The 57,671-nt window shown below is 60.4% G+C and carries 49 protein-coding genes, 1 tRNA gene and 1 rRNA gene (1 of these 51 running past the window's edge); 33 read left to right on the top strand and 18 right to left on the bottom strand.

The features are described from left to right. The 3 genes from JJQ76_RS07105 to JJQ76_RS07095 all read left to right on the top strand — a co-directional run. Positions 1-940, top strand: the 3' portion of a protein-coding gene (locus JJQ76_RS07105; protein WP_210396081.1) for a succinylglutamate desuccinylase/aspartoacylase family protein. It extends 296 nt beyond the left edge of the window; the window shows 940 of its 1,236 coding nt (coding positions 297-1,236); its start codon lies beyond the left edge, outside the window; the stop codon is at positions 938-940. 146 nt (positions 941-1,086) lie between these two features. After that, entirely contained in the window at positions 1,087-1,311 is a 225-nt protein-coding gene (locus JJQ76_RS07100) for a hypothetical protein (protein ID WP_210396080.1), read from the top strand. Between the two features lie 66 nt (positions 1,312-1,377). Beyond that, complete coding sequence (locus tag JJQ76_RS07095) at positions 1,378-2,832, top strand: aminoacyl-histidine dipeptidase (protein WP_210396079.1); 1,455 nt, start codon at positions 1,378-1,380, stop codon at positions 2,830-2,832. Between the two features lie 64 nt (positions 2,833-2,896). Here JJQ76_RS07095 and JJQ76_RS07090 read toward each other — a convergent pair whose 3' ends face one another. Together JJQ76_RS07090 and JJQ76_RS07085 are read right to left on the bottom strand one after the other, a co-directional pair. Further along, positions 2,897-3,358 (bottom strand): LPP20 family lipoprotein, encoded by a 462-nt coding sequence (locus JJQ76_RS07090; protein ID WP_210396078.1) that lies wholly within the window; start codon positions 3,356-3,358, stop codon positions 2,897-2,899. Between the two features lie 14 nt (positions 3,359-3,372). Further along, on the bottom strand, positions 3,373-4,029 hold the full coding sequence (locus JJQ76_RS07085) for a FlgO family outer membrane protein (RefSeq protein ID WP_210396077.1): 657 nt from the start codon (positions 4,027-4,029) through the stop codon (positions 3,373-3,375). A 147-nt stretch (positions 4,030-4,176) separates the two neighbouring features. Here JJQ76_RS07085 and JJQ76_RS07080 point away from each other — a divergent pair, with 147 nt between their 5' ends. The 3 genes from JJQ76_RS07080 to JJQ76_RS07070 are packed head-to-tail and all read left to right on the top strand — an operon-like array spanning position 4,177 to position 7,107. After that, positions 4,177-5,382: a flagella assembly protein FlgT gene (locus JJQ76_RS07080; RefSeq protein WP_210396076.1), complete on the top strand. Its 1,206-nt coding sequence runs from the start codon at positions 4,177-4,179 to the stop codon at positions 5,380-5,382. Between the two features lie 59 nt (positions 5,383-5,441). Beyond that, complete coding sequence (gene efpL, locus JJQ76_RS07075; protein ID WP_210396075.1) at positions 5,442-6,008, top strand: elongation factor P-like protein EfpL; 567 nt, start codon at positions 5,442-5,444, stop codon at positions 6,006-6,008. A gap of 7 nt (positions 6,009-6,015) precedes the next feature. Continuing rightward, positions 6,016-7,107, top strand: a complete 1,092-nt coding sequence (locus JJQ76_RS07070; protein WP_210396074.1) for a glucosaminidase domain-containing protein — start codon at positions 6,016-6,018, stop codon at positions 7,105-7,107. On the opposite strand, the gene cysG is transcribed toward JJQ76_RS07070, so the two are convergent. The 5 genes from cysG to JJQ76_RS07045 form a co-directional block, all read right to left on the bottom strand. Beyond that, positions 7,081-8,529: a siroheme synthase CysG gene (gene cysG / locus JJQ76_RS07065; RefSeq protein ID WP_210396073.1), complete on the bottom strand. Its 1,449-nt coding sequence runs from the start codon at positions 8,527-8,529 to the stop codon at positions 7,081-7,083. The genes JJQ76_RS07070 and cysG overlap by 27 nt on opposite strands. Positions 8,530-8,617: 88 nt before the next feature. After that, positions 8,618-9,331, bottom strand: coding sequence for a phosphoadenylyl-sulfate reductase (locus tag JJQ76_RS07060; RefSeq protein WP_210396072.1), 714 nt, complete (start codon positions 9,329-9,331; stop codon positions 8,618-8,620). 40 nt (positions 9,332-9,371) lie between these two features. Beyond that, on the bottom strand, positions 9,372-9,854 hold the full coding sequence (locus tag JJQ76_RS07055) for a DUF934 domain-containing protein (protein WP_210396071.1): 483 nt from the start codon (positions 9,852-9,854) through the stop codon (positions 9,372-9,374). Beyond that, complete coding sequence (locus tag JJQ76_RS07050) at positions 9,838-11,496, bottom strand: nitrite/sulfite reductase (RefSeq protein ID WP_210396070.1); 1,659 nt, start codon at positions 11,494-11,496, stop codon at positions 9,838-9,840. The genes JJQ76_RS07055 and JJQ76_RS07050 overlap by 17 nt, the downstream gene beginning before the upstream one ends. A gap of 78 nt (positions 11,497-11,574) precedes the next feature. After that, positions 11,575-12,357 carry a sulfite exporter TauE/SafE family protein gene (locus tag JJQ76_RS07045; protein ID WP_210396069.1) on the bottom strand — a complete coding sequence of 261 codons (783 nt, stop codon included), beginning with the start codon at positions 12,355-12,357 and terminating at the stop codon, positions 11,575-11,577. 275 nt (positions 12,358-12,632) lie between these two features. On the opposite strand from JJQ76_RS07045, the gene cysD reads away from it, so the two are divergent. The 17 genes from cysD (at position 12,633) to JJQ76_RS06960 (ending at position 30,783) form a co-directional block, all read left to right on the top strand. Beyond that, positions 12,633-13,550, top strand: a complete 918-nt coding sequence (gene cysD / locus JJQ76_RS07040) for a sulfate adenylyltransferase subunit CysD (protein ID WP_210396068.1) — start codon at positions 12,633-12,635, stop codon at positions 13,548-13,550. A 49-nt stretch (positions 13,551-13,599) separates the two neighbouring features. Beyond that, complete coding sequence (cysN, locus tag JJQ76_RS07035; RefSeq protein WP_210396066.1) at positions 13,600-15,279, top strand: sulfate adenylyltransferase subunit CysN; 1,680 nt, start codon at positions 13,600-13,602, stop codon at positions 15,277-15,279. Positions 15,280-15,418: 139 nt separating this feature from the next. Beyond that, on the top strand, positions 15,419-15,997 hold the full coding sequence (gene rsxA, locus JJQ76_RS07030; protein ID WP_210396064.1) for an electron transport complex subunit RsxA: 579 nt from the start codon (positions 15,419-15,421) through the stop codon (positions 15,995-15,997). Between the two features lie 7 nt (positions 15,998-16,004). Next, positions 16,005-16,598: an electron transport complex subunit RsxB gene (gene rsxB, locus JJQ76_RS07025; RefSeq protein WP_210396062.1), complete on the top strand. Its 594-nt coding sequence runs from the start codon at positions 16,005-16,007 to the stop codon at positions 16,596-16,598. Next, positions 16,595-18,898 (top strand): electron transport complex subunit RsxC, encoded by a 2,304-nt coding sequence (gene rsxC / locus JJQ76_RS07020; protein ID WP_210396060.1) that lies wholly within the window; start codon positions 16,595-16,597, stop codon positions 18,896-18,898. The genes rsxB and rsxC overlap by 4 nt, the downstream gene beginning before the upstream one ends. 2 nt (positions 18,899-18,900) lie before the next feature. Continuing rightward, positions 18,901-19,935, top strand: a complete 1,035-nt coding sequence (gene rsxD / locus JJQ76_RS07015; protein WP_210396058.1) for an electron transport complex subunit RsxD — start codon at positions 18,901-18,903, stop codon at positions 19,933-19,935. Further along, entirely contained in the window at positions 19,932-20,576 is a 645-nt protein-coding gene (gene rsxG, locus JJQ76_RS07010; protein ID WP_210396056.1) for an electron transport complex subunit RsxG, read from the top strand. The genes rsxD and rsxG overlap by 4 nt, the downstream gene beginning before the upstream one ends. After that, positions 20,569-21,270 carry an electron transport complex subunit E gene (locus JJQ76_RS07005; RefSeq protein WP_210396055.1) on the top strand — a complete coding sequence of 234 codons (702 nt, stop codon included), beginning with the start codon at positions 20,569-20,571 and terminating at the stop codon, positions 21,268-21,270. Before rsxG ends, JJQ76_RS07005 begins: the two co-directional genes overlap by 8 nt. Positions 21,271-21,288: 18 nt before the next feature. Beyond that, positions 21,289-21,924: an endonuclease III gene (gene nth / locus JJQ76_RS07000; protein WP_210396053.1), complete on the top strand. Its 636-nt coding sequence runs from the start codon at positions 21,289-21,291 to the stop codon at positions 21,922-21,924. A 102-nt stretch (positions 21,925-22,026) separates the two neighbouring features. Further along, positions 22,027-22,530 (top strand): hypothetical protein, encoded by a 504-nt coding sequence (locus tag JJQ76_RS06995; protein WP_210396046.1) that lies wholly within the window; start codon positions 22,027-22,029, stop codon positions 22,528-22,530. Continuing rightward, a complete protein-coding gene (locus JJQ76_RS06990; protein ID WP_210396044.1) occupies positions 22,524-26,954 on the top strand; it encodes a tetratricopeptide repeat protein in 4,431 nt (1,476 codons plus the stop codon). Before JJQ76_RS06995 ends, JJQ76_RS06990 begins: the two co-directional genes overlap by 7 nt. Continuing rightward, on the top strand, positions 26,935-27,549 hold the full coding sequence (locus JJQ76_RS06985; protein WP_210396042.1) for a tetratricopeptide repeat protein: 615 nt from the start codon (positions 26,935-26,937) through the stop codon (positions 27,547-27,549). Before JJQ76_RS06990 ends, JJQ76_RS06985 begins: the two co-directional genes overlap by 20 nt. 1 nt (position 27,550) lies before the next feature. Beyond that, positions 27,551-27,838, top strand: coding sequence for a hypothetical protein (locus JJQ76_RS06980; protein WP_210396040.1), 288 nt, complete (start codon positions 27,551-27,553; stop codon positions 27,836-27,838). Between the two features lie 180 nt (positions 27,839-28,018). Continuing rightward, positions 28,019-28,720, top strand: a complete 702-nt coding sequence (locus JJQ76_RS06975; protein ID WP_210396038.1) for a MotA/TolQ/ExbB proton channel family protein — start codon at positions 28,019-28,021, stop codon at positions 28,718-28,720. Further along, the gene (locus tag JJQ76_RS06970) at positions 28,717-29,232 is read left to right on the top strand and encodes an ExbD/TolR family protein (protein ID WP_210396037.1); all 516 of its coding nucleotides are present in this window, start codon (positions 28,717-28,719) and stop codon (positions 29,230-29,232) included. The genes JJQ76_RS06975 and JJQ76_RS06970 overlap by 4 nt, the downstream gene beginning before the upstream one ends. Before the next feature lie 10 nt (positions 29,233-29,242). After that, positions 29,243-29,740 carry an ExbD/TolR family protein gene (locus tag JJQ76_RS06965; RefSeq protein ID WP_210396034.1) on the top strand — a complete coding sequence of 166 codons (498 nt, stop codon included), beginning with the start codon at positions 29,243-29,245 and terminating at the stop codon, positions 29,738-29,740. Beyond that, positions 29,740-30,783 (top strand): hypothetical protein, encoded by a 1,044-nt coding sequence (locus JJQ76_RS06960; RefSeq protein WP_210396032.1) that lies wholly within the window; start codon positions 29,740-29,742, stop codon positions 30,781-30,783. The genes JJQ76_RS06965 and JJQ76_RS06960 overlap by 1 nt, the downstream gene beginning before the upstream one ends. A 3-nt stretch (positions 30,784-30,786) precedes the next feature. Here the strand turns inward: JJQ76_RS06960 and JJQ76_RS06955 are convergent, their stop codons facing one another. The 9 genes from JJQ76_RS06955 to JJQ76_RS18210 all read right to left on the bottom strand — a co-directional run bounded on the left by JJQ76_RS06955 (position 30,787) and on the right by JJQ76_RS18210 (position 46,408). Then, positions 30,787-33,894, bottom strand: a complete 3,108-nt coding sequence (locus JJQ76_RS06955) for an efflux RND transporter permease subunit (RefSeq protein WP_210396030.1) — start codon at positions 33,892-33,894, stop codon at positions 30,787-30,789. A 4-nt stretch (positions 33,895-33,898) separates the two neighbouring features. Continuing rightward, entirely contained in the window at positions 33,899-34,963 is a 1,065-nt protein-coding gene (locus JJQ76_RS06950) for an efflux RND transporter periplasmic adaptor subunit (RefSeq protein ID WP_210396028.1), read from the bottom strand. Positions 34,964-35,094: 131 nt separating this feature from the next. After that, the gene (locus JJQ76_RS06945) at positions 35,095-37,140 is read right to left on the bottom strand and encodes an ABC transporter substrate-binding protein (protein WP_210396026.1); all 2,046 of its coding nucleotides are present in this window, start codon (positions 37,138-37,140) and stop codon (positions 35,095-35,097) included. Between the two features lie 121 nt (positions 37,141-37,261). Beyond that, a complete protein-coding gene (locus JJQ76_RS06940) occupies positions 37,262-38,041 on the bottom strand; it encodes an SDR family oxidoreductase (protein WP_210396024.1) in 780 nt (259 codons plus the stop codon). Between the two features lie 12 nt (positions 38,042-38,053). Beyond that, positions 38,054-39,298 (bottom strand): L-2-hydroxyglutarate oxidase, encoded by a 1,245-nt coding sequence (lhgO, locus tag JJQ76_RS06935; protein ID WP_210396023.1) that lies wholly within the window; start codon positions 39,296-39,298, stop codon positions 38,054-38,056. Continuing rightward, positions 39,295-41,454, bottom strand: a complete 2,160-nt coding sequence (locus JJQ76_RS06930; RefSeq protein WP_210396021.1) for a TRAP transporter permease — start codon at positions 41,452-41,454, stop codon at positions 39,295-39,297. Before JJQ76_RS06930 ends, lhgO begins: the two co-directional genes overlap by 4 nt. An 84-nt stretch (positions 41,455-41,538) precedes the next feature. Further along, positions 41,539-42,564, bottom strand: a complete 1,026-nt coding sequence (locus JJQ76_RS06925) for a TAXI family TRAP transporter solute-binding subunit (RefSeq protein WP_210396019.1) — start codon at positions 42,562-42,564, stop codon at positions 41,539-41,541. 329 nt (positions 42,565-42,893) lie between these two features. Beyond that, positions 42,894-44,258 (bottom strand): sigma-54-dependent transcriptional regulator, encoded by a 1,365-nt coding sequence (locus tag JJQ76_RS06920; RefSeq protein ID WP_210396017.1) that lies wholly within the window; start codon positions 44,256-44,258, stop codon positions 42,894-42,896. Further along, positions 44,255-46,408, bottom strand: coding sequence for a sensor histidine kinase (locus JJQ76_RS18210; protein ID WP_210396015.1), 2,154 nt, complete (start codon positions 46,406-46,408; stop codon positions 44,255-44,257). The genes JJQ76_RS06920 and JJQ76_RS18210 overlap by 4 nt, the downstream gene beginning before the upstream one ends. Before the next feature lie 129 nt (positions 46,409-46,537). Between JJQ76_RS18210 and JJQ76_RS06910 the strand changes: the two genes are divergently transcribed. The 3 genes from JJQ76_RS06910 (at position 46,538) to JJQ76_RS06900 (ending at position 48,227) form a co-directional block, all read left to right on the top strand. Next, positions 46,538-46,621: transfer RNA gene (locus JJQ76_RS06910), tRNA-Tyr, on the top strand. 125 nt (positions 46,622-46,746) lie between these two features. Beyond that, the gene (locus JJQ76_RS06905; RefSeq protein ID WP_210396013.1) at positions 46,747-47,319 is read left to right on the top strand and encodes a LemA family protein; all 573 of its coding nucleotides are present in this window, start codon (positions 46,747-46,749) and stop codon (positions 47,317-47,319) included. Beyond that, positions 47,316-48,227 (top strand): GIDE domain-containing protein, encoded by a 912-nt coding sequence (locus tag JJQ76_RS06900; RefSeq protein WP_210396011.1) that lies wholly within the window; start codon positions 47,316-47,318, stop codon positions 48,225-48,227. The genes JJQ76_RS06905 and JJQ76_RS06900 overlap by 4 nt, the downstream gene beginning before the upstream one ends. Here JJQ76_RS06900 and JJQ76_RS06895 read toward each other — a convergent pair. Beyond that, positions 48,224-48,766, bottom strand: coding sequence for a pyridoxamine 5'-phosphate oxidase family protein (locus tag JJQ76_RS06895; protein WP_210396009.1), 543 nt, complete (start codon positions 48,764-48,766; stop codon positions 48,224-48,226). The genes JJQ76_RS06900 and JJQ76_RS06895 overlap by 4 nt on opposite strands. 200 nt (positions 48,767-48,966) lie before the next feature. Here JJQ76_RS06895 and JJQ76_RS06890 point away from each other — a divergent pair, with 200 nt between their 5' ends. The 7 genes from JJQ76_RS06890 to JJQ76_RS06860 all read left to right on the top strand — a co-directional run bounded on the left by JJQ76_RS06890 (position 48,967) and on the right by JJQ76_RS06860 (position 57,371). Continuing rightward, entirely contained in the window at positions 48,967-49,374 is a 408-nt protein-coding gene (locus JJQ76_RS06890) for a hypothetical protein (RefSeq protein ID WP_210396007.1), read from the top strand. 68 nt (positions 49,375-49,442) lie between these two features. After that, complete coding sequence (gene kdsA, locus JJQ76_RS06885) at positions 49,443-50,288, top strand: 3-deoxy-8-phosphooctulonate synthase (RefSeq protein ID WP_210396005.1); 846 nt, start codon at positions 49,443-49,445, stop codon at positions 50,286-50,288. 83 nt (positions 50,289-50,371) lie between these two features. Then, a complete protein-coding gene (locus JJQ76_RS06880) occupies positions 50,372-52,456 on the top strand; it encodes an SUMF1/EgtB/PvdO family nonheme iron enzyme (RefSeq protein WP_210396003.1) in 2,085 nt (694 codons plus the stop codon). 50 nt (positions 52,457-52,506) lie between these two features. Next, positions 52,507-53,709, top strand: coding sequence for an MFS transporter (locus tag JJQ76_RS06875; RefSeq protein ID WP_246480447.1), 1,203 nt, complete (start codon positions 52,507-52,509; stop codon positions 53,707-53,709). Between the two features lie 130 nt (positions 53,710-53,839). Beyond that, a complete protein-coding gene (locus JJQ76_RS06870) occupies positions 53,840-54,820 on the top strand; it encodes a malate dehydrogenase (RefSeq protein WP_210395997.1) in 981 nt (326 codons plus the stop codon). 134 nt (positions 54,821-54,954) lie between these two features. Then, positions 54,955-56,268, top strand: coding sequence for a TAXI family TRAP transporter solute-binding subunit (locus JJQ76_RS06865; protein ID WP_210395996.1), 1,314 nt, complete (start codon positions 54,955-54,957; stop codon positions 56,266-56,268). A gap of 2 nt (positions 56,269-56,270) precedes the next feature. Then, positions 56,271-57,371 (top strand): ankyrin repeat domain-containing protein, encoded by a 1,101-nt coding sequence (locus JJQ76_RS06860; RefSeq protein ID WP_210395995.1) that lies wholly within the window; start codon positions 56,271-56,273, stop codon positions 57,369-57,371. Between the two features lie 217 nt (positions 57,372-57,588). On the opposite strand, the gene rrf is transcribed toward JJQ76_RS06860, so the two are convergent. Continuing rightward, positions 57,589-57,671, bottom strand: a 5S ribosomal RNA gene (gene rrf, locus JJQ76_RS06855); the annotation flags it as partial.

The following is a 57,671-nucleotide window of genomic DNA, read 5'->3' as shown; positions in this document are numbered from 1 at the left end:
CCTGACCTCTGCCATACATGGCGACGAACTGAACGGTATCGAGATCAACCGTCGGGTGGCCCACCAGATTCAACCGGAACAGCTGGCCGGCACCCTGATCAGCGTGCCTGTGGTTAATGTCGACGGGCTGCTGCGCCGCGACCGTTACCTCTCCGACCGGCGCGACCTCAACCGCTCGTTCCCCGGCGACCCTCAGGGCTCAACTGCGGCGCGCGTTGCCTACAGCCTGTTCGAAAATATCATTCGCCACTGCGACTTCTTGATCGACATGCACACCGGTTCGCACTTTCGCGAGAATCTGCCACAACTGCGTGCCGACCTGACCATTCCCGCCATCGCGGAACTAAGCCAGGGATTTGGCTCGATCTCGGTCCTGCAGAGCGCAAGCCCGCCGGGAAGCCTGCGCAGTGCCGCCACCGCTGCCGGCATACCTGCGGTGGTAATGGAGGTGGGCGGACCGCTCAGCCTTGACGAAGAGATGGTCGCTCTGGGGGTGAAGAGCGTGCGCAGCCTTTTAAGCGCCCGCGAAATGATCAGCAACGACAGTTTCTGGTCATCACCGCAACCGGTCTTTTACCAGTCCAGTTGGGTACGGGCCGAGCAGGGCGGCATCCTGATCAACAAGCGCAACCTTGGCGACCGGGTCAACACTGGCGCGCTGCTGGGAATCATCAGCGATCCGATCACCAACGCCATCACTGAAGTTCTGGCTCCCTTTGACGCAGTAATCCTCGGCCGCGCCCAGAACCAGTTTGTCAGCCCCGGCTACGCGCTGTTTCATCTCGGCCGGCCCAGCAGCCTGGAAGCCCTTGAGCGCCAAGGCGAAGTGGAAAAACGCAACGCTGTTGAGACCGCAGCAGAACAACTGGGTATCAAACCGCCGGCCTCAACGGCGCCAAGCTCCCCGCCGCCGACGACGGACCTGGCACCGAAGAACTGAAGCCAGAGCCGGGCACAGCCGTGCGAATTGCGGATAAGCCGGGCCAATTAGCGTGCCCACCCCTTCCCTTTGCGGCTATCGACCTACTTATATCAGCACAGATTGTGTGTCATAGTATTACCCATTCAAATTCAGGTGTTTTCTGGTTGACACGCACGCCACCCAACCTGGATGGAACCTTCACTCTTCTGCTTGGAAGCATGCTGTGCGGCTTTGACATCATCGCCGCCGAATTTGCCGTGCTTCCTGCCCTGCCACTCTATGCCGTGCTGGGCGCACTGGCGCTGGCCACCGCGCTGATTGGCGGACTGCAGATCCTTGCCCGGGAACACGACGACCTGCTCGACCTGCTGACCGAAATGACCTGCTAGCATACTGGCATTCATGCCGCTGGAGCGGGATAATCGGCGGCTCATTCTGCTGTACCGAGGTCTGCTTTGTCTTCACTTCAGAATCTGGCACCCGCACCCCTGTGGCGTCATTTTGCCGACATCTGTTCAATCCCCCACCCCTCCCGACAGGAGGCAGCACTGATCGCCCATATCGAGGCCTTTGCCAAACAGCAGGGCCTCCATCATCAGCGCGATCACGCCGGCAATCTGATTCTACGCAAACCGGCTTCACCCGGATTAGAGCACCATCCCGGGGTTATCCTGCAAAGCCACTTGGACATGGTGCCGCAAAAAAGCGACCACTCGGCCCACGATTTTTCTCGCGATCCGATCCGGCCCCAAGTGGTCGACGGCTGGGTAACTGCCACCGAAACTACACTGGGGGCCGACAACGGTATCGGCGTGGCGGCAATTCTCGCCGTCATGGAAAGTGATGACCTGATCCACGGCCCGCTGGAAGCGCTGCTGACGGTCAACGAAGAAGCCGGCATGGACGGTGCCATGGGGCTGGAGCCCGGCATCCTGCAGGGAAAATGGCTGCTTAATCTCGACTCCGAGCAAGAGGGCGAGCTCTATGTCGGCTGCGCCGGCGGTATCGACGCCACCCTGACACTCCCACTGGAGCGCGGCAACCACCGCGAAGGAGCCGGCTTTGCCGTGGTCATCAGCGGCCTCGCCGGCGGCCATTCCGGCATCGACATCCATCTGCCACGGGGTAACGCCAACCGCCTGCTGGCCGAACTGTTGCTGCCCTTTGCCGAACGTGGCGATCTGACGCTGGGCGGATTCGAGGGCGGCAGCCTGCGCAACGCCATCGCCCGACGTGCCGAAGCGATCGTCGCCACCGCCGCCAGCGATGCGCAGACCCTGACAGCAGAGCTGCAACAGGCTGCGGCCGAGCTGCAATCGCACTGGGCCGACGACGAACCTGATCTGGCTATCCGCATCCACCGCTGCCCCATAGAGCAACCAACGCTGAACGGCTCATCCAGCCTGCGCCTGCTGAATGCGATTCTCACCTGCCCCCACGGCGTCTTCACCATGCATCCCGATCTTGCTGGCGTGGTGGAAACCAGTAACAATCTGGCCCGGGTAACCCTGCAGCAAGATCACGCCCAACTGCTCTGCCTGGCACGCAGCGCACGCGAGGCCGGGCGGGATGAAGTCTGTGCCACCATCGGCGAGGTCGCCAAGGCGGTCGGCGCCGCGTTGGAACTGGCCGGCGCGTATCCTGGCTGGACACCCAACCCGTCCTCTCCCCTGCTGGCAACCCTCAACGCGCTGCACACCAAACTGTTTGGCCAGCCAGCGGAAATTAAGGTAATCCATGCGGGACTGGAATGCGGCCTGTTGGCGGCAGCCTACCCGCAGTGGGAGATGATCTCCTTTGGCCCAACCATCTGCTTCCCCCACTCACCCAGCGAGAAGGTAGAGATCGCCAGCGTCGAGCGCTTTTGGCGTTACCTCTGCCACAGTCTGGAACGGCTGGCAACAAGTTGAAACCGGCAACAGCCGAGACCAAAAAGCCCCGCAATGCGGGGCTTTTTGGTCATTGGGCAGCAGACTACTGCATATCGATATAGGCGCGCTGAACATCGCGCAGATCAAGCTCCAGGATGGTGGCGTAGGTATCCTCCTGCACCGGATAACTCTTCACTACCCGCGCGCCCCGAACGATACCGCCCACCGCGCTGTCGAACTGGTCACTCTGCAGTACCATATCGCGAACCTGGGTGGTACCAAACAGGTACTGACCATGGACGATCGCCGCCAGCTCCTGGTATGCACGCAACTTGGAGGCCCGCATCGCATTCAGCATTTTCTGGTTCGGAGTCGCTCCTGGCTGGGCACTGATCGGCGCATAACCGGTAGCTGTAACCAGCCGCGCCTCCGACGACACTTTCACTGGCTGACCGGATCCGGTGCTCTCGGCAATGGAACGCTGGGCGCGGTTGAACTGGTAACTCAGGGTGTCGCAGCCCGCCAGCACCAGCGAAGCAGCCACCAACAGGGTAACTTTTTTCATAACCAATGCGGACCTCACTGCAGCGGCACCCCGCCGTTTTCGATAATCATCCCATCACGGCTGCTGAACGGACTGTAGCCGGGCAGTCCACCTTCCAGCGCTTGCAGTCCGATCTGCGACTGCCCGGTAGCCACCACCTGTTGGGTGATGGTATCAAACATCCGCGCATTCACGGTGACACCGTCGCCCTGCGCACTGAAGGTTCCGCTCAACACGTAACTGATACGGTGCTGGCGATAGTAGTCGGACAGCGCCGGCGAGGTCAGCCCGGCGGCTCCCTCACCGAAAGGCAACGCGCGATGGTCGATAAGATTGTATCCGCGCGCCTGCAGCTCGTGGTAGAAGCCCTCGGCAAGCTGATCGCCAAAACCACGATGCGCCGCTGGCTGGTCGAGATCGACAAAGGGACTGATGGCGATGGGCAAGGTTTTGATTCCGCGCTGGCGCAAGCTGGCATCGATCTGTTCCGCCATCTGGCGCACCGGCAGCCCCAAGGGACCACTGGGCAGCGTAGCCAGGGCCGGCTGATCCGCCGCCGGCAGGCGGGGGCTGTCAGGCGCCAAGGTGACCTGTACCGGCTGCTGCAACTCCACCTGCACCGGTTCGGTGACCTTGACCGCACAACCTGCCAGCAGCAACGCTGGCAGCAGTAAACCGCTCCGTTTCATCATGGTGTATCCGGCAACTCCTTGGTTTGGGATAGAATCTAACATAAAGCGCCGGTAGCGACAGCCACCGGTCTGATACCGATTTGCGTCAAGCCACCAAATTACTTACTTTTAGCGGCTGACTGAGCTGACTCTGAATAGGCGGACCCCGTGTTGCGATTGATTGCCACCCTGCTGCTGCTCTCCCTCGGCGTGACCGCCCAGGCTGTCACCGTGGAAGCGGAGGGCCGCGCGCTGATCTACAATCGCGATCTCGACAGTGCCCGCCAGCAAGCGATCAACAACGCCGCCCAGCAAGCCCTGCTGCAAGCCGGCGCCTATATCAACAGCCGCCAACGAGTCAGCGACGGCATTTTGATGACCGACCATCTGCAGGTGCGCATGAAAGGTGAACTACAGAACATCCGCGTACTCAGCGAGCAGATCGAAGGCGACCAGTTGCAGGTCAAGATTCGCGCTGAGGTTGACACCGACGAAACCTGCGCAGCCACGGCTGCCGGGCAGCAATACCTGAAGTCAGCCGCAGTGGCGGGCTTTCCCATCGCCCAGCCGAGCCAGGCCGCCATTGGCGATCTGAGTGCGGCGAGCAGCCAGATCGCCGCCCAACTGACTGCCCGGATCGGTTCGCGTGATCACCTGCGCGCGCTCGATGCTAGCTACCTTAACGTACACACCAATCCCGCCACAGCCAGCAGCCGCCAGACCGGCAACGGCAGCCTCACCGACGCTCTGCCCGCCTTCCGTGATCTCGATGTCCAGTTCATTGTTTCCGGGATCGTTCGCGACCTCAGCATGTACCAGCCGGAGAAGGACAACGAGGGCAACGTGCTGCGGGTTTGGTATGACCAGCTGGACTACCGTGGGCGCCAACACCTGCGCAACTTCGCCCTGGACGTATTTATTCACGATGGCTTTACCGGCGCCCTGCTGTTCAGCCGCAGCTACCGGGTAGGAGGGCTCTGGAACAGCGACCGCCACACTAAAACCGGCTTTATGACCCCCGCCTTTCTGGCAACCGATTACGGCCAGAAGGTACGTCAGTTGCTCACCCGCATCAGCGCCGACCTCGACAGCGCCGTGCGTTGCGAACCCTTCAGCACCCGTATTGTCAGCACCGACGGCAACCGGATCACCTTTAACGCGGGGAGCGTCACCGGGATCCGCCCTGGAGACACACTGCGAGTGTACCGTCGTTCCACCCTGTTCGATCCCCAGAACCAGCCGCACATCCGTCTGGAAGACACCCGCGCATCATTGGTAGTCAACGAAGTGCATCCGCTGTTCGCCACCGGCAATCTGAGCCAGCCGGCCAACAGTCTGAACATCCAGCAGGACGACATTCTGATGGCCCGCTAAGGCGGGAACCGATTAACCCCCTAGCGCTCTAACAGCCTCTAATTCGCTGGAGAACACCCATGCCCAAGGCCTGTGACCTGAAAAAAGGTGACGTCATTCAGATCGACAACCACCTCTATATCGCCAAACAGATCGAGGTTAAATCCCCCTCGTCACGTGGCGCACAGACGCTCTATAAAACCCGCTTCGCCCGGGTACCCGACGGCCAGAAGTACGAACAGACCTACACCGGCGACGACATGCTGCAACCGGCCGATCTGCGCCGCTGCGAAGTACAGATGCTGTATCGCGAAGGCGATCTGGTCAACTTCATGGCCACCGAGGACTATACCCAGTACGCTCTCAACGAAAGCGATCTGGAAGAACAGTTACCTTACCTCTTCGATGGCATTGAAGGCCTGACCGCATTGATCGTCAACGAGCAGATGATCGGTCTGGAGCTGCCGGCCTCGGTGATCATGACCGTTGAAGAGACCGCGCCTGCTATCAAGGGCGCGTCAGCCAGTGCACGCACCAAACCCGCCCGCTTCGCCACCGGCCTCGAGGTTCAGGTGCCTGAGTACCTGGCCAGCGGTGAGCGAATCAAGATCAATACAGCCACCGGCAAGTTCATGTCTCGCGCCTAGGAGCACTATGATTCGTTACCCCGCAACCCGACCAATCCTCGCCGCTCTGACTCTGGTTCTGGCCGCCTGCCAGCCCTCCGAGCCGGTGCGCGACGGTGAGCCGCACTATCAGCGCATCGGTCATGCGCCGGCACTGCAGCCCGAGTTCAATGACGCATCGCTGCCCGACTTCAGCCAGATCACCGATGTCAAAACCAAGAAAGCTGAATTTTTCGGCTTTCTTGAGCCGCTGGTAGCGCACCAGAACAACCACCTGGCAACCCTGCGAACACACCTGCTGAAGCTGGATCAGGCCTTCGTCGATCAGGGCGGACTGCATCCGGACGACCTCGCCTGGCTGCAGCAGATGGCAGAGCTGTTCCGGGTGGATAGCGCGCAGCCAGCCGAACAACTGGCGCGACTGAAGCGCAAGGTCGGCCAGATCCCTACCGCGATGGTGCTGGCCCAGGCCGCCAATGAATCCGCCTGGGGCACATCCCGGTTTGCCCGTGAAGGCAACAACCTGTTCGGCATGTGGTGTTTTCGCCCCGGCTGCGGGCTGGCCCCGCTGCAGCGGGCAGAGGGCGCCACCCATGAGGTCGCCGCGTACGACAGTGTCGAGGAGGGGATCAACCGTTACCTGATCAACCTTAATGCCAACAGCAGTTACCGCGACATGCGTGCCATCCGCAGCTGTCTGCGTCAGCAACAGAAACCGCTTAGCGGCCGGGCGCTGGCAGCAGGTCTGACCGGCTATTCAGAGCGCGGCAGCCATTATGTGCAGGAGTTGCGGGCGATGATGCGGATCAACGAGCTCGAACCCTGGGCCCGGCCCTGGTGGGGCAATGTGGATACAGACCACCCCTGTTACGAGCTGGTGCAGGTAGTGATCGACCAGCCCGATCCGATTCTGGTGGCCGACACACCAGCCAGCGACGCGGCAGCATCGGTCGATGCGGTTAGCTCTTTGGACGCCGGGTTGATAAACGACGCGAACGCCGCAGCCTCACTGGCGACCCAGGCGGTCAGCGCCGCGACCGCAACGGACAGCACCCCGGTGTCTGCCGCGGTCAAGGCAATCGCCGGCAACACCTTATCCGGCGCGGTTACCGCCGAGTAGATCGATCAGGCCGGTCTGCTCACCGCTATGGCCACGGGCCTGGTCGCCAAACCAGGCCAGTCGCTGATGCAGATTAACCACCTCACCAACAATAATCAGCGAGGGAGGTTGCAGCTGGGCAGCTTCGTTGAGCTCCGCAATGGTAGCCAGGGTGCCGGTCAGCACTCGCTGGTCTGGCGTCCCACCCTGCTGTATCAGCGCCACCGGGGTATCCGCCGGTTTGCCGTGCCGCGTTAACTGGGCACAGAGATAACCCAACCGATGCAGCCCCATATAGAACACGATGGTCTGGTTGGGGTGCACCAGCTCGGGCCAGTTGAGTTCACTGGTACGATTCTGCAACTGGCCGGTGACAAACTTCACCGACTGGGCATAATCACGATGGGTCAGCGGGATTCCCGCCGACGCCGAACACGCTGAGGCGGCAGTGATGCCCGGCACCACCTGAAACGGCACCCCCTGCTCGGCCAGCAGTGCCAGCTCCTCACCGCCGCGCCCGAAGATAAAGGGATCACCGCCCTTCAGCCGCAGCACCCGCTTCCCCTGCTGGGCCAACGTCACCAGCAGCTGATTGATATCCTCCTGCGGCACCGCATGATTGGAACGCGCCTTGCCGACGTAGATACGGTCAGCATCAACCCGGCAGAGATTCATCACCGCCTCGGAAACCAGCCGGTCGTAGAGCACCACATCGGCCTGCTGCATCAACCGCAACGCCTTGAAGGTCAGCAGTTCCGGATCGCCGGGACCGGCCCCCACCAGATACACTTCACCAACCGCCGGCTGGTGCTCATGCTGCTCCAGCATCCGTTGCAGCAACGCTTCCGCTTGCTGTTCCTGACCGGCAGCGACCCGCTCGGCCACGGTGCCCTGAAACACCCGCTCCCAGAACTGGCGGCGTTCCCGCAGGGAGCTGAAGCGCTGCTTGACCTGCTCACGGAAGCGACCGGCCAGCTGCCCCAGGCGGCCGTAGGAGGTGGGAATCAGGGTTTCCAACCGGGCCCGCAGTAGCCGCGCCAGTACCGGAGCGCGGCCGCCACTGGAAACCGCCACGACAATGGGCGAACGATCGACGATAGAGGGAAACACGAAACTGCAAAGTCCGGGGCAGTCCACCACGTTAATCGGCAGATTGATCGCCACGGCATCCGCATGCACCTGGCGATTGACCGAATCATCATCGGTGGCCGCAATTACCAGCACTTTACCTTCCAGCAGTTGGGCACAATAGTCGCCGACCACCAGCGCCCCGCCGTTGGCCGTGAGCAGTGCGGTCAGTTCATCGGTAAACGCCGGCGCTACCGCCACCACCCGCGCTCCGGCACGCACCAGCAGGCCGGCCTTGCGCTGCGCCACCACACCACCGCCCACCAGCAAGCAGTCGCGACCCTTGAGATCGAAAAAAAGGGGCAGAAAATCCACGTGTTTGACTCCGCATTACGATCGGGTTAGGGAAACCCATAGCCTAAAACAAACAAGGCCGCGAGATGCGGCCTTGTGGGTGTCCTCGTCAGGAGGGTTTGTTCAACGAACTGGCAGGGTGCAGACCACACTCCTTCAACTCGGGATTCTCCCACCACCAGCGGCCGGCACGCACATCCTCACCCATGGCGATAGAGCGAGTACAGGGCGCACAACCGATACTGGGGTAGTGCTGATCATGAAGCGCGTTGTAAGGTAATTCGCAGGCTTTGATGTAAGCCCAGACCTCTTTCTCGCTCCAGTCCGCCAGCGGATTCAGTTTCTGCAACTGGTTACCTTCGTCCCATTCGCTGAACTCGATGGTACCGCGAGTTACTGCCTGCTCGCGGCGAATACCGGTTACCCAGGCTTTCTTATCCGCCAGCGCGCGCTTAAGCGGCTCCACTTTGCGCACGTGGCAGCAGCCCTTGCGCAGCTCGACGCTCTGGTAGAAGGCGTTGATACCGTTCTGGTGGACATAGGCTTCCAGCTGGGTCGCATCGGGGTAGTAGACTTTGACCTTGGTATCGTAGCGCTGCTCGATCTTAGCCAGCAGTTGCAGAGTCTCTTCCGGCAGGCGGCCGGTATCCAGACTGAAGATTTCGATACCGGGCACATGTCGACAGATCAGATCGGTAATCACCACATCCTCAGCCCCGAGACTGTTGGCGAAGGTCACCTCACCATAGGTTTCCAGAGCCTCCTTGAGCAGACCAATGGAATGATCAACCTTGGCCTGCAATGCACTTTCAAGCTGGGTCACTGCTTATTCTCCCTCGCTGTTCTTCCGCCACCCTTGCCGCTCAGGACTGCCGATAGATGGGACGGGGATCGTCCTCGGCACCCTGATAACAGACGGTGATCTCGTCAAAGGCGCTAAGCATATCATCACTGTAGCGCTCAGCGGGCACATCATAGGCGTTTATGCCGCAGCGGGCCATATAGCGCAGCCGATCCCAGGTGACGTCGCCCACCGCGCGAATCTCGCCGGTAAAGCCATGATGTTGCCGCAGCATACGCGCCAGACTGAAACCGCGGCCGTCAGCAAAACTGGGGAAGGCCACGGCAACCAAAGCCAGACGGTCCAGATCGGAGAGCAGCGGGTCGAGTTCGCTGTCACCATCAATCACCACACCCAACCGGCCGTCGCGCGCCTTCAGCTGATCCGCATGCTCTAGCCACAGGGCAAAATCCACCAGCAGATCACCGGACTGCTTCAGCCCCTCTTCGCTGTCGACGCGAACCCAGGTATCAGCCGCCGGCTGACGATCAATGATTAGCGGCATAGACACGCTCCTTAAACGGTTGGTTACCCACGCGACGGACAGTATCGAGGAAGCGCTCGCCCTCATCGCGAATCTCAACGTAAGTATCGAGGATCTTCTGCAGGGTATCGCCGACCTCGGCCAGCGGAATCGACTTACCCAGCACCTTACCGATCGATGCATCTTCGGCCGCCGATCCGCCCAGAGTAAACTGGTAGTAGGACTCGCCATTCTTGTCGACTCCCAGAATCCCGATATGCCCCACGTGGTGATGGGCACAGGCGTTGATACAACCAGACATCTTCAGCGACAGGTCGCCGAGGTCATAGAGGTAGTCCATATCATCGAAGCGCTCCTGTACCTGACGGGCCACGCTCAGGGTTTCCGCATTGGCCAGACTGCAGAAATCCAGTCCGGGACAGCAGATCATATCGTTGATGGTGCCGACGACCGGACGCGCCAGACCGAGTTCGCCCAGGGCCTGCCACAAGGGGTAAAGGTCCGCCTGCTTGATATGGGCAAACACCATGTTCTGCTCGTGGGTGGTGCGCACCTCACCGAAGTTGTAGCGATCAGCCAGATCGGCGACCTCGTCCATCTGAACATCGGAAAGGTCACCGGGAGCCTTGAGATAATCTTTCAGAGTCAGGGTCACGGCACGATAGCCGGCCACCTTATGAGGCACGGTATTGCGTTCGATCCAGACGGCAAAATCACGCTCGCTGGCGAGCTTTTCAGCGTAGCTGGTGTCTGCCGCGGCATTGGCATCGTAGGCCGGTGGTTGGAAATCAGCCTTGATCCGATCAACGTAGGCATCGGTCAGGGTCAGCTCGCCGCCCTTGATCCGTTCCCACTCGGCTTCGACCCGGTTGCGGAAATCCTCCACACCCAGGCTCTGCACCAGAATCTTGATCCGCGCCTTGTACTTGTTGTCACGACGGCCCCACAAGTTATAGACCCGCAGAATCGCTTCCAGATAGGCCAGCAATTCTTGGCGCGGCAGAAAATCGCGAATCACCTTACCGATCATCGGTGTGCGACCGAGGCCGCCGCCGACAAGAATTTCGAACCCCTGCTCGCCGGCATCATTGTTCACCACGTGGACGCCTATGTCGTGCACCTGTGTGGCGGCACGGTCCGATCTGGAGCCGGTACAGGCAATCTTGAACTTGCGCGGCAGATAAGCGAATTCGGGATGCAACGCGGCCCACTGACGGATGATCTCGCTCCAGGGACGCGGATCTTCAATCTCGTCAGCAAACACACCGGCGAAATGATCGGAGCCCACACTACGGATACAGCTACCGCTGGTCTGAATGGCGTGCATCTGCACCTTGGCCAGGTCCGCCAGGATATCCGGTACCTGCTCCAGCGCCGGCCAGTTGAACTGCACATTCTGGCGGGTGGTGAAGTGGGCGTAGCTCTTGTCGTACTTGCGCGACACTTCAGCCAACGCACGTAACTGCTGGGACGACAGCAGGCCGTAGTTGATGGCCACCCGCAGCATCGGCGCGTGGCGTTGGATATAGAGTCCGTTCTGCAACCGCAGCACGCGGAACTCATCTTCGGCAATCTGGCCGGCCAGATAACGTCTGACCTGATCGCGGAACTGCTCGGCCCGCTGTTCGATCAGTTGCTGGTCCAGCTCGTTGTAGATATACATCGCTGTCTACCTTCGTTAACTACTGTCGGAAGGCATCGCCTGCCGAGGTTTCAAAGCTTAGTGCTTAAGGAATTAGGGTTAGCCGATGACAAAGCGCAGGCCGATCACCAGCAAAAGGCTGCCCATAATGGGCTGCATTACTTTGGGAGACAAGCGCGTTCCCAAATGGCCGCCGACATAGACACCGGGCAGTGAGCCGATCAGCAGGTAGACCAGCAGCGTGGTATCCACGTTGCCCATCTGCCAGTGGCCAACACCGGCCACGCTGGTCAATACCACCGCGTGCACAAGGTCAGTGGCAACGATCATCGGCATGGTCATGTGGGGAAACAGCAGGATCAGCAATGCCGTTCCCAGCGCGCCGGCACCGACAGAGGACAAGGTTACCAGCCCCCCCAGAAACAAGCCCGCCAGAGAGGTGATCGGCAACCGCCAGCGGCGCGCCAACGCCTTCAGCTCCGGCGCGTGGTAATTGATCACCGCCTCGCGGATACGGTTACGCATAAACACCGCAACCGAGGTCAACACCAGACTGACGCCCAGGGTGAGGTTGATCAGGTGCTCCAGCGTCTCCGGATGGTCGATCCGCGACAGAATCCACAGGGTGACCAGACTGCCGGGCACCGAGCCCACTAACATCGCTCCCACCACCTTCCAGGCCACCAGCTTTTTCTTGGCGTAGGGCCAGACACCACCAAACTTGGTGATCGCGGCGTAGAGCAGGTCGGTACTGACCGCCACCAGCGGGTTGATACCGAAGCCGACGATCAAAATCGGGGTCATCAACGCCCCGCCGCCGATACCGGTCAATCCGACGATGAAGCCAACCACCAGGCCGGCAATGCTATAGGCCAGTTCCATGCACAAACTACTCAGGTGTAATAAGAGGCGTTATCATAGGAAACCGCAAATATAACTCAAAAGAATATATTGAAATTTATATAGCGCTTTTTGGAATATAAAGCCCAGCAAAAGGCAGTGCCGGTGCGAGGGTGCAAGACGGATCAAAAATAACCAAATCGAATAAAAAGATTCTAATTTATTCTTTTTTATTTTATTTCCAGGTCGAGTAATATGCGCCATCGATCATGGCGCCTGTGCGCCTGCGCACGACCGAACGAGCTAGAGCAGACACTATGAACGCATTACCTGAACATCGACTGACCCACCTCAAACAGCTGGAGGCCGAGAGCATCCAGATCATTCGCGAAGTCGCGGCCGAATTCGAACGCCCGGTGATGCTCTACTCCATCGGCAAGGACTCCTCAGTGATGCTGCACCTGGCGCGCAAGGCTTTTTATCCGGGCAAGCCGCCGTTTCCGCTGATGCACGTCGACACCACCTGGAAGTTCAAAGAGATGATTGCCTTTCGCGACCAGATGGCCAAGGAAGCGGGCATGGACCTGATCGTGCACATCAATCAGGAGGGGGTAGACGCCGGTATCGGCCCCTTCACCCATGGTTCGGCCAAACACACCGACGTGATGAAAACCGCCTCCCTCAAACAGGCGCTGAACAAGTACAAGTTTGACGCGGCCTTCGGCGGCGCCCGCCGTGACGAAGAGAAATCACGCGCCAAGGAGCGGGTATTCTCCTTCCGCGACAACGCCCACCGCTGGGACCCCAAGAACCAGCGTCCAGAGCTGTGGAGCCTGTTCAACGCCAAGATCGACCGCGGTGAAAGCATTCGCGTATTCCCGCTCTCCAACTGGACCGAGCTGGATATCTGGCAATACATCCACCTCGAAGATATTCCGATTGTACCGCTGTATCTGTCCGACGAGCGCCCGGTGGTGGAGCGCGACGGCATGCTGATCATGGTTGACGACGAACGCATGCCCCTCAAAGAGGGCGAGGTACCGATGCAGAAGAAAGTCCGCTTCCGCACCCTCGGCTGCTACCCGCTGACCGGCGCGGTTGAGTCAGAAGCCGCCACCCTGCCGGAGATCATTCAGGAGATGCTGCTGACCACCACCTCCGAACGCCAGGGCCGCGCCATCGACCACGACCAAGCCGGGTCCATGGAGCAGAAGAAGCGAGAAGGTTATTTCTAAACCACCGATTCCACTGCGGCAACCGAACGAACGAGACACGAGCGACACCATGAGCCATCAATCCGAGCTGATCAGCACCGATATCGACGCCTACCTGGCCCAACACGAACAGAAAGAGCTGCTGCGTTTTCTTACCTGCGGCAACGTAGATGACGGCAAAAGCACCCTGATCGGGCGCCTGCTGCACGACTCCAAGATGATCTATGAAGATCAGCTGGAAGCGATCAAATCCGACAGCATCAAATCCGGCACGACCGGTGGCGAGATCGATCTGGCGCTGCTGGTGGACGGCCTGCAGGCGGAGCGCGAGCAGGGCATCACCATCGATGTGGCCTACCGCTACTTCTCCACCGCCAAGCGCAAGTTCATTATTGCCGACACCCCCGGGCATGAGCAGTACACCCGCAACATGGCTACCGGCGCCTCCACCTGCGACCTGGCAGTGATCCTGATCGACGCCCGCCACGGGGTGCAGACCCAGACCAAGCGCCACAGCTTTATCACCTCACTGCTGGGGATCAAGCATACCGTGATCGCCATCAACAAGATGGATCTGGTGGATTACAGCGAGGCACGGTTTGAAGAGATCAAGCACGAGTTCCAGGCGTTCGCCGCCGGTCTCAACATGAAAGACCTGCACTTCGTGCCGCTCTCCGCCCTCAAGGGCGACAACGTGGTCAGCCTTAGCGACACGATGCCCTGGTACCGGGATCAGCCGCTGATGGAGATTCTCGAAACCGTCGAGATCGCCGCTGACCGCAACTTCGACGATCTGCGTTTCCCGGTCCAGTACGTCAACCGCCCCAACCTGGATTTCCGCGGTTACTGCGGCACCCTGGCCTCCGGTATTGTCCGCCCCGGCGACGAGATCACCGTGCTGCCCTCCGGCAAGAACAGCAAGGTGAAGTCGATCGTCACCTGGGATGGTGACCTCGACGAAGCCTTTGCCCCGATGTCGGTGACGCTGACGCTGGAAGACGAGATTGACGTCAGCCGCGGTGACATGATCGTCCACAGCCACAAAGTGCCTGCGGTGATCAATCGTTTCAACGCCCATCTGGTGTGGATGAACGAGGCCCCGCTGAAGCCCGGCAAGGAGTATTTGGTCAAGATTGGTACCACCACCGTCACCGGTCGAGTGTCCAATCTGGATCACAAGATCGACGTCAACACCCTGGAAGAGACCCGCACCAGCGAACTGGCGCTGAACGAGATCGCTTTGTGTGAACTGACCTTGGACCGCGCCGTGGTTTGCGACGATTACCGCCACCACCCCGGCACCGGCTCCTTTATCGTCATTGATCGCCTCAGCAACCTCACCGTCGGCGCCGGCATGATCGCCGGGCCGGCCATAGCGGCCAAACTGGCCGGTGACGAGATCCACATCAGCGAGTGCCCACTGGTGACTCAGGCTGACCGCGCGCTGCGTTTCGGCCAGCAGCACGGGTCCCTCTATCTGACCGGTGCGGACGAACAAGCCCGCCTCAGCGCTGCCTACAGTCTGGAGAAGGTGCTGTTTGATCAGGGCCGCCTGGTGGCCGTGATCAGCGACAGTGACGCGCTGGAATCGATCGATGCCACCGCCGCATTGCTGGAAGCCAATGGCTTTATCGTGCTGATTGCCACCGCCGAAAGTGACGCCACCCAACGCGTCGCGGTCAGCGCCGACAACATCGCCGCCAGCGTCAAGCAGGGGTACGACCAGCTGCAGCAGGCCGGTCTGCTGTAATCGAGCCGACCGCGCTACTGACGGCGCGGTCGCTTCAGGCTAAACTATGGGCCCTTTTTTCCGGGTGTGATCGTAAGCATCCGGTTGCTGATGTCGAACGGCGCACTGCCCGCAAGCAACGCGCCCACGAGGACCGACCGTGGATCTTCTGCTGATACTGATCAGCACCGTGCTGGTGAACAACTTCGTCCTGGTCCAGTTTCTGGGCCTGTGCCCCTTCATGGGCGTTTCCAACAAGCTGGAAACCGCCATGGGGATGTCGCTCGCCACCACCTTTGTATTGACTCTGTCATCGGTCTGCAGCTATCTGGTCTACACCTACCTGCTGACACCGCTGGGCTTGGAATACCTCAAAACCATCAGTTTTATTCTGGTGATCGCGGTAGTGGTGCAGTTCACCGAGATGGTGGTACAGAAAACCAGCCCACTGCTCTATCGGGTGCTGGGGATCTTTCTGCCGCTGATCACCACCAACTGTGCCGTGCTTGGCGTAGCGCTCCTGAACATCAAAAAACAGAACGGCTTTCTGGAATCGATCTTTTATGGCTTTGGCGGAGCGGTCGGATTCTCGCTGGCGCTGGTGCTGTTCTCCGCCATGCGTGAGCGGATCGCCGTGGCCGATGTGCCGGTGCCGTTCAAGGGCGCGGCTATCGGCATGGTCACCGCGGGTCTGATGTCGCTGGCGTTCCTCGGCTTTACCGGCCTGGTGCAGTTCTGAGGGGTTCATGGAAAGCATTCTGATCGCCATCATCGCCCTCGGCTGCATCGCCCTCGTTTTCGGTGCCATCCTCGGGTTTGCCTCGGTCAAGTTCAAGGTTGAGGGCAACCCCATCGTTGACCAGATCGATGCGCTGCTGCCACAGACCCAGTGTGGCCAATGCAGCTACCCGGGCTGCCGCCCCTACGCCGAAGCGATCGCCAATGGTGAGGCGATTAACAAATGCCCGCCCGGTGGCCAGAGCACCATCGATGCCTTGGCCGATCTGCTTGACGTGGAAGCGATTCCGTTGGACGCCGAGCACGGTCAAGAGCAACCCAAAACGGTCGCTTTTATCCGCGAAGCGGAGTGCATCGGCTGCACCAAGTGCATCCAGGCCTGCCCCGTCGACGCGATTCTCGGCGCTGCCAAACAGATGCATACGGTGATCGCCAGTGAGTGCACCGGTTGCGATCTCTGTGTGGAACCTTGCCCGGTGGACTGTATCGACATGCTGCCGATTGAACCGACCCTGGCCAACTGGAACTGGCCGTCGCCCAGCTCCAGCGAACACATCATTGCCACCGACCGTGGCCGGGGCAATGCAGGGAGTGCCGCATGAGCAAGATCTGGAGCTTCCACGGCGGCATTCATCCGCCCGAGAACAAACAGCAATCGCTACAGCGACCGCTGGAAGCGCTGCCGCTGCCGTCACGCCTGGTGCTGCCCCTGCAACAGCATATCGGTGCCCCGGCGAGCCCGCTGGTCAAGGTTGGAGACCGGGTGCTCAAGGGTCAGCCGATCGCTGAACCTACCGGCTTCGTCAGCGCTTACCTGCACGCGCCGACCTCCGGCACCGTGGTCGATCTGGTGGATCATTCCGTCCCCCACCCCTCCGGGATGACCGCGCCCTGCGTAGTGATTGAGCCCGACGGCGAGGAGCGCTGGATCGAACTGCAGGGCGTCGACGACTACCGGTCACTGGAAAAACACGAACTGGCAGAGCGCATTCGCCACGCCGGCATTGCCGGCATGGGTGGTGCCGGCTTCCCCACCGAGATCAAGCTGCACCTGTCTGACGACCACATCATCAACACCCTGATTATCAACGGTGTCGAGTGCGAGCCCTACATCACCGCCGACGACATGCTGATGCGCGAGCGCGCCGACGAGATTATCGGCGGCATCGAAATCGCCGCCCATCTGCTGACTCCGACCCACGTGCTGATGGGGATCGAGGACAATAAACCGGAAGCGGCCCGCGCAATGACCGAGGCCGCACGCCGCTCCCGGATCGACATTGAAGTGGTGGTGGTGCCGACCAAATACCCCTCCGGCGGCGAGCGCCAACTGGTCAAGCTGCTGACCGGGGTCGAAGTACCCAGCGGCAAGATCCCCGCAGATATCGGCATCGTGGTGCAGAACGTCGGCACCCTGGCGGCGGTCTACAATGCGGTCCATTTCGGCAAGCCGCTGATCTCGCGCATTACTACCATTACCGGTGAGGCCGCCTCCCGTCCCGGTAACCGTGAGGTACTGATCGGTACCCCCATCAGCGACCTGCTGGCCCACGCTGGGGTCGACCCGAACCGCCTCACCCGCCTGGTGATGGGCGGACCGATGATGGGCTATGCCCTCGGCAACGCCAATGTGCCGCTGATCAAAACCAGCAACTGCATCATCGCCGGCGCGGCCGATGAGTTCCCACCCGCGCCGCCGGCTCAGAACTGTATCCGCTGCGGCGCCTGCGAACAGGTCTGTCCCGCCGAGTTACTACCCCAGCAACTGCACTGGTTCGCCAAGGGGCGCGAGTACGACAAAGCCCTCAATTTCAATCTGCTCGACTGCATCGAATGCGGAGCCTGCTCCTATGTCTGCCCCAGCAATATTCCGCTGGTGCAGTACTATCGCCACGCCAAGGGCGAGATCCGGCGCGAACAGGCAGAGCAGCGCAAGGCGGAGCAGGCGCGCATCCGCTTCGAAGCCCGTAACGAACGTCTGGAGCGGGAAAAAACCGAGAAAGAGGCACGCCGCAAGGCCCGTGCCGAAGCCGCGGCCAAGGCACAGGCGGCCAAGAAAGACGACGCGGTAACCTCAGCCCCCAAAGCCGATCCCGAGGCGGCGCTGAAAGCGGCTAAAACCGCTGCAGCCGTGGCGCGCACCAAGCTCAAAAAAGCGGAGAAGGCACTGCAAATCGCGCGTGACAGCGGCGAATCCGATCTGGCCGCACTGGAGGCGGAGGTGAGCGCCCAGCAGCAAAAGGTGGCCGCCAGCGAGGCGGCCCTGAAAGCGGCGGAAAGCACAGCACCCGCCAAAACTCCGGACATCAAGGAACTCAAACTGGCGGCGGCCACCGCTCGCACCAAGGTCACCAAGACCGAGAAGGCGCTCGCCGACGCCGAAGCCAAAGCTCTGCCCAGCGCCGAGAAGCTGCGTAGCTCACTGGCGACACTGCGCAGCAAGGCCGATGCGGCCCAACACGCCCTCGCCGCGGCGGAACAGAGCGCCCGGCCGGCCGCGCCGGCGGAGGCAACCGCGGCAGCCACCGCCGACCTGAAGCAACTGAAGTCAAACGCGGCGATCCTGCGCACCAAACTAAAGAAAGCGCGCAAAGCGATTGAGGCCGGAGACAGCAGCGCTGAACTGGCGCAGCAGGTCACCGAGCTGGAACCGCAACTGGCCAGCGCAGAGCAAGCTCTGGCGGCCGCGCAAGCGCAACAACCGCCACACACGGGGCCGGATCTGAAAGCACTGAAGAGCGCCGTGGCTATCGCCCGCACCAAAGTGAAGAAAGCGCAGAAAGCGCTTGATGAAGCCGGCGATAACGATGACCTGCGCGCCGAACTGGCACAGCTGCAACAACAAGCCGCCGCCGCCGATGCCGCCCTCGAAGCGGCCCAACAAGCCACGGAGTCACCCTGAACATGGCGCTAATGCGACTCAGTTCACCCCACGTCCATCGCCCCGGCAAAACCGGCGACGTGATGAAGCAGGTGATTGCTGCCGCCCTGCCCGGCCTGGCCACACTGGTGTGGTATTTTGGCTGGGGGCCGCTGATTAACGCAGTGTTTGCGGTAACCCTGGCACTGCTGTTTGAAGCCGTCATACTCAAGCTGCGACGGCGCCCGCTCGGCTTTTACCTGGGCGATTTCAGCGCCGCACTGACAGGCCTGCTGCTGGCTCTGGCACTACCACCTTACCTGCCCTGGTGGACCACCACCGTGGGCGTTTTTGTCGCCATCGTCATCGCCAAGCAACTGTACGGGGGACTGGGGCAGAACCCGTTTAATCCGGCCATGATCGGTTACGCCCTGTTGCTGATCTCTTTTCCGGTGGAGATGACCCGCTGGGCAGGGCCACAGGAGGTCACCGGCGCCCAGTTAAGCTTTGTCGATGCGCTGGCGGTCATCTTTGCCGGGCAGGGATTGCCCGACGCGGTCACCATGGCCACACCGCTGGAAACCTTCAAACACAAGGGTGCGCTGACCGCCGATGAGTTGTGGGCTCAATCAGCCCAACTGCTGGCCGGGCTGCATGCGTGGCAAGCGGTCAATCTCGCGTTCCTGCTTGGCGGCATCTACCTGCTGCTACGTCGCATTATCACCTGGCATATTCCCGGCGCGCTGCTGTTCACCCTGTTTATGGTATCCGGCTTCTTCTATGGCGCTGACCCCAGCAATCACGGCTCACCGCTGTTTCATCTCAGCACCGGGGCGATCATGCTGGGCGCGTTTTTTATTGCCACCGACCCGGTCACCGCAGCCACCAGTAACAAGGGCAAACTGGTGTTTGGTGCCAGCATTGGCCTGCTGATCTATATTATTCGCACTTGGGGCAACTATCCCGATGCGGTGGCATTCTCGGTGCTGTTGATGAACCTGGCGGCACCTTTTCTGGATTACTACACCCGTCCGCGAACCTACGGCCATAAACAGCCGCAGAAGGGGATCAAGCGATGAGCCTCGTCAGCGCCATTCGCACTAACAGCCTGGGCTTGTCACTGTTCGCACTGATCACAGCCGGCGCCATTGCCGTGACTCAAGTGATGACCCGCGACAGCATCGCCGCTAACCGCGAGGAAGCCGCCGCGCGCGCACTCTACGAGATCATCCCGGCAGAGCGGATCGACAACGACCTGCTGCACGACACCGTCACCCTGCCCCGCGCCCAGCAAGTAGGTTCCGAGGGCCCGCTGGCGATCCACCTGGCCCGCAAGGATGATCAGGTCATCGGCGTTATCGTGCCGGTGATCGCTGCCGACGGCTACACCGGTAGCATTGAGCTGATCGTGGGGATCGAGGCTGATGGCACCCTGGCCGGGGTGAGAATCCTGCGCCATCAGGAAACCCCGGGGCTGGGCGACAAAGTTGATCTGAAAAAGTCTCCCTGGGTGCTCGGGTTCAACGGTGAGCGCCTGCAGAGTGACGATGATCCGGGCTTCGCAGTGAAAAAGGACGGCGGCCGGTTCGACCAGTTTACCGGCGCCACCATCACCCCGCGCGCGGTGGTCGGTGGCGTCAAACGGGCACTGCAGCTATTCCGCGACAATCGCGCCCACCTGCTTGAAGGGTCCCCCTGGGAGGTACACCGTAATGGCTGATTACCGCAAGATCACCCTGGACGGCCTGTGGCACAACAACCCGGCACTGGTGCAGTTACTGGGGCTCTGCCCGCTGCTGGCAGTAACCGGCTCGGTGGTTAACGCCATCGGCCTGGGACTCGCCACCACCCTGGTATTGGTGGGATCCAATCTGGCGGTGTCGCTGATTCGCAATCTGGTTCCCGACGCCGTTCGCCTGCCGGCGTTTGTGATGATCATCGCCTCTTACGTCACCTGCGTTGAGCTGTTGATGCAATCCCTCACCTACGACCTGTACCAGATCCTCGGGATATTTATTCCGCTGATCGTCACCAACTGTGCCATCCTCGGCCGTGCCGATGCCTTTGCGCGTAAGAATCCGGTAATGCCCGCGGTGCTGGATGGATTGATGATGGGCGTCGGCTTTTCGGTGGTACTGGTACTGCTGGGCGGACTGCGCGAACTGCTCGGCCAGGGAACCCTGTTCAGCGATATGCAGCTGCTGTTCGGCCCTGAAGCCGCCGGCTGGAAGCTCACCCTGTTCAGCGATTACCCCGGCTTTCTGTTTGCAGTTCTCCCCCCCGGTGCATTTGTCGGCATGGGCCTGATCATCGCGGTCAAAAATATCATTGATGCCCGGCGCAAGGCGCGTACCGAGCGCCAGCCGCAGCCGGTTGAAGATGGCGGCAGCAAACGGGTCCGGGTGACCGGCTAGATCCGGGAGCATAGCGGTATGAACGCAGCCAAACGTCTGGAGATTTTCACCCGCCTCAGGGACGACAATCCCCACCCCACCACCGAGCTCAATTACAGCTCCGCGTTCGAGTTGCTGATTGCTGTGATTCTGTCGGCCCAGGCCACCGACGTCGGGGTCAACAAGGCCACTGCCAAGCTGTTTCCCGTTGCCAACACGCCACAAACCATTGCGGCCCTCGGTGTTGAGGGCCTCAAGCAGTACATCAAGACCATCGGCCTGTTCAACGCCAAAGCCGAGAACGTGATCAAAACCTGCCACCAATTGGTCGATCTGCACGGCGGCGAGGTACCCGCTGATCGCGAAGCGCTGGAAGCACTCCCGGGCGTCGGCCGCAAGACCGCCAACGTGGTTCTCAATACCGCCTTTCGCCAACCCACCATGGCGGTGGACACGCATATATTCCGGGTCGCCAATCGCACTCGTATCGCGCCGGGCAAGAACGTACTCGAGGTTGAGAAAAAACTACTGCGTTTCGTTCCGCGTGAGTTCCTGCTCGACGCGCACCATTGGCTGATTCTTCTCGGGCGCTATACCTGTACCGCCCGCAAGCCACGCTGCGGCTCCTGCCTGATCGAAGATCTCTGTGAATTCAAGGACAAGAGCGAAGGCTGAGTCCACTATCGGCCCTTGGTCGATAGTCACTACCGAGCAGACATGTTAAATTCGGTGACCGTTTAGGACCAAGGACCCACGCTGAATCGGCCAGCGCCCCTCATGAGCAGCAAAACGTTCGCACAGACTCTCATTGTCGCAGCCACCCTGCTGCTCGCGCCGCTGCTCAACGCCGAGTCCCGCCAGAATCCGGTGGTGGCCGAAAGCCGCGCCCTGCAGATCGAAGCCACCCGTTTGTTATTCGATTTTTACTACACCGAACAATCACTGCTGTTTCCCGAATACGACCTGATCACGCTGCAGTTCAATCAGGAGTATGGCGCGCAGATGCTACTGCAGCGGCTGGAGATCTGGCTGAACGGCAACAAGGTCGATCAGCTCGAATACAGTTTTGGTGATATCGAAAAACTGATGGCGGGAGCGCATCAGCGGATCTACGCCACCCTGCTGCCTGCCGGCTCCCATACCCTCAAAGCACGCCTCTACGGAATCGGCTTTCGACACGGCCCCTACCTGGAAGGCGAGGTGCAGATCGAAAAGGCCGCCATGCCGATCCAGCTGCACATGCGGGTTCAGGGTGCCAACCTGGTGTTTGAGCAATGGTAGTGGCTGGCCGCGTCACCGCACTGCTGACCCTGGGTTTGCTGATCGCCGCGGCACCGCCGCTGCTGGCCGACCACATCAGTCAGGAGGAAGCCCGTCACCTGCTGCTGTGGCCCGAACGCTACAAGTTTCTCTCGCGCTGGCAACAGGATAAGGAGAAATACCCCAAAGAGTTGATACCCGGACTGCTGGCTTCCCACTCCAACGTCACTGAAGACGGCCGGGTATTGCGTCTGCCGGCAGAAGTGGAAAGCCTCTATACCCTCGATCAGGTCAACCGGCTGTGGCTCAATCAGGCGCTGGTACACTACTACAACCGCGATCTCAGCGACGCCGAACACTCGCTGTCGCAACTGGCACCGCCCGTGCACCCCAAGGTCGCCGAGCGCGCCCAGATTGTCAGCGCCATGCTGGCTCAAGCCCGGGGGCAGCACCGTGAGGCACTGGTCATGTATGATCGCCTGCCCGCCGACAGCGAACTGCTGCCGATGATCCGCTACAACCGCGCGCTCAGCCAACTGGCCTTAGGCAACAACGACACTACCCGTTCCCTGCTGAAAACCCTGATGCCGCCTCCGCCAGCGACGGCAGAAACCAACCCCAAAGCGCCCATTTCCGACCCGTCCCCCAGCAGCCAGCTGAGCGGCTACGCCAGCCTGCTGGATGCGCGGGTGGCGGCCACCCAGGGCGAGAACAACGGTCGCATCGACACCCGCTTGTTTGCCAATGTCGATGCTGCCTTGCATCGCCAGTTGTTGATGACCGAGGCCAGCCTATATCGTCAGCAGGGCGATGCCGACGCAGCACTCATGGCGCTGCTAGAGCTGGTCGATACCAGCGGCGACGGCCCCTTGTCGCTGCACCAGAGCTGGCTGTTGCAGTTTCTCTACGCCAAGGGCGCCAGTGCCCAGGCCGCCGAGATCAGCGGCATCTGGATCGACGCCCTGACCAAGCAGTTGGAATACCAGCAGGATGCCGGCAGCAAGATCAACGACCCCAACTTCGAGCGCCAACTGAATCAGCGCCACAGCGGCGACAACGCCACAGCGTTGCTCCACTTCAGTCCCGCAACCCGCACCCTGGTGCAGGAACTGGAGCGGGTAAACACCCTGATCAAGCTGGTGGAAAATAACCTCAAGTATATTCGCGGCTACGAAACCCTGTTCAAGCGCGGGCGCGCCTACGTTGCCAGCCAGTTGCTGGTGCACGCCGACCTGGCGCCGCGCCCACCCTACCGCGTGCCCGCAGAGCACGCAGCCGGCAAGTCCCCGGACCAACTGGCCCTTGAGCTCGAACTCAGCTCCCTGGTGGGCACCCCTAACCCCTGGCAGGAGCGCTATACCCAGCTCACCGGCCTGTCGCTATGGACCACCGGCAGCCCTTTTCCCTACCCCTGGTGGGAAACCCAGGTTGATCTGAAGAAGGCTCAGCAGGCACTGGAAGTACATATCAACAGCCGCCGTGCACTGGTGGAAACCCTCAACACCGAAGCCACCCAGCAACGGGCAGACAGCTTGCGCCAGCTCGAACCCCGAGCACGCAAGATGCTCAAAGAGCTCAACCGCAACCGCGTCAAGCTGTCAAAAGCGCTGGCCCAAAGTCTCAAGGACGAACCGGCGCGCATGGTGCTGAAGGCGGAACAAGCACTGCTCTGGCTCACCTCCAAATCGATACCGCAACTTCAGTACTTCAGCGGCACCGCTGACCAGAACCACTATGTCCTGGTGCGGGAAGATGGCCAACGGCGACTGGAGAACCGCCCGCGTGAACCGGTACTGCCGGACCTTTCTGCGCTGCATCGCGCCCTACGCCTACTGCAGGAACGCGGTCTCAACCGCAGCGTTTCGGAACAGGCCCAACGCCACCTGGCAGACCTGACCCTGATGCTGGCGGAAAGCGCCCAGATCGAGGGCTGGAAAGCGACCGACCCCAGCATCAGTTTTGCCCGTGCCATCGAGCTTTATGAGCCCCTGCTCGACCGCGGTGACGACGTGGAGCAGAAAGACCAGATCCTCTACCAGCTTGCCCGCGCCTACGACCTCGCCGGCGACGCCCGCCGCTCTCTGGACGCACTGCTGCGGCTGCAGCGCGACTACCCCGGCAACCCCTTTGGGCAGGAGATCGGCTTCCGTATCGGCGAGTTGCAGTTCACTCTGGGTGACTATGATCTCGCCGCAGAGCAGTACCAGCGCCTGCTCGACGATCCCGACGCAAGCGACTACCAGGACAGGGCGCTGTACAAGCTGGCCTGGTCCGACTTCAAGCTGGGCAACCATAGTAAAGCGCTGGTCAGCTTCTTCCCGCTGGTTGACAAGTACTGGGATCAACGCCAGGGAGATGACGGCAGCAAACGGCGGCTGCTGGCCGATGTACTGCGGGTGATCGCCATGACATTTGCCTACCAGCAGGGGGTCGATACCGTGCGCGACTACTTCGCCCGCGTTGGCGAGCGGCCCTATGAAGAGCGCGTCTACGCCGATCTCGGCCAGTACTACGAACGCAAGCGGCGCTACAGCGATGCTGCCGGTAGTTTCAGCGCACTGGTGGAACGCTACCCTGACGGCGACAACACCCCTTACTACCAGTCCCGCGTGGTAGCCGCCTACAGCGACGGGGGTTTCCCCCAACAAGCCTGGCCCGCCCGCGAGGCGTTTGTAGCGCGTTTCGGCACCAGCAGCAGCTACTGGCAGAACGCCGACGACAACCGCCGCAGCTACGTGCGCGAGTTCCTCCCCGCTTACCTGCAGGATCTGGCACAACGCGACCACGCCAAGGCACAGCAAGCCAAAGAGAAAAGCGAAGCGGCGTTCAACTACGGTCTGGCACTCGGTTGGTATGACCAGTTTATCGAGGCGATGCCCGGTGACCCCAAGCTGCCGCAGATGTACTTCCTGAAAGCGGAGGCACTGACCGAACTGGGGCAAACGGAAGCCGCCGCCCGCGCCTACGAACTGGCGGCCTACAGCGAGGGCGACTTTGATAAACGCCATGAGGCCGGCTACGCCGCTCTGCTAGCGTACCAAGCGCTCTATCAAGGAGCCCGGAATGAGGAACAGCAGCGCCGCTGGCTCGACACCAGCATCACACAGAGTCGGCGCTTCGTCTCCACCTACCCCAACGCGCCGCAGGCGGCCCAGATCGCCACCAAACTGGCCGAAGACTACCTGCTCAGCCAGGATAACGATGCCGCGCTGGAAGTTGCATCGATCCTGCTGGAACAGAACCGCAGCCTTAAACCGGACCTGCGCTTGCGGCTGTGGCGAGTCAGCGCCCACGCCAACTTTGAACTGCAGCGTTACGCTGCGGCCGAACGCGCCTACCTGCAAGCGCTTGCTCTGAACGTTGCGCCCGAGGAGCGTCTGGTATTCCGCACCCGTACCGCCGAGGCGATCTACAAGCAGGGCGAATACGCCCGTGACCAGCTCAAGGATAACGTAGCCGCCATCAACCACTTCCTGCGCGTGGGACACGTAGTCAACGACGCCAAGGTGCGCCCCACCGCGGAGTTCGATGCCGCCACCCTGCTGCTAACCGAGCAACGCTGGCCGGAAGCTATCCAGGTGTTGGAGCAGTTCCGCACCGCTTACGTCGGCAACCCGCTGCAGGAGACGGTGCCGGACAAACTGGTCGTGGCCTACGAGCAGACCGGCCAGTGGGCCAAGGCCTCATTCTATCTGGACCAGATATTCCAGCGCGAAGGTCCCTCGGCACTTGGCCGAGAAGCGCTCTGGCGCGCGGCTGAACTGGAGCAGAAAGCGGGCAATCCGCGCGCCGCTGCGGCCATTTACGAACGCTTCATCGCCAGCTTCCCCGCTCCGCTGGAAGAGGCGATGGACGCCCGTGAAATCCTGGTCGAGATCGCCGATGCAACCGGCAACAGCCGCGCCGCCGAACGCTGGCTGGATGAGATGGTCACCACCGTGGCAGCCGCCCCCGAGGTCAGCGAGCGCTCATTGCTGCTGGCCTCTCGCGCGTCGCTTCGATTGGGGCGCAGCAAGGTATCCCAGTTCGAACGGGTCAAGCTCACGCTGCCGTTGGACAAGAGCCTCACCCGCAAGCAGACGCTGATGGAGGAAGCCGCCGGCTACCTCAATCGCACCATCGAGTTTGGCCTGGCCGAACCCAGTACCTTTGCCACGGTGATGTTGGGGGATCTCTATCGTAACCTCAGCAAAGACCTGATGGCCTCGGAACGGCCGCGTGAACTCGACGAACTGGCGCTGGAACAATACGAGATCCTGCTGGAGGAACAAGCCCTGCCGTTTGAAGACCAGGCGATCGAATTCTACGAACTGAATCTTAAATGGATCGCCGAAGGCATTTACACTCCGGGTATCGCCACCGCCCTGGAGCGCCTGCGCGGTATCATGCCTGCGCGTTACGACAAACCCGAGCGAGTACCGACCTATGTCGAATCCATCGATTAAGCTGCTGACAATCGCGCTGGTACTGGCGCTCACCGGCTGTGGTGGAGCCAACATCAAGCGCGCCGAGCAGCTGCAGGTCGGGTTGCCGGAACTACAGGAGCGGGTGCTGGTGATCAGCCCCGAAGGGCGGGCAGAATACGCAGCAGCGGTGGCGCTGCTGCGCAACAACCAGCCCTACGAAGCCCGCGCCGCGTTGCAACAAGTGATTGAGCGCCACCCCCAGATTCCCGGCGCCTACCTCAACCTGGCGCTGCTCGACTTCCACGAAGGGTTCGACGACAGCGCTCGCAGCCGGGTCAACAAAGCACTGGAACTTCTGCCGCGCAACGCCGCCGCCTACAACCTCAGCGGCACGCTCTACCGCCGAGAAGGCAAGTTCCGCCAGGCCTGGGAAGCCTACTCGCTGGCGCTGGCGGTTGACGACAGCTACGCCCCGGCTCACCTTAACCTGGCCATTCTGTTCGATATCTACCTGCAGTACTGGATCGATGCCCGCACCCACTATCAGCGCTATCTGGAGCTGACCGGTGAAGACGAGAAGGTCAGCCTGTGGCTGCAGGATCTGGACCGTCGCATCAAACGGGCAGGAGGCTGATATGATCCGAACCCTGCTGTTGCTGCTCATCACTGCCGTCACATTGCCACTGCACGCGGCCCCGGAACCGCCCAAGAGCGAGCCGGCCATCGCCATCGAAATTACCGGCGATAAAGAGGTACCGCTGGTGCTCTATATTCTGCCCTGGCAGAACCCCCGCGCGGAGATGCCGGACCCGCCCCAGCTGGACGATCCGGCACTGCGGCCACTGACACCCTGTGAGCTGGGTGACAGTTTCAGCGCCGAGGAGGTGAGTGCCTGGCAGTGTGACGACCGCGACAGACCTTGACCTCGGTCTTTGTACCGGCCTTGTCATTAGCATATAATCCTCCCCGATTTTTTGCGGATATTCCGGTCCACCGATCCCGGCCTATCCTGTGCAGGACGCGCAAACCCCTCTCTCGGCCGACGCCATTGATGCGGTTTATCGCTGCACACCGCCCAACAACCAGCAGGTTAAGGTAGTCGAATGTTTACAGAACTCTTCGATACGATCGTTCGCTTTATTCAGGACGGCGGGCTCTTCATGTACCCGATCATGATCACCCTCGCCCTCGGTCTCGGAATCGCACTGGAACGCTACCTCTATCTGGTGATGGTCAAGACCCGCAACCGTATCGCCTGGAACCATATCCAGCCGCTAATGCTGCAAGGCAAGATCAAGAGCACCATGGAGTATGTGCGCAACTCCAACGCCCACCTCTCCAAGATGCTGATCTACGCCCTCACCCACCTGATGAACGGCCGCCGCGCCGACGACGTCGAGCGGATGCTGGAAGAGGGCCTGATGGAGATCATTCCACGGCTGGAAAAACGCACCCCATACCTGGCTACCTTCGCCAACATCGCCACCCTGCTCGGCCTGCTGGGTACCATCCTTGGTCTGATCGCGGCGTTCTCCGCGGTGGCCAATGCCGACCCGGCGGAGAAAGCCAATCTGCTCTCCAGTAGTATTTCTGTAGCCATGAACACCACCGCGTTCGGGTTGGTGGCAGCGATTCCACTGCTGTTGCTGCATGCAGTCATCACCACCAAAACGGCCGAGATTATCGACAGCATGGACATGGCCACGGTCAAGCTCACCAACCTGATCGCCATCAACCGCGGTGCCAAGCAGAAGCTCGAGGAGCGTGACGACAAGCCGGTGCAGCAGGTAACGCTCGGCTCATGAGTCGCAGACGCCAGCGACGCCAGGGGCGGCACGAAACGCCCGAAATCAACATCACCGCCTTCATGAACCTGATGGTGGTGTTGATTCCGTTTCTGTTGCTTACCGCCGCCTTCAACCAGCTCACCATTCTGGAGCTCTACCTGCCACAGGTAGGGGCGCCGGGCGTGGAAGAGAAAACCAAGCTGCCGGAACTCGAAGTGATTCTGCGCGCCGACAGCCTGACCCTGCAGGACCGCAAGAATCGCAAGACCTATCACAAACAAGAGGTCGCGCTAAAAGAGGATTACGACTACCACCGACTGCAAGCCAGCCTGCAGCCGATCAAGCGCCAGTACCCGCAGCTCTCTACCATCACCGTGCTGGCGGAACCGGGCATACCCTACGAGCGCCTGATCGCGGTGATGGATCATATCCGCGCGGTCAATCTGACTCAGGATGGCCAGCTGTCCGCCTTTGAACTGTTCCCGGACATCGCCCTCGGCGATGCCCCGGCGCAGCAAGGCAAGCGCTGAGGAACCCCGTATGAGCCGACCTCAGTCCCGTAACAGCCGCCGCTATGCGCGCAAACAGATCAAGAAGATCCCGTCGCTGAACCTGGTTTCGCTGATGGATATCTTCACCATTCTGGTGTTCTTTCTGCTGGTCAACTCCAGCAACGTGCAGCCACCCAGCAGTCCGGAGCTGCGCCTGCCGGAAGCCAAGGTGGAGAAACCGATCGAGCCCAGCCTGATGATCGAGCTGACCAACAGCGACATCGTGGTGCTGGGGCGCAAGGTTGCTGATGCTACCCCTTACCTGCAACCGGAAAGCGACGATCTGATTCCAGGTCTGATTGAGGAGCTGCGCTATCAGGCCAGCCGTGGCGGCCAGCGCGGGGACAGCGACCAGCTGCACGCCACGCTGATGGCGGATCGGGAGATCCCCTTCCAGCTGTTGAAAAAGATCATGCTGAGCGCCGCCGAAGCGGATTACAGCAAGATGTCATTTGCCGTCATCGGCCAGGCACAGGACGCCGACTGATGACCAAACCGTACCGCTACGACCCCCTCGAACCACACCTGCTGCCCTGGTCGGAAACCCGCGAAGAACAGCAACTGCTGTACAAAACCACCGGCTGGACACTGGGCGTCTTTGTGGTCCTGTTTCTCCTGTTCAACTTCGTGTTTGAACCGGCGCCCGTCGAGCGCCAGGCGCTGGAAAAAGTCCCGGCACGGCTGGCGCAGGTGATGCTGGAGAAAAAGCAGGAGGAGCTGCCGCCGCCACCGGCTATCGAAGAGGAAGAGCTGCCCGAGCCTGAACCGGAGCCCGAGAAGCCCAAACCCGAACAACCCAAACCCGAGCCCAAGCCGGAGCCAAAACCGGAGCCCAAGCCCGAGCCGCCCAAGCCGGAACCCAAGCCCGAGCCGAAGCCGGTGTCCAAGCTCAAGGCCAAGCCCAAGCCAACCACCGAGCAGGTCAAGCAGGCGCGTGAACGCGCCCAGAACAGCGGCATCAACAAACTGCAGAACCAGTTGTCGGCGCTGCGCAACCTGAGCAAGCCTGCCGCCACCGCTGCCAAGCCGATCAAGCAAGCCACAGCGGCCGCGGCCCAGCGTCAGGAGCGCCAGTTGATCGGCAAACGCGCCGAACAACGCAGCGGCGGTATAGAAACCACGGCGGTCGCCGCTCAGGCCAGTCAACAGCTGAGTGGCCGTGAAACCACGCGCATTGACGGGCCGACAGATCTGGAGCAGGCGGAAGCGATGGCAGCGGCGGTTCCGGCCGGGCCAAAACTGCGCACCAACAGCGACGTCAAGCTGGTATTCGACCGCAACGCCTCGGCGTTCTATGCCCTTTACCGCCGCGCCCTGCGCAGCAATCTGGGGCTTGAGGGCCGGGTGGTATTCGATCTGGCGATCACCCCGGATGGGCGGGTCGAGCACTGCAACATCGTGTCCAGCGGCCTTGGCGATGCCGATCTGGAGCGCAAACTTACCGCGCGTTGCGGCCTGATCGACTTTGGCGCTCAGGATGTGGAACGCTGGCGGGACGAGATCGCGATCGACTTCGCTCCCCAGGGCTGAGCACTACTCCGGGTTTTGTGCGTTCTCCCGCTCCAGTTGCTGGCTGACGCGGTGGGGTGACCCGGTGCGCCGCGCCAGAACCGCATAGGCCACCGGCACCACCAACAGGGTAAACAGCGTCGCCGATATCACCCCGCACAGAATTACCGTGCCGATCACCAGGCGGGTTTCCGTGCCCGCGCCGCTGGAGAGCAGCAGCGGCAAGGAGCCCGCCGCGGTGGTGATGCCGGTCATCAAAATCGGTCGCAGCCTGACCACCGAGGCCTCAATCAACGCGGTTTCAAACGCCTTGCCCCGGTCACGTAGCTGATTGGCAAACTCGACAATCAAAATACCGTTCTTGGCCGCCAGCCCCACCAGCATGATCAGCCCGATCTGGCTGTAAATATTGAGGGTCTGACCACTGAGGTAGAGACCCAGCAGCGCTCCGGCGATGGCCAGCGGCACCGTCAGCATGATCACCAGCGGGTGCAGCCAGCTCTCAAACTGCGCCGCCAGCACCAGAAACACCACCAGCAGACCCAGCGCAAAAATAAACGCCACCGACTGGCCGGCTGCCTGGTAATCCTGCGACTGCCCCTTGTAATCGATGATCACCTGGCCCGGCAGGTGCTCACGCACCAGCGCCTCCAGGTACCCCAGCGCCTCCCCCAGGGCATAGCCGTCCGCAAGGTTGGCTTCCAGAGTAATGGCGCGTACCCGGTTGTAGCGATTCAAACGCACCGAATCGGCAAACTCCTCCAACTGCACCAGGTTGGCCAGTGGGATCAGCTCGCCACTGCTGTCCGAGCGCACGTAGATATTCTCCAGACTCGCAGGGGAGCGCTGCAGCGAACGCTCCCCTTCAAGGATCACGTCGTACTCTTCACCCTGATCGATGAAGGTGGTTACCTGACGCGACCCCAGCATGGTTTCCAGGGTGCGGCCGATGGTGCTGTTGCTGACGCCAAGCGCCGCTGCACGGTCGTAGTCCACCCGCACCCGCAACTGCGGCTTGGTTTCCTTGTAATCCCAGTCCAGTCCTTCCAGTCCCGGGTTGTCAGCATTGATCTCGGCCAGCAGCCGATCGCGCCAGGCCACCAGTTCGTCGTAACTGCCGCCGCCGATGGTGAACTGCACCGGCTTCTGTATCCGCCGCCCGAAACCCTGTCGCATCACCGGAAACGCGCGCACGCCGGGAAGATCGCTGAGGCGTTGCCGAATATCGGCCATGATCGCCCAGGCGGAACGACGCTGCTCCCTGTCATCGAGCACAATGATGGCGATGCCGCTGTTAAAGATCGCCAGATTGCCAAAACCACGCGGTGCGCGCACCAGCAAGCGGGTGACCTCACCGCTCTCCACCAGCGGCATCAGGCGGCGCTCAACCTCGGTCATGTAGTCGGCGATATAGCGATAAGACGCCCCTTCCGGACCACTGACCAGAACAAAGAAGGCACCGCGGTCCTCCTTGGGAGCGTATTCGTCGGGAATCTGGGGATACAACCAGAAGCAGCTACCCAGCAGTGCTACGAACAGCACCACCACCACCAGATAGCGATGGACCAGCCAGGTCAGCAGGCGCCGGTAGCCATCCTGCAACGCGCGAAACAGACGGTCGACCAGGCGGACCAGGCGCCCTTCATGGGCCTGGGAGGTCAACACTTTGGACGCCAGCATCGGTGACAGGGTCAACGCCACAAAACTGGAAAATGCCACCGCCGCCGCCATAGTCAGGGCGAACTCCGAGAACAACCGCCCCAGGTCACCCTGCAAGAACGCGATCGGCACGAATACCGATACCAGCACCAGCGTGGTGGCTACCACCGCAAAACCCACCTGGCGGGCGCCGCGAAATGCGGCCACCAGCCGGGTTTCACCGTAACTGTCCATCCGCCGGTGAATGTTTTCCAGCACCACAATGGCGTCGTCTACCACCAGACCGATCGCCAACACCAGCGCTAACAGAGTCAGCATATTGACCGAGAAGTCGAGCCACATCAGTACCAGTGCGGTAGCGATCAACGACACCGGCACCGTGATCGCCGGTACCAGTGTCGCCCGTGCACTACCGAGAAACAGATAGATCACCGCCACCACCATGATGATGGCGATCCCCAGCGTCTTATAGACCTCGGCTATCGCCCCCTCAACGAACACCGAAGAGTCATAACTTTGATTGATGGACATCCCTTCCGGCAGGGTCGGATTGAGCCGTGCCGCTTCGGCCTTGGCGGCGCGCGCCACGCTGATGGTATTGGCGGTGGACTGCTTGATGATGCCGATCCCCACCATCGGCACCCCGTTGCCGCGGAAGAACAGCCGCTCCTCAGCTGCGGCTTTCTCTATCCGTGCCACTTCACCCAGCCGGATCAGGTGGCCGTCACCGCCGCGTCCGATCACCAGCCGGGCAAAATCATCGGCGCTGCGAAACTGACGTTCAACGCGAATACTGAACTGCCGCAGGTCAGAGTCGATACTGCCCGCCGGCAGCTCGACATTCTCAGCCCGCAGGGCCGCCTCGACGTCAGCGGCGGTGAGGGATTGCGATGCCAGCGCCGCACGGTCGAGCCAGATCCGCATGGCAAAGGTCTGGGCACCGCCGATACGGGCACGGGCAACCCCGTCCAGCACCGAGAAGCGGTCCACCAGATAGCGTTCGGCGTAGTCGGTCAGCTCCGGCACGGTGAGCCGGTCACTGGCCAGATTCAGCCACATGATCACGTCGTCGTTGCTGTCGACCTTCTGGATATCCGGCGCGTCCGCCTCTGCCGGCAGATCGCTGAGAATCGCCGATACGCGGTCGCGGATATCATTGGCTGCCGCCTCAACATCCCGCCCGGTATCAAACTGCACCGATATCCGCGAGCGTCCGTCCTCACTGCTCGACTCCACAAAGCGGATGCCTTCAAGGCCGGCGATGCGGTCCTCGATCAGTTCGGTAATACGGCTCTCCACCACATTTGCTGCGGCCCCGGGATAGCGGGTATCAATCGACACCACCGGCGGATCAATGTCCGGGTACTCCCGCAACGGCAGACGATCAAACGCCAGCAAACCAAAGGCCACCAGCAGCAATGACAACACGCTGGCGAAGACCGGACGACGAACCGAGATATCGGAAAGCAGCATCTGTTCAGGCTCCGGGTTTACGCAGCATATCGGCTAGCGGCTGGGTACCGTCATCCAGATTGCGAATAGTAACCTTGCCACCGACGCGCGCCTTTTGCTGGCCGTGGGTGATCACCCGTTCGTCCACCGCCAGACCGCTCAGGATCTCAACCCGGCCGGGGCGGCGACTGCCGATCTGGACCTGACGCATCGCGACCTGTTGCTGTGCATCGACCACCATGACCCGATGCTCGACGCCGCTACCGAGCAGCGCCTCCTCCGGAATCGTCAGCGCCGTGCGCGGGTTGCGTTCCAGGACCACCCGCATCAGCAACCCCGGTCGCAGCACCAGATTGGGGTTGTCGATCCGGGCGCGCACCCGAATCGCCCTGGTGACCGGATCGATACGGCTGTCGATACTGGCGACTTCGCCACTGACAGTCATGTCGGCAAACGCACTGGTTTGCGCCGAGATCGGCAATCCCGGGCGCAGATCAGCGAGATAACGGCTGGGAACGGTAAAATCGAGTTTGAGCGTGCGAATATCATCCAGCCGGGTGATCAGGTCGCCCGGCTCAACCAGCGCTCCGACGCTGATCTGGCGCAGCCCGACCATACCGCCAAACGGCGCCCGGATAACGCGATCTGCGATCCGTGCCTGCATCGCTGTACGCGCCACTTCGGCGCGTTCAACCTCCAGCCGGCGCTGATCCAGGTCCTCCCGCGAAGCCAATTGCTGGCGCTCCAGCTTCTGTAACCGGGCAAGTGCCAGCCGGCGCTCCTCCAACAGGGCGGATACATCCGCCAACAGCGCTTCCTCTTCGCTTTTTTCCAATACCGCCAACACCGCGCCGGCGGCCACCTGCTCACCGTCGTCAAAGTTAAGTGTCACCACTTTCTCGGTCACGTTGGCGGTAATATCTACCGCTTCATTGGCTTGCGCTGTACCCAGCGCCTCGATGCGATCAGAAAAAGCTTCACTCACCACCGGCGCAACAATCACCGCCGGTGGCGATGCTGCCACGCCCGGAGTACTGAGCAACAGCCCCAGCCATCCGCCCCACCCCAACATCTCACCACGCAATCTCATCTATTACTCCGGCGCTATAGCGGCGCGCACCATGCGCTTCGCTCTGTGGCTGCAAGCATAATCCTGTAAAGTTATCGTGATTAAAACCAACGCACGGCGTGTTGGCAGAAGAAACTGCGTGGACACGCAATTCAGGACTCTGTATCAACGGCCAGGGCCTCACAGGCCAGCGTCAGACGATTGCGTCCCTGCTCCTTCGAGGCATACAACGCCCGGTCCGCCATGCGGTAAAGCGCCGCTTCGTCGGTGCTGTCGGCAGGGAAGGTGGCCGCGCCGATGCTCACCCCCACCTGCACCGAATGACCGTCAATAACGGTCGGCTGGGCCAGCGAGTTGATCACCCGCTCCCCCAGCTGGCGGATATCCTGGGGCGAAGCCTGATCCAGCATCAGAACCGCGAACTCATCGCCGCCGATCCGGGCGATCAAATCCGTTTCACGGAAAATCCCCCGTAGTGCCAACCCAACCCGCCGCAGCAACTCATCACCGGCCGGGTGGCCATAGTGATCATTCACCTCCTTGAACAGATCCAGATCCATCAACAGCAGTGAAAAACGGAGTGGCTGGCGCGCAGAGCGCTTGATCTGTTCCTGCAGGGTGATGTTGAACTGGTGGCGGTTGGCCAGTCCGGTGAGGGAGTCGGTCAGCGCCATACGCACGATCGCCTGCTCGCTCTTTTTCTGCTCGGTAACATCACGTACCACCAGAATATAACCGATGGTGTCATTGTCCTTGTTGATGATCGGCCCGCCCATGGACTGTCCCGGGAAGGGCTCGCCGCCCTTACGGCGGTAATCGAGTTCATAGGGCAGCAGCCGCGTTTTTGCGCCGGGGTAGAATCGCAACTCACCCTGCTCGTTAAAATCCTCGGAGCGCATGTAGAGGATGCCACTGGAGCGCCCAATCACCTCTTCCGGGCGATAGCCGAAAATCTGCCCGAACGCCGGATTACACATGATAATGTTGCGCTCCAGATCACCGATGACGGTAGCATCAGGCGTGCTCTGGAAAATCGCCTCGAAGCGCGCCGTCTGGTTGCGGAGCTTATTCTGTACTTGGCGACCGTAGTCAATCGCTGCCCGCAAACGGCGGTTGTAAAACCATAACACCAGCGCCACGGCTACCAGCAACATCAGGCTACCCCCCAGCCCGCCAACCATCCGCCGCCACTGATCCAGATCCACCCGCGGGTCGGCATCAAAAATAAAACCACTGAGGTCGTAACCGGGGAGAGCCATCCCCTGGGCCACAAAGGTATCCGCCATATGCGCCCAGCGCCCCGGATTCATGTGGCCCATCTCGATCAGCTCAGGCAGTATCAACGACCGCATCCGCTCCGCCTCGTAACGCAGGTGTTCACGGGATTTAGCATCGTTGTATTCGGCGATGATCAGCTCGATCACCTCTTCCGGATGCGCCATGGCATACTCCCACCCCCGCAGCGAGGCCTCGCGGAAGCGCCGTACTCCGTCCGGCATGGCGCCGAGCGCGGCTTCGGTGGTAAACAGAATATCGGAGTAAAAGTCGACGCCATAACTGGCGGGGTGAATAACCGAGATCGGAATTTGGCGTTGCGCCAGATAATAAGGTTCATTGGTGAGGTAGGAGTTGAACGCATCAACCCGGTCCTCAATCAGGTCGTTGATATCGTAGCTACTTTTGATGACATCAATGCGGGATATATCGACCCCTTCATTCTCCAGCATGGCCACCAAGCCGACGTCGGCCCCTTGGCTGATCAGCATCACCTTACGACCGATCAGGTCGTGGGGGGTCCGAATGCCGGCAGATTGCTTGGATACCAGCACCGAGGCCGAGTGCTGAAAAATAGCCGCCAGCGCCACCAGTGGCTGGCCCTTTAACCGCTGATGCAGAAGCTCGCCATTGGCTACCCCGAACTGGGCCCTGCCGGCCAGCACCTCGCTGACCGGTTCGCGCCCGGGGCGACCGTTAAGAATCGTCACATCAAAGCCAGCTTCCCGGTAGAAGCCCTGTTGCTTGGCGGCATAGTAGCCGGCAAACTGAAACTGGTGATGCCAACGCAGCTGCAGCGTTACCGCTGTCAGAGCTTCATCTGCCTTTGCAGGGTGAGCGCCCCAGACACCAATAAGCAGTATCAGCAGCATCACCCGACGGCATACCAAGAGAGGAATTGAGACCTGTGTGTTGTTTGCCAACTGACATCCCTGCACGGTGGGTAAAGTCGCTATCGGCAACCTCTACTACCGTCACCGAGACCCGGGTAAAGTATGGCACAGCCTCAACCTTGCGGTTGCTCCCCTTGAGCCCGAACAATCATTATAGAGTACCGGGAAAAGCACCGCCGTCGAGGAGAATGTTCTGTCCGGTAATATAACCGGCATGCTGACTGCACAGAAACGCGCAGGCGGCGCCAAACTCTTGCGGCTGCCCAAAGCGTCTGGCGGGATTACCGTTACGCCGTGCTTCGCGCACCTGCTCCAGGCTCTGGCCGGTTTTCTCCACCACACCCTGCAGAGTGGCGTTGAGCCGGTCAGTATCAAAAGGTCCCGGCAGCAGCGCATTGATGGTCACGTTGTGCGCCACGGTTTCGCGCGCCAAGCCGGCGACAAAGCCAGTCAGACCGGCGCGGGCACCGTTGGACAACCCCAGCACCCCGATCGGCGCCTTGACCGCTGCCGAGGTGATATTGACGATGCGGCCGAAGCCGCGCGCCATCATGCCGTCGACTACCGCCTTGATCAGATAGATGGGCGTCAACATGTTGGCCTGCAACGCCGCGTGCCACTCCTCATCGCCCCAGTTACGAAAATCCCCTGGGGGTGGCCCGCCAGCGTTGTTGACCAGAATATCCGGCTGCGGACAGGCGGCCAGCAGTGCCTGCTGCACCGCTGTGGTGGTGACATCGCCGGCCACCGTCAGCACCTCAACCCGGTAACGGGTTCTGAGATCACTGGCGGTTGCTTCCAGTGCCTCGCTACCGCGCGCGTTGAGGACCAGCTGCACACCCTCGGCGGCCAGCGCTTCGGCGCAGGCACGCCCTAACCCTTTCGACGCCGCGCAGACGATAGCGCAGCGACCCTTGATACCCAGATCCATAACCTTACTCCTTTATCTCAGCGTAGCGGCTTCGGACGCCTCGCGCGCCTGCGCCAGTTTGGCGCTCAGTTTATCGACGATATAGTTGCCGATCGGCAGTGCCGAGGTGGCCGCCGGCGACGGCGCATTGCAAACATGCAGCGAACGCGGGCTTTCGGCAAACAGAAAGTCGTGCACCAGGGTACCGTCTCGCAGTACCGCCTGGGCCCTGATCCCTGCGGGATAGGGCTCAAGGTCCGTCAACCGCAGCTGCGGACAGTACTTCTGCACCCGGCGCAGGTAGCCGCGCTTCCACCAGGAATCGCGGGTCTCCTTGAGCCCGGTGCCCAAATGGCTGAATAGGACACGCCAGAAGCCGGGGAACCGCACCATCTCAGCCACGTCACGCAAACTGATGTTGATCCGACCGTAACCTTCTCGTTTCCAGCCTTGCACGGCATTGGGGCCAACGGTAACCGAGCCGTCGATCATGCGGGTCAAATGGACGCCCAGGAACGGCAACTCCGGGTCGGGAATCGGGTAGATCAGGTGCTTGACGATCTGGTTATGACGGGCCGGCAGCCGGTAGTACTCGCCGCGGAACGGCACGATCTGAAACTCGGTTTCGATGCCCAGCATGCGGGTGGTGCGATCGGCCATCAGCCCCGAGCAGGCGATCAGATAACGGGCCGAGTAACTACCGCCGGAGGTGGTCGCCACGATCCGGTCTGTCCGTTCCTGCAAGGCGCGGACTTCGGTGTTCAGCCGGGTGATGCCGCCCAGTTGCCGGAACCGCTCCGCCAGCGCATCGCAGACCCGCGCATAATCAACGATCCCGGTACTGGGCACCCGGATCGCGCCGACGCCGGCAATGTTCGGCTCCAATTGATGGAGCTGCCCGGCATCCAGCCATTCCACCTCGATCTTGTTCTGCTGGCAGCGCTGATACAGCGCCTGCATGCGCTCGAACTCCTTGGCGTCGGTGGCCACCAGCAGTTTGCCGCACTGCTGATAGGGGATACCGTTGTCGTCGCAGAAACGGATCGTTGCTGCCACCCCTTCGCGGCAGAAGCGGGCTTTCAGGCTACCCGGCGCATAGTAGACGCCGGCATGAATCACACCACTGTTGTGGCCAGTCTGGTGCGCAGCGAAGCGCCCCTCCTTCTCCACCAGCAGGATGCGCCGGTCCGGAAACCGCTGCTGCAGTTGCCATGCGGTCGACAGACCAACGATGCCACCGCCGATGATCAGATAGTCGAACAGGGTGCTGGAGCTCATGCAGTCGCTTCCCGGTCAGGCATTTGCCGGCGACTGTAAGCAAACAGCAGCACGAACACGACCAGTGCTGCCAGATTGGCCCACAGCAGGTGATGCGGCCACAGCAGCACCGTGCCGCTGGCCAAAGCCACCACCCGCAACGGCCTGTTCAGCGGCCCTTCCAGGTAGCCCTCCATGAAACCTGCCAGCGCGTAGATCCCAAACAGCGCAAATACAAAGATCGTCAGCACCTCGGTAACATCACCACCGATAAAGGGCGTGTAGGCAAACAGCAGCGGCACAATATAGAGCCCCTTGGCCAGCTTCCAGGCAGTAAAACCGGTGGCCATGGGCGGGGTACGGGCAATCGCCGCCGCAGCGAAGGCCGTCAGGCAGACCGGCGGGGTTACGTTGCTATCCTGGGACAGCCAGAAGATGATCATATGCGCCGACAGCAGCGCCATCGCCAACACAGAAGGGTCAACCGCCTGTTCCAGCAGGGTGCTCTTGAAATCAGCCGGCACCAGTGCCAGCAACGCCTGCGCCTCGGCGGCGCTCATGGGTGCGGCCAGTTGGGTCAGGCTGCCGGGATCAGCCAGCATAAAGATCGCCCGCGCTGTCTCCGGTAGCGTCCCGTCCACCAGCAATTGCAACAGTTGCGCTTCACTGATCAAGCCGTAAAGTGCTGGCGCCGATAGCGTACCAAGCACAATGTACGCCGCCGTCACCGGTAGCCCCATACCCAGCACCAGCGAAGCCACCGCCACCAACACCAGCGTAATCAGCAGGCTGCCGCCGGCCCAGTTGTTGATCATCAGCGAAAAGGTGTTACCGATACCGGTGGTGGAGATCACGTTAACGATCAGACCGATCGCCACCAACAGTACCGCCGTGGTCGCCATGTTACGCGACCCCTGCGCCAGCGCGTCGAGCACATCGCGAACGCCCATCGGTTTGCTCGACAGCCAGGATGCCACTACTACCGAGATAATACTGATCCCCGCCGCATAAGTGGGGGTAAAGCCATAGATCAGCAGTCCCACCAGCACCGCCAGCGGCAGCAGATAGTGCCAGCCACCGCGCAGCACCTCACCGATGGGACGGCTGTTCAACTCGATCGCTTGCGCATGACTACGTTGCGCTTCAATACGCACAAAAAACGTCACCGACAAGAAGTAGAGCAGTGCCGGTAATGCAGCCCAGGCAATGATCTCAACGTACGGAATCTGGGTATAGGAGGCCATGATAAAAGCACCGGCGCCCATCACCGGCGGCATCAGTTGGCCACCGGTGGACGCGGCCGCCTCCACTCCGGCGGCAAAGCGCGGTGGGAAACCGGCTTTGCGCATCAGCGGGATGGTGATCACCCCGGTTGAGACCGTGTTAGCCACTGACGACCCGGATACCGAGCCCATCAGGCCGGAGCCAAAAACCGCCACAAAGCCGGGGCCACCAACGAAGCGTCCGGCCGCACACTGCGACAGCTCAACGATAAAGTCGCCGGCGCCGGAGCGCACCAGAAAGGCACCGAACAGGATAAACATGAACACATAGGTCCAGGAGATGCGGGCGATGGAACCGAACATCCCCTCGCCACTGAAGTAACTGCGAAACAGCAGGGTTTCAAAACTGAGACCGGGGAAGTTAAATACCCCCTCCAGGTACTTGCCCCACCAGAACACGTAGGTCAACGCCACCACTATCAACGCTGGAATAAACCAGCCGGTGGTGCGGCGGGTCAGCTCCAGTGCCACCGCAATCGCCACCAACGCCATGATCCAGTCACTGGTGATGAAATGCACCCCGCGGTCATAGAGGGCGTTCTCGAACAGCATCAGATAAGCCGCTGCAGCAACCGCCAGCAGCCCGACCAACAGGTCAGCGGCCAGCACCAGGCGCGAGCTAACCTGCCCTTTGCGCATCGGAATCATCAGCGCACACATCAGCCCGAAGCCGCCAAAATGAATCGCTGATACCCACAGCTCCGAAAGGGTACCCAGGGTATTGAAATAGATATGGGCGAGCGCGAACAGAACCCCGAACAGATACAGCGCGCGTCCGACCAGGCCCTCTTCGTTGCGCTGGGTCAGTTCGAAGCTTTGCAGCTGTTGCTCGGTTTGCGGATCCAGAGCCGCCGCGTTCGTGTCGTCGGCTGTGGACCGTTGTTGCTCAGACATAATGCCACCGTCATGAGTCAGATTGGGCAGAATGGCCCCGCGTCCGCCTGGCGGACGCGGGGATGGCTGCGTTGATCGGCGCAGTTACTCGACGATCAGGTGGGCCGGGATCTGCATCCCCTGCTCACGATAGAAACGCGCCGCACCAGGGTGCAGCGGTACCGGCAGGCCATCAATTGCCTTTTGCAGGCTCATTGCTTTGGTGGCTTTGTGGATGCCGTTGAGGAACGGCAGATTCTCGTAGATGGTTTTGGTGATTTTGTAGACATCCTCTTCCGGCAGATCGTCACGCACGGCGAGGAAGTTCGGCTGGGCGATGGTATTGATCGCCTGCGCCTGTCCCGGATAGGTGTTGGCCGGGATCACGTAGCGGGTCCACAGCTTCATTTTGCCGTTGGCACGTGCCACCTGCTCATCGGTAAAGTCCAGCACCCGCATCTTGTCGCCGAGCGCCGCGTAAGCACGGGTAACAGCGCTGACCGGCACGCCGGCCGGGGTATTCATGCCGTCAACCGTACCGTTCTGCAACGCATCGGCACTGGGACCGTAGCCCATGTAGGCCAGATCGAAGCTGTCAGGGTCGATGCCCAGTCCTTTCATGATCTGACGGCCCGAACCTTCGGTGCCGGAGTTGCGCTTGCCGATGGAGAATTTACGCCCGTCCAACCCCTTGAGGTCATCGATAGTGCCGGTTTTCGCCAGTTCGCTGCGCACCGCGAAGTGTTCGACGTTTTGCCACAGCATGCTGACCGAACGCAGTTTTTTCTGCGGACCACTCTCTTTGAAACCGCCTTCACCGTCCCAGGCCCAGGCGCCATAAAGGCCCTGCATGATCGCCAGCTGCGCTTCGTTCTCGCGCAACAGTTTGACGTTTTCCGCAGAACCTGCGGAGCTGATGGCCGACATGCTGATCTTGTCCTTGGGCTCCAGCTTGACCTTGGTCAGGGTCGCCAGCGCAACGCCCACCGGGTAGTAAGTACCGCCGGTGGAGGCGGTTGCCAGAATATAGGAGCTGTCGGCCATGGCAGGTTGCACGCTGAACCCAGCGGCGCTGCCCAGAGTGAGAGCCAGGCCCAGGCCTTTAATGAAACGACGCTTACTTGCTTGCATATCAGTATCCTCGTATCGAGTTTTATTGTTATGGCGTACTGATCAGAGCTATAGCAAGCCGGGTGCCAACACTAAAAAACCTGATAAGAGATTGTTTTTATTAAAACTGGAAAGAGCTTACACACCCCATGCGCAAGATTATGCCGAAGGTTCTCGGGAGCTATCGGCAAAAAATGGCTTATCGCCCCACCGCTGTTACCAAACCACCCAACCGAGGCCACCCAAACGCCGCTCCGTCTCCTGTCACCCTGGTCATCGGCGATTTTTTGCCTGTTTGGAGCACCGGCGGCGAGCGAGTGCGCAGCCACCGGGGCGTGCACCGCCAAGCGTCAATCGGTAAAGTCGCCGCGCTGGATACCGTACTTCTGCATCTTTTGATTCAGGGTGCGGCGCGGCAGGTCAAGCTCGTCCAGCACCGCCTGCACATTACCCTGATGCCGCTGCAACGAGCTTTTGATCACCTGCACTTCGAACGCCTGCAGCTGATCGGACAACGACGCGCCGGTCAGGTTGTTCACCGGTGCGCTGGGCGGCGGAGCCAACCCCAACAGGTCGTTCAGGCCCGCAGCGGCATCGAGGCTGTAACGCAGCGCTACGTTGCGTAACTCGCGCACGTTGCCGGGCCAGTGATAGCGCTCCAGCGTGCGGCGCTCATATTCCGACAGCCGGCGCGGCTCCCGCTGATGTTCCCGGGCACTCTCGGCAACCCAGTGATCAAACAGCAGCGGAATATCCTCACGCCGCTCACGTAGGGCGGGAATGCGGATCTCACCCAGATTGAGGCGGTAATAGAGGTCCTGACGAAAGGCGTCGTTACCCCGTAGCTCCATCTTGGTTGCGGCCAGCACCCGCACATCAACAGCGTGGACGCGATTATCCCCCAGCCGTTCGACGACGCCCTCCTGCAGGGTGCGCAATACCTTCACCTGCAGATTCAGCGGCATGCTTTCGATCTCGTCCATAAACAAGGTGCCGCCGTCGGCATACTCGTACTTGCCGATGCGGCGCTTGCTGGCTCCGGTAAACGCGCCCGCTTCGTGACCAAACAGCTCGCTCTCAAACAGGGATTCGGGAATCGCGCCGCAATTGAGTGGCACAAACGGCTGGCGGCGGCGATCGCTGAGCTGGTGCAAGCAGGTGGCCACCAGCTCTTTACCGCTACCGGTCTCTCCATGGATGATCAGGTTGGCATCAATGGCGGCCAGACGCTCGATATCGGCTCGCAGGCGCACCATCGCCGGCGACACGCCGATCAAGCGGTTCTCTAATCCGCCGCGTGCACTGAGGCGCGCCTGCAACCGCAGGTTTTCCAAGGTCAAGCGGCGCTTCTCCAGCGCGCGGTTTATCCGCTCGATCAGGCGCTCCGGGTTGTAGGGTTTTTCAATAAAGTCGTACGCACCATCGCGCAATGTCGCCACTGCCATGTCGACGCTGCCGTGTCCGGTGATCAGGATCACCGGCAGTTCCGGCGCTATGGCCAGCACCGCCTGCAGCAACTGCTGACCGTCGAGGTGCGGCATGCGCACATCACTGATCAGAATCCCCGGGTAGTCCGGAGTGATCCGCTCCGGGATCTGCCGCGGGTCGGCAAAGGCTTCCACCTCAAAGCCCGCCAGCTGCAGCCATTCGCTGGCCGCCTCACGGACCTCCGCATCATCATCCACCAGCAGAATATGGCCACGCCCGGTTATCATTGATCACTCCCATTCAAGTCGGATTGCGCCGGATATAACGGCAGATCGATAGTGAAGCAGGCCCCCTGCGGGTGGTTTTCTGCCCGGATCTGACCATCCAGGTCGCGCACGATACCGTAACTTATCGATAACCCCAGTCCCAGGCCCTCACCCACATCCTTGGTGGTAAAGAAAGGGTCAAACAGGTGCTCCAGTACCTCCTCACTGAGCCCCGCTCCCTGATCATAAATCGCAATCTGGCCCCGCCCAGCAGTGCCTTCCAGCCGCAGCGTCAACTGTCCACCGGGGTTGTCCGCCATCGCATCCAGGGCGTTGCGGACCAGGTTGACCAGCACCTGCTCCACCCGCGGCTCGTCGGCATAGAGGGTTAAATCAGCCTCACCCTGCCACAACACGCTAACCCGCCCGGAGCGCAGCCGCTCCTGCATCAGTTCCAGTACCTGCTTTAATACCTTGCGCGCGGATACCGCCTCAAACCGGTCAACCCGCTTATGGGCGAACACTTTCAGCTGGCCACTGATCGTGGCCATCCGCTCGGTCATCGCGGCGATCCGCTCCAGCTGGCGCTCGACCTGTTCGCCAGCACCACGCTGCAACAGCAGGCGGGTGCTGGACAGCGACGTCTGAATCGCCGTCAACGGCTGATTGAGTTCATGGGCAATCGCCGCCGACATGGTACCGAGCGATGCCAGCTTACTCTGCTGGATCAGCTCTTTCTGCGCTTCGCGCAAGGCCGCGGTCCGCTCCTGAACCCGCTGTTCCAGCACGTCGTTGGCACGTTGTAGCGCCTGCTCAGCCCGTTTGCGCCGGCTGATATCGACTACCGTGACCAGGTACCCGTCGCCATCCTCCCAGGCCAGGGGATTAATCGACAGCAGCGCGGGAAACTCGCTACCGTCACCACGTAACGCCCGCCCCTCAACCGCCTTGACCGCTCGCGGCGCGTCGTCTGCATCCAGAGTATTGAAAAAGCTGCGCAGCGATTCCGGGCCATCGGCCGTGGCCAGCAACGCCGTCACCGGCCGACCCTCAATCAGATTGCCATGCACCCCGAACTGGGTCATCGCTTCCGGATTGATGCTCCGTACCCGACCGCGCTGATCGAGGGTGATCAGCCCGACCTGAGTGCTACCGATGATCGCCCGTTGCTGCGCCTCATTGCGCAGACGCAAGGCGTCCGCTTCCGCATGCAGGCGGTTCTTCAGCAACCGTTCACGCAGTAACAAAGCCAGCAGACAGAACGCCAGCCCACCGCCCAGACAAAATAGCACCAGCGAGCGCTGACTCCGCAACAATGGGCCGAGGTCAGTCAGCAGGTGCACCTGCCACTCAAGGTCGTCAAGCCACACCGACTGCATCAGGTAGGTCGGTCCTGCCGGGCTATCGAGCAGCACCACCCGGGTGCCGTCCTGCAACTCGCGACGATGGCCACGCAGATCACTGCGACGCTCGGGACCGATTCGTACGCTGCGCCCCTCAAGAGGGAGAAGGTGATAGCGCCAGCCGTCACTATTGGTCAAAAACACCAAGGCGTCGCGATCACTGACCAGCACGGTCTCGTCGGTGGCGGTCCAACTCTGCTCCAGCCGCCCCAGATCAAGGGTCACCAACCCCACGCCGGCCAGCCCGCCGCGACCGTAGATGGGTGCCGACAACAGGTAGATCGGCAGCCCATTTACGCCCCGAGCCTCGAAATAGCCGCCGCGTTCACCCTGAATCGCCTGCTCGAAGAACTGCGCGCCGGGGTAAAATGCTTCTCGTCCATTACGCCGTTCGCGCCAGTCGCTGCTGGCGACGATCCGCGCCTGCAGATCAAGCACCTCCCAGCGACGTGTAGCTGCCACTTGATTGATCTGTTCCAAAAACAGATCAACGGGTTTGGAATCTGCCGTTTGCGGCGACTCCAGCAGGTGGATCACGTCGGGATTCTGGGCCAGCGCAAACGGCATGGCACGGGTACGATTGAGATTGCGTCGCATCCCGGAGATATGAAACAACAGTCGGTTTTCACCCGCTTGATGCAGTTGCTGCAAACCACGGTCATAGCGGTAGCGCTCCACCTGCCAGGTGACGGCCAGCGTTAGCAGTACCAGCAGGCCGAAGATGGTGAGCGCTTTGAGCTGAGGTAACGAGTCAAGCCAACGGGTCACGCACGCTCCGAGTAACAGAAAGATGGCTTGTCAGTAAAGCGGGCTTGCGCCAACAAAGCAATCTCGCCCACGTTGGCACCGTCGAGGCACTTTACAACCGTGGGCATCCTTTCTACCATGGGCGCCCCCGGTGAGGTTCCCGAGTGGCCAAAGGGATCAGACTGTAAATCTGACGCGCGAGCTTCGGTGGTTCGAATCCACCCCTCACCACCAGCTTTTCTATCCACCTTCATCGTCATTGAACCCCGCTCCGAGCACAGGCCTGACCTGTGTCACTGGATGCTGTTCCCGCATCAGGTTAGATTATGGCCTTCACGGAACGACGACGGAGCAGCCCCATGGATATCTCTACGCTGGTGATTCTCGCCACCCTTGCAGTTGTAGTGGTGTACTTCATCACCATCTACAACGCGCTGGTTCAGCTCAAGCATAACGTTTCCAAAGCTTGGGCCAACATCGACGTGCTGCTCAAGCAACGGCACGATGAACTGCCCAAGCTGGTGGAAACCTGCAAGCAGTACATGGGCTACGAGAAAGACGCACTGGAAGCGATCATCAAGGCGCGTTCGGCAGTGTCTGACGCCCGCCAGTCCGCCGACATGAAAGCATTGGGAGCAGCGGAAACCCAGCTGCGAATCGGTCTGGGTAACCTGTTTGCACTGGCCGAAGATTACCCGGACCTGAAAGCCAATGACTCGTTCCAGCACCTGCAGAGTCGCATCACCGGGCTGGAGCAGGATATCGCCGACCGCCGCGAGTTTTACAACGAATCGGTCAATCTGCTGAATGTGCGTATCGAACAGTTCCCGGACGTGATCGTGGCCCGGAAAATGGGCTTCCGGGCAGCCGACCTGCTGGAGTTCAGTGAAGCGGAGAAAGCAGACGTTGATATGAAAGCGCTGTTTTCATGAACGCTCTCGCATCTTGGAAGGCGTCACTCAGTAGCGGCGAGCTGACGGCAGCCATGGTGATCAGTGCCATTGTGGCGCTGGTGCTGCTGTTTATGGCGTTCTACTACCTAAAGCGCGCGCGGATTATTGAAGATACCCCCACCTCCAAAATTCGCTCGGCCGCCCAGGGCTATGTGGAACTGGTCGGCCCGGTCATCGGTGGCGAGGCCGGCGAACTGGTGGCGCCACTGTCCCAGTATTCCTGCGTCTGGTACCGCTACAAAGTCCAGCGCTATCGGGAATCGGGTAAGAAAGGCAGTTGGCAAACCGTACGCCAGGGAACCAGCGATGCCTGGTTCCAGATCAACGATGGCACTGGCACCTGTGTGGTCGATCCCGACAGCGCCGATGTGATCACCGAGCATAAGCGCACCTGGTATGGCCACGACGCCATTCCCGCTTTCAGTACCAACAGCAGTTTTTTCTCCACCTTTACCAACGATCGTTACCGCTATATTGAAGAACTGATCATGCCCCACGAAACCATCTACGCGCTGGGCAATTTTCATACAGTCGGCGGAGGCCGCAATCTGCCGACCACGCAACAACAGGTTGGCGAAGTCATCCGCCACTGGAAGCAGGATTACAACGCGCTGCTACAACGGTTTGACGCCGATGGCGACGGAAAAATCGATATGCAGGAGTGGGACGCCGTCCGCCGGGCGGCGGAACGCGAGGCGGACAAACAGCGGGACAAACTAGCCAAGACACCAGCGGTCAACGTACTCAGCCGCATGCCCGACCGCCGCTATCCCTTTATCCTGTCGACCCATAGCCAAAAACGCCTGGCCAAGCGTTTTCGCCTGTTCAGCACCGGCATGGCGGTGTTGACCGCAGCAGCGACCGGATTCCTGTTTTACCTGTTCTAATCGGGATCAGTCGCAGGGCGCAGGGGACCGCTCGCCAGCCATCCCCCCTGCTGCGGGGCTATCGCATACGCCCGCCCGAAACCGACAACATAACGTCCGGCCACCGGCGTCAGCTGCAGCAGGCGGAAATCCGCCAACCCGCGCAGTACCGCCACGGTTTCACCAAAGCGTTGCTGCAATTGGATTAGCCGCTGCTCATACAACCCGCTGCTACGGTTAACCGCGGCCACCTTACAGCGCATCGTCAACCGACGCCGGGCAAAGGGATTGCGGGCCTTTACCTCCTCTTCGATCCACAACAGCTCCGCCTGTTGCTGCTGCAGCAACGCGGCCGTATGCGCGGCCAGATCACTGACCAGCAGAAAATAGTGGCGCTGGTCGTCGCGCACGCAGGGTGCGTATCCCATCACCGGATACCCATCGTTCCCCACCGCCCCCAGCAGTACCGAGTTAAAACGATCGGCAAACTCTCCCGCTTCCTTGGCCACAGCGGCAAGATCCTGCCCCTGCCCGGGGGCTGATTCACTATCGGCGCTCACCGAACTCTCCTCCTGTTTGATTGATGATCCGCCTGCCAACGCGCGGTCTGGCGGTTACAGCAAAAACTAATGCGCACGGTCGGGATTTTTTCCACATTGGAACTGTTGTTGCTTATACCACCCATAGAAAAACCTTATTCGGTGCTTCCGCTGGCCGATAACCCGATCAAGACGCCAATCCACTGTACGAGGATAGGGCCGTGAAACAACACACTCAACTGATCGACCACCCTCCCCAAGCGGTTATCTGCCTGACCCCTTGCTTACAGGATCCGGTATCGGCTGCGGAACAAACCTATGGCGGACTACGCTGCCGTTGGTGCATACCCCATCGCCCAGGCAGCCTGGTCGAAGTCACGATTTCAGCCTTTCAGCAGCAAACCAGCGCCTTGGCCTTGGTCGTCGAGTGCGAACTGGATGACGACGGCTACCGGTTCGAACTTCACTTTCTGGACCAGCAGCAGGCCTTTGCCGTCCGCATGATGGAGCAGCTCTGCCATATCAACAGCTACAGCCGCCTCGTCAGCCGCACCGAAGGGCGCCAGCTCGGCGGTAACGCGGCCGCGCTGGAGTGGATCGATCGTTTCGCTGAACAATTTCCCGCCTGAACTATCCCCCCCCGTCACGGTTGGTATAATGCGGACTTCAACATCCGTTAGCCCCAGCGAGACACCAGATGACCCAGAACACCGTCAATGTCGGCTCCCTCGAAATCGCCAACAACCGTCCGTTTGCACTATTCGGTGGCATGAATGTGCTGGAATCGCGGGATATGGCCTTGCGCGTTGCCGAACACTACGTTGAGGTAACCCAACGCCTGGCAATACCCTACGTGTTCAAAGCCTCGTTCGACAAAGCTAACCGCTCCTCCATTTCCTCATTCAGGGGCCCCGGGCTCGATGAAGGGCTTAAATTGCTGCAGGAGATCAAGCAAACCTTTAAGGTACCGGTCATCACCGACATTCACGAGCCCTGTCAGGCTGCCCCCGCCGCAGAAGTTGCCGATATCCTGCAACTGCCCGCGTTTCTCTCTCGCCAGACAGATCTGGTGGTGGCCATGGCCCGAACCGGCGCCGCCATCAATATCAAAAAGGCGCAGTTCCTGGCACCGCAAGAGATGCGCCACATTCTCACCAAGTGCGAGCAGGCCGGCAACAATCGCCTGATGCTGTGTGAGCGCGGCAGTAGCTTCGGCTATAACAATCTGGTGGTCGATATGCTGGCGTTTTCGGTGATGAAGGAGTTCGGATATCCGGTAATATTCGATGCCACCCATGCGCTGCAGATGCCGGGGGGCCGGGCCGACTCCGCTGACGGCCGCCGCGCCCTGGCCACCGAGCTGGCGCGCGCCGGCATGTCGCAGGGAATTGCGGGCCTATTCCTTGAAGCACACCCAGATCCGGATCAGGCCAAGTGTGACGGTCCCTGTGCCCTGCCGCTGGACAAACTGGAACCATACCTGCAACAGATGAAGGCGGTGGATGAGCTGGTGAAATCCTTTGCACCGCTGATGACGGTTTAATTGCCCCCTTTCCATAGCGTTGGGCGCGGGTAAGCTACTATTAAGCCAATCGATTTGGCTCGGCCACGGAGAGCACTTGTTACATGACGGACGCAGTCACGCTTGATTTCTCGATGTTAAAAAAAGGGTTGGTCATTGGGCCCGAACACCGCCAGTTCCGCCTGATAAAACCGGTAAGTAACAGCCCCATCGGCCAAGTCTGGCACGCCGACGACCTGTCGACGGCCACCGAGAGCACCCGCGCCGAAAAAGCCGCGTTGGAGATCGTCAACCCGAAGCTACTTCAAGACGATCACACCCTGAACGCATTCAAGGCTCTGGTTACCCAGTGCAAGCAACTCAAACACAAGCATATCGCCAAGACCTATGGCTACTTTCAGAGCCGCGAAGGGTGGTTGTTCGTTGCGATGGAGCCGGTCACAACCCGCAGTCTTGCCCGCATCCTGATGGAAGACGGCTACCAGCAGCTGAGTGTAGAGAAGTCACGAATCATTCTGAGCCAGATTGCGCAGGCGATTGACTACGCGACCACACAGAAAATAAGTCACGGTGACCTGACGCCCTGGAACGTGATCATCACCCACGATAGCGGGGTCAAACTGGTTAACTTTGCCTTCCGCCAGCCGCTGTTGCAGAAAATACAGGCTGACGGCCACCGAATTCTTAACAGCGAATTTCACGCGCCGGAATCTTTTATCAGCGTACCGCTACCCACCACGGTAGATATTTACGCCTTTGCCTGTATAGCGTACCAGCTGTTCAGCGGATTCCCCCCCTTCCCGCCCGAACTGCCGGTGGACGACCGCGAGGCAGATACCCTGCCTGCACCTAAAAAGATGTCCGAAGAGCAGTGGCAAACCCTACGCCCGGCGCTGAGTGCCAGCCCCGGCGACCGCCCCCTGAGTGCGGTTGAACTGACCAATGCGCTGTTCCCTTCCAAACCGGTTACGCCGGTGGCAACGGGTAACCGGCCAGAACCGGAGGAACCCGACACCAGCGAACGGGCAGAGGCTGTTCCGGAGTCCGTGTTACGCGCCTCCGCGCCCCGGGAACCTGCCGCCAGCGGAGCCTCAAGGATGCTGATCACCGCCAGCACCATGTTCGCCCTCGGACTGGTCATCGGCTATCTGGTGGCCACCAACCAATATCGCAGCCATGACGAGCAGCTGCTTAAGGCTCTGGGGGCCATCCATAACCTGACGGCGCAACCACCGACACCGGAAAATAAAGTGGCGCTGAACCGCTACTTTGCCGAGCTCAAAAGTCTGACCGATGACGCCCAACTAGTGCAGGCGCTGGGCAAGCAGGTGGAGGGCTACAAGGTCCGTCTCTCGCGCGATCGGGTCGAAGATCAGCAAGTGCCAGGAAGCCCGGCAGACGTAGCCACCGATCACCAGTACCAGCAGGAACAGCAGGCCTCGGCGTTTCTACCAGGTGCCGTGTTCAAAGACGAAATCATGCCAGAAGTGTTTGGCCCCAACATGGTGGTTCTGCCTGCCGGCACCTACCTGATGGGCGATCAGGACCGCAACGGCGACGACAATGAACAACCGGTGCACCCGGTCAAGATCAGCAAGCCGTTTGCGCTCTCTCAGCACGAAGTGACCTTCGCCGACTACGACCTGTTCGCACTCTCCACGGATCGCCCGCTTCCAGATGATGAGGGCTGGGGGCGTGGAAACCGGCCGGTGATCAACATCAGCTGGAACGATGCCAATGCCTATACCTATTGGTTGCGCAAGCAGACAGGTCTCGACTATCGACTCCCCACCGAGGCAGAGTGGGAGTATGCAGCAAGAGCTGGCACCGATACGCCGTTCTGGTGGGGCGAAGATGTAGGCCGCGGCAACGCCAACTGTGACGAATGCGGCAGTCTCTGGGACGGCAAAAAATCGGCTCCGGTGGGGTCTTTCAAGCCCAATCCCTTCGGCCTCTATGACATGAACGGCAACGTCTACGAGTGGGTATCCGACTGCTATAACGAAAACTACATTCAGGCGCCATCCGACGGTTCCAGCTGGGACGTCGGGCTCTGCAACCTGCGGGTCATGCGTGGCGGCTCCTGGTATGACATCGGCCGGTTGATCCGTTCCGCCAGCCGCTACCGCCATCCGCCCAATGCCAGCCGCAACACCTGGGGCTTCCGTCTGGCTCTTGATCTCAAGTAATCCCCGTCCATCCTGGCCCAGGGCCGGGATGGTACTTGCCGGCACGCGCGATGATGCCTCCTGATGCCATGCCCAAGACGCCCGAGCGATTCTTGACCCTGATGGCGGTCGCAGCCACCATCGCCTTTGCCACCTGGCAGACGCTGCTGAACAATTTCGCCATTGAGCACGCCGCGTTCACAGGTGCGGAGATTGGCATTCTGCAAAGCCTGAGGGAAGTGCCGGGGTTCCTCGCCTTCACCGCGGTATTTCTACTGCTGATTCTGCTGGAGCAAACCCTGGCCTTGCTGGCGCTGGCAACCCTGGCAGTGGGAGTAGCCATCACCGGCATGCTACCTACCACCTACGGGCTATATGCCACCACAGTACTGATGTCGATCGGTTTCCACTATTACGAGACCCTGCAATCATCACTGACCTTGCAGTGGCTGCCCAAGCAGCATACGGCGGTATTTATGGGGCGGGTTATCGCCGCCAAAGCGGCGGCTTCATTGTCAACCTTCGCCACCATCTGGCTGCTGTTCGAACTGTTCGAGGTGGCCTATCACTGGATCTACCTGCTTGCTGGCAGTATCAGTTGCACCCTTGTGTTTTATCTTTGGCGTGCGTTTCCGCGTTTTACTCAACCCGCCGTCCAGCACCGTAAGCTCCTGCTGCGCCGGCGTTACTGGCTCTATTATGCGCTGACATTCATGAGCGGCGCGCGCCGCCAGATTTTTATCGTGTTCGCCGGTTTTCTGATGGTGGAGAAGTTTCATTACTCAGTCGCCGCTATCAGCCTCCTGTTTCTGGCCAACCAGGCACTGAACCTGCTGCTGGCGCCGCGGCTGGGGAGGCTGGTTCAGCGACTGGGCGAGCGGCGCGCGCTAATGCTCGAATACAGCGGTTTGATCGCTGTATTCAGTGGTTACGCATTGGCAAACAGTGCCGAAACCGCTGCTGTACTGTATGTCATTGACAACCTGTTCTTCGTCATGGCCATCGCCATGAAAACCTATTTTCAGAAGATCGCCGACCCGCAAGATATCGCTGCTACCGCAGGAGTCAGTTTCACTATCAACCACATTGCGGCGGTCGTTATCCCGGTCCTTTTTGGCTTGATCTGGCTGCAGTCCCCGGCGACCGTTTTCCTCTGCGGGGCGTTTATGGCCGCGATCTCGCTACTGTTGAGCTTCAACATTCCCCTTCGCCCGGCGCCGGGAAACGAAGCACTTGTCGGCCGTTTCGAGGCACCGCCGGCTTCCTCTACCTGACTACACCATTGGTAGTAAGGCCCCACTCTGGTCGTGGCTTCGGCTTTGGCAATACTGCTATAATCGCGCCACGTTTTTTTGGGGCCGGACCTCTCCGTGCTCTTAACATTCAACGCAAAGGGGATATTCCATGAAACAACCTGTTCGCGTCGCAGTCACCGGTGCTGCTGGTCAGATCAGCTACTCTCTGTTGATTCGCATCGCTTCCGGCCAGATGCTGGGCAACGATCAGCCTGTTATCCTGCAACTGCTGGAGATCACGCCTGCTCTGGACGCGCTGAAAGGCGTTGCCATGGAACTCGAAGATTGCGCGTTCCCTCTGCTCCAAGGCATCGTCATGAGCGACGACGCCAATGTTGCGTTCAAAGATGCTGACTACGCGCTGCTGGTTGGTGCTCGTCCCCGAGGCCCGGGCATGGAACGCAAGGACCTGCTGGAAGCCAACGCAGCGATCTTCTCCGTACAGGGCAAGGCGTTGAACGACCACGCCAGCCGTGACGTTAAAGTTCTGGTTGTCGGCAACCCCGCCAACACCAACGCCCTGATTGCGCAGCAGAACGCTCCGGACCTGGATCCCAAGCAGTTCACTGCTATGACTCGTCTGGACCACAACCGTGCTGCAGCCCAGCTGGCCAACAAGACCGGCAAGCACGTCACCGACGTCAAGAAAGTCACCATCTGGGGTAACCACTCTGCTACCCAGTACCCGGACATCAGCAACACCACCGTTGCCGGTGAAGCCGCTACCGGTCTGGTTGAAGACAGCTGGTACAAAGAAACCTTTATCCCTGAAGTACAGCAGCGCGGCGCGGCGATCATCAAAGCTCGCGGTCTGTCTTCCGCAGCGTCTGCCGCCAACGCAGCAGTTGAGCACATGCGCGACTGGGCTCTGGGCACCGCAGAAGGCGATTGGGTCAGCATGGCGATCCCGTCCGATGGCAGCTACGGCATCGAAGAAGGGCTGATCTACTCCTACCCGGTCACCTGTAAAGGTGGCAAGTACGAAATCGTACAGGGACTGGAAATCAGCGACTTCAGCCGCGAGAAGATGACTGCGACCGAGCAGGAGCTGAAAGAAGAGCGTGACGGCGTTAAGCACCTGTTCTCCTAAGCGCTAATCAGCTTTGAAAAAGCCGCTCTCTGGAGCGGCTTTTTTTATCCTTGGTCGTAATGATCGCCATCAACGCTTGAGTTTGGCGACACAGCACTGATAATTCCCGTATCCATTTGTACGGGAAAGCTCACATGACCCTCAAAACATCAGCGCACAAAGAAAGCTGGATGGTTTACGGTGCTGGCGCGCTGATCGTAATCTTCGGCTTTGTACTCGCGTATCAGTTCGTTAAGCCTGCCCCGCCAGACCATATCCGCATCGCAACCGGAAGTGCGGGCAATGCCTATTATCAGTTCGCCACCGCCTATGCCGAGCAACTGGCGCAAGATCGCATATCTCTTGAAGTCATTGAAACCAGCGGCAGCCTGGCCAATCTAGGCCTGCTCAATAGCAATAAAGTGGAGATTGCCTTTGTACAAGGCGGGTTGGGCGATAGTGATGCCTTCCCGGGCCTGCTTTCTCTGGGCAGCATGTATTTCGAACCCTTGTGGGTGTTTGTCCGCAGTGAGCAGCAAACCGACCGCCTGACCAGCTTAAAGGGTTTACGCCTCGCCATCGGGCCTCAAGGTAGCGGTACCCGCGCCTTCGCGTTGCAACTACTCAAAGCCAACGGGATCGAGGCAACAAACACTCCTCTATTCGAACTGTCAGGACAACCCGCGGCGAAAGCTCTGCTCGCGGGTGAAATCGATGCGCTGTTTGCCGTCACCAGCCCCAAATCAGCGTTGATACGCCAACTACTGGAAAACGACCAGGTGCGTCCAGTCAGTTTTAGTCGCGCCCAAGCCTATGCACGGCGTTTTGATTTCCTCTCCGCACTGGAGCTACCGGAAGGATCTATCGATCTGGAACGCAACATTCCTCGGCGCGCGATCAAGCTTGTCGCCCCCGCAGCAACCTTGGTCACCAACGAGGAATTTCACCCCGCGCTCACCTCTTTGCTGCTCCAGGCAGCAGCAAAAACTCATGGGGGCCGAACCCTGTTCGCTAATCGCGGCGAGTTTCCCTCTCCGCAGTACGTTGATTTCCCCCTTAACGATGATGCCGAACGTTTTTATAAACGCGGCACGCCATTTTTACAGCGTTATCTTCCGTTCTGGGCCGCCAACCTGATCGACCGCCTGATCGTAATGATCCTGCCGCTGGTAACCTTGATGATTCCGTTGATGAAGATTCTGCCTCCTACCTACCGTTGGCGGGTTCGCTCGCGCATCTACCGCTGGTACGACCAGCTACGCGACCTCGATTTCCGGGTAAGCCAGGCCGCCACCCGAGAGCAGAGTCACCAGTTAGTGAGTGAACTGGACGAAATTGAGCAAGACGTGATGCACGTCACTGTGCCGAAATCCTATGCGGATGCACAATACAACCTGCGGCTTCACATCCGCCTGATTCGGGAACGACTGGATCGCCAACTCTACAAGCACGACGCCAACACTGTATAACGATGCATCTGCGAACTTTGCCGGTACTGATTCTGATTGGGGGACTTGCCACGCCCGCCTTTGCGCTCACGCCCTGCCGCATCGAAGGCAAAGTGATCTACACCCGAGAATGCATCCAACGTCAGCAGGGCGAAATTAGCGACGAACTGCATAACCAACAACAACGGGCCATCGCGACCACCGCTGCAGCGCCGACCACCGAGTCACACGCAGCACCCATTGATCCTGTAGCATCAACCGTTTCTACCCGTTCTTGCCCCACGAAAACCCTGCTGAAAGCGGTAGCGAACGATAACAGCGCGCCGCTGCTCAGCTGCGGAGACCCCAAGCAGCTGTTCGAGATCGCGACTGAGTCGGGAAGAACACTGATGCACCAGGCAGCCTTTCACGGCAGCGAACAGAGTCTGGCATACCTGCTTTCCAAACGAGCGCCGCTGGAAGCGAAGTCCAGTAGCGATCATGGTGCCACACCACTGCACCTTGCCGCTGAGCGCAATCAACAGCAACTGGTGCTGATGCTGCACCGGGCCGGCGCCAACTTGGAAGCCCGCGACTACCTGAAACGCACCGCTCTCCATCGGGCCAGTCGTGCCGGTTCGCTGCAGGCCTTGCGCACACTGATCCGCCTCCGAGCCGATGTCCATGCGGTGGATCGCACGTTACAGACACCACTGCTGTCTGCCAGCCGCTACCCCGGCAGTGCTGAGATTCTGAATGCGCTGCTTGATGCCGGCGCCGACGTCAACCGACGCGCTCGGGATGAGATGACTGCGCTGCACTACGCCATCACGACGGACACTCAGAACACCGTAGCCTTGGTCAACCACGGAATCGACCTTGACGCGCGTGACAGCCAAGGACGCACCGCCTTATTACTGGCCGCGCTTGCCGATATCGACGCGCACTGGCCACGAATAAAGCGGGTTGTTGAAGCCGGCGCCAACCTGAATGCAAAGGACAAGAACGGTAATACCCTGCTTAAAATCGCCTATCACCAACAGCACGAGCAACTGCTGAAACTACTCCTGCGTCACGGCGTGGATTCCCGCAATGTCACCACCATCATCCGCAACTACGAAAGCCGCAACGACAAAACCCTGTAAACTAAAAACTCACATAACGGGTAAAGCCGAACCGGGGAAACTCCCGGCCCGTTTACGATTGGGAAGCAGGTCAGTCCCTGCGAGGTTGTGACCTGCCCCCTCCCCGATTTCAGAACCACTCTCAGTTAGAAATTTCCGGCTCCATGCCGGACCGACACCAACCGTCAGCGATAAAAAAAGGCCCCAGTCGCATGACTGGGGCCTTCTCGTATTAGGCGCTTGGCGATGACCTACTCTCACATGGGGAAGCCCCACACTACCATCGGCGCTGAGTCGTTTCACTTCGGAGTTCGGTATGGG

Source organism: Motiliproteus sediminis, from assembly GCF_017912535.1.
GTDB lineage: Bacteria > Pseudomonadota > Gammaproteobacteria > Pseudomonadales > Balneatricaceae > Motiliproteus > Motiliproteus sediminis.
This window is presented reverse-complemented; position numbering and strand designations above follow the sequence as displayed.

Excerpts from the sequence above, each read along its gene's own strand:
- JJQ76_RS06860 (WP_210395995.1), top strand. The coding sequence starts at position 56,271 with ATGCATCTGCGAACTTTGCCGGTACTGATTCTGATTGGGGGACTTGCC.
- JJQ76_RS06965 (WP_210396034.1), top strand. The coding sequence starts at position 29,243 with ATGAGCCGACCTCAGTCCCGTAACAGCCGCCGCTATGCGCGCAAACAG.
- JJQ76_RS06970 (WP_210396037.1), top strand. The coding sequence starts at position 28,717 with ATGAGTCGCAGACGCCAGCGACGCCAGGGGCGGCACGAAACGCCCGAA.
- nth (WP_210396053.1), top strand. The coding sequence starts at position 21,289 with ATGAACGCAGCCAAACGTCTGGAGATTTTCACCCGCCTCAGGGACGAC.
- JJQ76_RS06865 (WP_210395996.1), top strand. The coding sequence starts at position 54,955 with ATGACCCTCAAAACATCAGCGCACAAAGAAAGCTGGATGGTTTACGGT.
- JJQ76_RS06985 (WP_210396042.1), top strand. The coding sequence starts at position 26,935 with ATGTCGAATCCATCGATTAAGCTGCTGACAATCGCGCTGGTACTGGCG.
- rsxG (WP_210396056.1), top strand. The coding sequence starts at position 19,932 with ATGAGCCTCGTCAGCGCCATTCGCACTAACAGCCTGGGCTTGTCACTG.
- JJQ76_RS06975 (WP_210396038.1), top strand. The coding sequence starts at position 28,019 with ATGTTTACAGAACTCTTCGATACGATCGTTCGCTTTATTCAGGACGGC.
- rsxC (WP_210396060.1), top strand. The coding sequence starts at position 16,595 with ATGAGCAAGATCTGGAGCTTCCACGGCGGCATTCATCCGCCCGAGAAC.
- JJQ76_RS06870 (WP_210395997.1), top strand. The coding sequence starts at position 53,840 with ATGAAACAACCTGTTCGCGTCGCAGTCACCGGTGCTGCTGGTCAGATC.
- JJQ76_RS06990 (WP_210396044.1), top strand. The coding sequence starts at position 22,524 with ATGGTAGTGGCTGGCCGCGTCACCGCACTGCTGACCCTGGGTTTGCTG.
- cysD (WP_210396068.1), top strand. The coding sequence starts at position 12,633 with ATGAACGCATTACCTGAACATCGACTGACCCACCTCAAACAGCTGGAG.
- efpL (WP_210396075.1), top strand. The coding sequence starts at position 5,442 with ATGCCCAAGGCCTGTGACCTGAAAAAAGGTGACGTCATTCAGATCGAC.
- lhgO (WP_210396023.1), bottom strand. The coding sequence starts at position 39,298 with ATGAGCTCCAGCACCCTGTTCGACTATCTGATCATCGGCGGTGGCATC.
- JJQ76_RS07005 (WP_210396055.1), top strand. The coding sequence starts at position 20,569 with ATGGCTGATTACCGCAAGATCACCCTGGACGGCCTGTGGCACAACAAC.
- kdsA (WP_210396005.1), top strand. The coding sequence starts at position 49,443 with ATGACCCAGAACACCGTCAATGTCGGCTCCCTCGAAATCGCCAACAAC.
- JJQ76_RS06925 (WP_210396019.1), bottom strand. The coding sequence starts at position 42,564 with ATGCAAGCAAGTAAGCGTCGTTTCATTAAAGGCCTGGGCCTGGCTCTC.
- JJQ76_RS06995 (WP_210396046.1), top strand. The coding sequence starts at position 22,027 with ATGAGCAGCAAAACGTTCGCACAGACTCTCATTGTCGCAGCCACCCTG.
- JJQ76_RS06980 (WP_210396040.1), top strand. The coding sequence starts at position 27,551 with ATGATCCGAACCCTGCTGTTGCTGCTCATCACTGCCGTCACATTGCCA.
- JJQ76_RS06930 (WP_210396021.1), bottom strand. The coding sequence starts at position 41,454 with ATGTCTGAGCAACAACGGTCCACAGCCGACGACACGAACGCGGCGGCT.
- JJQ76_RS07045 (WP_210396069.1), bottom strand. The coding sequence starts at position 12,357 with ATGGAACTGGCCTATAGCATTGCCGGCCTGGTGGTTGGCTTCATCGTC.
- cysN (WP_210396066.1), top strand. The coding sequence starts at position 13,600 with ATGAGCCATCAATCCGAGCTGATCAGCACCGATATCGACGCCTACCTG.
- JJQ76_RS07050 (WP_210396070.1), bottom strand. The coding sequence starts at position 11,496 with ATGTATATCTACAACGAGCTGGACCAGCAACTGATCGAACAGCGGGCC.
- JJQ76_RS07055 (WP_210396071.1), bottom strand. The coding sequence starts at position 9,854 with ATGCCGCTAATCATTGATCGTCAGCCGGCGGCTGATACCTGGGTTCGC.
- rsxD (WP_210396058.1), top strand. The coding sequence starts at position 18,901 with ATGGCGCTAATGCGACTCAGTTCACCCCACGTCCATCGCCCCGGCAAA.
- JJQ76_RS06960 (WP_210396032.1), top strand. The coding sequence starts at position 29,740 with ATGACCAAACCGTACCGCTACGACCCCCTCGAACCACACCTGCTGCCC.
- JJQ76_RS06950 (WP_210396028.1), bottom strand. The coding sequence starts at position 34,963 with ATGAGATTGCGTGGTGAGATGTTGGGGTGGGGCGGATGGCTGGGGCTG.
- JJQ76_RS06905 (WP_210396013.1), top strand. The coding sequence starts at position 46,747 with ATGGATATCTCTACGCTGGTGATTCTCGCCACCCTTGCAGTTGTAGTG.
- JJQ76_RS07085 (WP_210396077.1), bottom strand. The coding sequence starts at position 4,029 with ATGATGAAACGGAGCGGTTTACTGCTGCCAGCGTTGCTGCTGGCAGGT.
- JJQ76_RS06940 (WP_210396024.1), bottom strand. The coding sequence starts at position 38,041 with ATGGATCTGGGTATCAAGGGTCGCTGCGCTATCGTCTGCGCGGCGTCG.
- JJQ76_RS06920 (WP_210396017.1), bottom strand. The coding sequence starts at position 44,258 with ATGATAACCGGGCGTGGCCATATTCTGCTGGTGGATGATGATGCGGAG.
- JJQ76_RS07090 (WP_210396078.1), bottom strand. The coding sequence starts at position 3,358 with ATGAAAAAAGTTACCCTGTTGGTGGCTGCTTCGCTGGTGCTGGCGGGC.
- JJQ76_RS06900 (WP_210396011.1), top strand. The coding sequence starts at position 47,316 with ATGAACGCTCTCGCATCTTGGAAGGCGTCACTCAGTAGCGGCGAGCTG.
- JJQ76_RS07070 (WP_210396074.1), top strand. The coding sequence starts at position 6,016 with ATGATTCGTTACCCCGCAACCCGACCAATCCTCGCCGCTCTGACTCTG.
- JJQ76_RS06875 (WP_246480447.1), top strand. The coding sequence starts at position 52,507 with ATGATGCCTCCTGATGCCATGCCCAAGACGCCCGAGCGATTCTTGACC.
- JJQ76_RS06880 (WP_210396003.1), top strand. The coding sequence starts at position 50,372 with ATGACGGACGCAGTCACGCTTGATTTCTCGATGTTAAAAAAAGGGTTG.
- rsxB (WP_210396062.1), top strand. The coding sequence starts at position 16,005 with ATGGAAAGCATTCTGATCGCCATCATCGCCCTCGGCTGCATCGCCCTC.
- JJQ76_RS06955 (WP_210396030.1), bottom strand. The coding sequence starts at position 33,894 with ATGCTGCTTTCCGATATCTCGGTTCGTCGTCCGGTCTTCGCCAGCGTG.